This window comes from Aquitalea magnusonii, from assembly GCF_003202035.1.
Lineage (GTDB): Bacteria > Pseudomonadota > Gammaproteobacteria > Burkholderiales > Chromobacteriaceae > Aquitalea > Aquitalea magnusonii.
In genome coordinates, this window is record NZ_QJKC01000022.1 from 1 (window position 1) to 50988 (window position 50988).

At 64.0% G+C, this 50988-nt stretch carries 43 protein-coding genes and 1 pseudogene; 18 read left to right on the plus strand and 26 right to left on the minus strand.

From position 1 onward, the window contains the following. From DFR38_RS18005 to DFR38_RS18035, 7 genes are all read right to left on the minus strand, one after another. Positions 1-211, minus strand: a 211-nt coding sequence (locus DFR38_RS18005; RefSeq protein ID WP_425320065.1) for a paraquat-inducible protein A, incomplete at its 3' end; no start/stop codon positions are given. After that, positions 208-996, minus strand: a complete 789-nt coding sequence (locus DFR38_RS18010) for a bestrophin-like domain (protein ID WP_059287522.1) — start codon at positions 994-996, stop codon at positions 208-210. The genes DFR38_RS18010 and DFR38_RS18005, both read right to left, overlap by 4 nt. A 146-nt stretch (positions 997-1142) precedes the next feature. Then, a complete protein-coding gene (locus tag DFR38_RS18015) occupies positions 1143-2546 on the minus strand; it encodes a putative bifunctional diguanylate cyclase/phosphodiesterase (protein ID WP_110313719.1) in 1404 nt (467 codons plus the stop codon). A gap of 12 nt (positions 2547-2558) precedes the next feature. After that, positions 2559-4148, minus strand: coding sequence for a methyl-accepting chemotaxis protein (locus DFR38_RS18020; RefSeq protein WP_110313720.1), 1590 nt, complete (start codon positions 4146-4148; stop codon positions 2559-2561). 46 nt (positions 4149-4194) lie between these two features. Next, a complete protein-coding gene (locus DFR38_RS18025) occupies positions 4195-5724 on the minus strand; it encodes a DHA2 family efflux MFS transporter permease subunit (RefSeq protein ID WP_059287217.1) in 1530 nt (509 codons plus the stop codon). Between the two features lie 10 nt (positions 5725-5734). Continuing rightward, on the minus strand, positions 5735-6877 hold the full coding sequence (locus tag DFR38_RS18030) for an HlyD family secretion protein (protein ID WP_110313721.1): 1143 nt from the start codon (positions 6875-6877) through the stop codon (positions 5735-5737). Between the two features lie 32 nt (positions 6878-6909). Next, positions 6910-8361, minus strand: coding sequence for an efflux transporter outer membrane subunit (locus DFR38_RS18035; protein WP_244909917.1), 1452 nt, complete (start codon positions 8359-8361; stop codon positions 6910-6912). Positions 8362-8459: 98 nt separating this feature from the next. On the opposite strand from DFR38_RS18035, the gene DFR38_RS18040 reads away from it, so the two are divergent. Next, positions 8460-9101, plus strand: coding sequence for a TetR/AcrR family transcriptional regulator (locus DFR38_RS18040; RefSeq protein ID WP_110313723.1), 642 nt, complete (start codon positions 8460-8462; stop codon positions 9099-9101). Positions 9102-9186: 85 nt separating this feature from the next. Here the strand turns inward: DFR38_RS18040 and DFR38_RS18045 are convergent, their stop codons facing one another. Next, on the minus strand, positions 9187-9612 hold the full coding sequence (locus DFR38_RS18045; protein ID WP_059287342.1) for an organic hydroperoxide resistance protein: 426 nt from the start codon (positions 9610-9612) through the stop codon (positions 9187-9189). Between the two features lie 322 nt (positions 9613-9934). After that, on the minus strand, positions 9935-12226 hold the full coding sequence (locus tag DFR38_RS18050; RefSeq protein ID WP_059287340.1) for an NADP-dependent malic enzyme: 2292 nt from the start codon (positions 12224-12226) through the stop codon (positions 9935-9937). Positions 12227-12433: 207 nt separating this feature from the next. On the opposite strand from DFR38_RS18050, the gene DFR38_RS18055 reads away from it, so the two are divergent. After that, positions 12434-13387, plus strand: coding sequence for a LysR substrate-binding domain-containing protein (locus tag DFR38_RS18055; protein ID WP_059287341.1), 954 nt, complete (start codon positions 12434-12436; stop codon positions 13385-13387). A 23-nt stretch (positions 13388-13410) separates the two neighbouring features. Here the strand turns inward: DFR38_RS18055 and DFR38_RS18060 are convergent, their stop codons facing one another. From DFR38_RS18060 to DFR38_RS18105, 10 genes are all read right to left on the minus strand, one after another. Then, positions 13411-14958 (minus strand): FAD-binding domain-containing protein, encoded by a 1548-nt coding sequence (locus DFR38_RS18060; RefSeq protein WP_110313724.1) that lies wholly within the window; start codon positions 14956-14958, stop codon positions 13411-13413. Positions 14959-14998: 40 nt separating this feature from the next. Then, positions 14999-15223, minus strand: coding sequence for a TIGR02450 family Trp-rich protein (locus DFR38_RS18065; RefSeq protein ID WP_059287406.1), 225 nt, complete (start codon positions 15221-15223; stop codon positions 14999-15001). Positions 15224-15245: 22 nt separating this feature from the next. Continuing rightward, a complete protein-coding gene (locus DFR38_RS18070) occupies positions 15246-15788 on the minus strand; it encodes a lipocalin family protein (RefSeq protein ID WP_059287407.1) in 543 nt (180 codons plus the stop codon). 26 nt (positions 15789-15814) lie between these two features. Then, positions 15815-17344: a cryptochrome/photolyase family protein gene (locus DFR38_RS18075; RefSeq protein ID WP_110313725.1), complete on the minus strand. Its 1530-nt coding sequence runs from the start codon at positions 17342-17344 to the stop codon at positions 15815-15817. An 87-nt stretch (positions 17345-17431) separates the two neighbouring features. Continuing rightward, positions 17432-17578, minus strand: a complete 147-nt coding sequence (locus tag DFR38_RS21800; protein WP_082693735.1) for a DUF2256 domain-containing protein — start codon at positions 17576-17578, stop codon at positions 17432-17434. Next, on the minus strand, positions 17575-18081 hold the full coding sequence (locus tag DFR38_RS18085) for a nuclear transport factor 2 family protein (protein ID WP_082693737.1): 507 nt from the start codon (positions 18079-18081) through the stop codon (positions 17575-17577). The genes DFR38_RS21800 and DFR38_RS18085 overlap by 4 nt, the downstream gene beginning before the upstream one ends. Then, the gene (locus tag DFR38_RS18090) at positions 18009-18794 is read right to left on the minus strand and encodes an SDR family NAD(P)-dependent oxidoreductase (protein WP_244909918.1); all 786 of its coding nucleotides are present in this window, start codon (positions 18792-18794) and stop codon (positions 18009-18011) included. The genes DFR38_RS18085 and DFR38_RS18090 overlap by 73 nt, the downstream gene beginning before the upstream one ends. Positions 18795-18837: 43 nt before the next feature. Continuing rightward, positions 18838-20046 carry an SAM-dependent methyltransferase gene (locus DFR38_RS18095; protein ID WP_110313727.1) on the minus strand — a complete coding sequence of 403 codons (1209 nt, stop codon included), beginning with the start codon at positions 20044-20046 and terminating at the stop codon, positions 18838-18840. Next, on the minus strand, positions 20043-20837 hold the full coding sequence (locus DFR38_RS18100; protein WP_059287451.1) for a DUF1365 domain-containing protein: 795 nt from the start codon (positions 20835-20837) through the stop codon (positions 20043-20045). The genes DFR38_RS18095 and DFR38_RS18100 overlap by 4 nt, the downstream gene beginning before the upstream one ends. Then, the gene (locus DFR38_RS18105; RefSeq protein WP_110313728.1) at positions 20834-22120 is read right to left on the minus strand and encodes an NAD(P)/FAD-dependent oxidoreductase; all 1287 of its coding nucleotides are present in this window, start codon (positions 22118-22120) and stop codon (positions 20834-20836) included. The genes DFR38_RS18100 and DFR38_RS18105 overlap by 4 nt, the downstream gene beginning before the upstream one ends. A 133-nt stretch (positions 22121-22253) precedes the next feature. Here DFR38_RS18105 and DFR38_RS18110 point away from each other — a divergent pair, with 133 nt between their 5' ends. Further along, positions 22254-22874, plus strand: a complete 621-nt coding sequence (locus DFR38_RS18110) for a TetR/AcrR family transcriptional regulator (protein WP_059287450.1) — start codon at positions 22254-22256, stop codon at positions 22872-22874. A gap of 78 nt (positions 22875-22952) precedes the next feature. Here the strand turns inward: DFR38_RS18110 and DFR38_RS18115 are convergent, their stop codons facing one another. Both DFR38_RS18115 and DFR38_RS18120 read right to left on the minus strand, forming a co-directional pair. After that, positions 22953-24530, minus strand: coding sequence for a PepSY domain-containing protein (locus DFR38_RS18115; protein ID WP_158527759.1), 1578 nt, complete (start codon positions 24528-24530; stop codon positions 22953-22955). A gap of 89 nt (positions 24531-24619) precedes the next feature. After that, entirely contained in the window at positions 24620-26896 is a 2277-nt protein-coding gene (locus DFR38_RS18120) for a TonB-dependent receptor (RefSeq protein ID WP_110313730.1), read from the minus strand. Positions 26897-27251: 355 nt separating this feature from the next. Here DFR38_RS18120 and DFR38_RS18125 point away from each other — a divergent pair, with 355 nt between their 5' ends. Genes DFR38_RS18125 through DFR38_RS18135 form a run of 3 tightly spaced genes read left to right on the plus strand, consistent with a single transcriptional unit; the run spans position 27252 to position 29145 of the window. Then, positions 27252-27947 (plus strand): energy transducer TonB, encoded by a 696-nt coding sequence (locus tag DFR38_RS18125; RefSeq protein WP_211310786.1) that lies wholly within the window; start codon positions 27252-27254, stop codon positions 27945-27947. A 38-nt stretch (positions 27948-27985) separates the two neighbouring features. After that, positions 27986-28726, plus strand: coding sequence for a MotA/TolQ/ExbB proton channel family protein (locus tag DFR38_RS18130; protein WP_110313732.1), 741 nt, complete (start codon positions 27986-27988; stop codon positions 28724-28726). Positions 28727-28728: 2 nt separating this feature from the next. Beyond that, entirely contained in the window at positions 28729-29145 is a 417-nt protein-coding gene (locus DFR38_RS18135; RefSeq protein WP_110313733.1) for an ExbD/TolR family protein, read from the plus strand. An 88-nt stretch (positions 29146-29233) separates the two neighbouring features. Here DFR38_RS18135 and yiaY read toward each other — a convergent pair whose 3' ends face one another. Then, positions 29234-30385, minus strand: coding sequence for an L-threonine dehydrogenase (gene yiaY / locus DFR38_RS18140; RefSeq protein ID WP_110313734.1), 1152 nt, complete (start codon positions 30383-30385; stop codon positions 29234-29236). Positions 30386-30641: 256 nt separating this feature from the next. Between yiaY and DFR38_RS18145 the strand changes: the two genes are divergently transcribed. Then, positions 30642-33980, plus strand: a complete 3339-nt coding sequence (locus tag DFR38_RS18145; RefSeq protein WP_110313742.1) for an EAL domain-containing protein — start codon at positions 30642-30644, stop codon at positions 33978-33980. A gap of 72 nt (positions 33981-34052) precedes the next feature. Here the strand turns inward: DFR38_RS18145 and DFR38_RS18150 are convergent, their stop codons facing one another. Beyond that, positions 34053-36206: a TonB-dependent siderophore receptor gene (locus tag DFR38_RS18150; RefSeq protein ID WP_158527761.1), complete on the minus strand. Its 2154-nt coding sequence runs from the start codon at positions 36204-36206 to the stop codon at positions 34053-34055. A gap of 409 nt (positions 36207-36615) precedes the next feature. Between DFR38_RS18150 and DFR38_RS18155 the strand changes: the two genes are divergently transcribed. The 10 genes from DFR38_RS18155 to gabP all read left to right on the plus strand — a co-directional run bounded on the left by DFR38_RS18155 (position 36616) and on the right by gabP (position 48022). After that, complete coding sequence (locus DFR38_RS18155) at positions 36616-37935, plus strand: lysine N(6)-hydroxylase/L-ornithine N(5)-oxygenase family protein (RefSeq protein ID WP_110313735.1); 1320 nt, start codon at positions 36616-36618, stop codon at positions 37933-37935. Further along, complete coding sequence (locus DFR38_RS18160; RefSeq protein WP_110313736.1) at positions 37932-39119, plus strand: MFS transporter; 1188 nt, start codon at positions 37932-37934, stop codon at positions 39117-39119. Before DFR38_RS18155 ends, DFR38_RS18160 begins: the two co-directional genes overlap by 4 nt. Continuing rightward, entirely contained in the window at positions 39106-39702 is a 597-nt protein-coding gene (locus tag DFR38_RS18165) for a GNAT family N-acetyltransferase (RefSeq protein WP_110313737.1), read from the plus strand. The genes DFR38_RS18160 and DFR38_RS18165 overlap by 14 nt, the downstream gene beginning before the upstream one ends. Before the next feature lie 59 nt (positions 39703-39761). After that, on the plus strand, positions 39762-41570 hold the full coding sequence (locus DFR38_RS18170) for an IucA/IucC family protein (protein ID WP_059287578.1): 1809 nt from the start codon (positions 39762-39764) through the stop codon (positions 41568-41570). 43 nt (positions 41571-41613) lie between these two features. Beyond that, positions 41614-42342, plus strand: coding sequence for a siderophore ferric iron reductase (locus DFR38_RS18175; protein ID WP_158527762.1), 729 nt, complete (start codon positions 41614-41616; stop codon positions 42340-42342). Beyond that, positions 42326-43093, plus strand: coding sequence for an ABC transporter ATP-binding protein (locus tag DFR38_RS18180; protein ID WP_110313738.1), 768 nt, complete (start codon positions 42326-42328; stop codon positions 43091-43093). Before DFR38_RS18175 ends, DFR38_RS18180 begins: the two co-directional genes overlap by 17 nt. Position 43094: 1 nt before the next feature. Beyond that, the gene (gene fhuB, locus DFR38_RS18185; RefSeq protein WP_110313739.1) at positions 43095-45122 is read left to right on the plus strand and encodes a Fe(3+)-hydroxamate ABC transporter permease FhuB; all 2028 of its coding nucleotides are present in this window, start codon (positions 43095-43097) and stop codon (positions 45120-45122) included. Next, complete coding sequence (locus DFR38_RS18190; RefSeq protein ID WP_110313740.1) at positions 45119-46063, plus strand: ABC transporter substrate-binding protein; 945 nt, start codon at positions 45119-45121, stop codon at positions 46061-46063. The genes fhuB and DFR38_RS18190 overlap by 4 nt, the downstream gene beginning before the upstream one ends. Positions 46064-46127: 64 nt before the next feature. Beyond that, positions 46128-46427 (plus strand): hypothetical protein, encoded by a 300-nt coding sequence (locus DFR38_RS21125; protein WP_146216014.1) that lies wholly within the window; start codon positions 46128-46130, stop codon positions 46425-46427. A 194-nt stretch (positions 46428-46621) separates the two neighbouring features. Then, entirely contained in the window at positions 46622-48022 is a 1401-nt protein-coding gene (gene gabP, locus DFR38_RS18195; protein ID WP_059287579.1) for a GABA permease, read from the plus strand. A 282-nt stretch (positions 48023-48304) separates the two neighbouring features. Here gabP and DFR38_RS21305 read toward each other — a convergent pair whose 3' ends face one another. Next, positions 48305-48478 (minus strand): hypothetical protein, encoded by a 174-nt coding sequence (locus DFR38_RS21305; protein ID WP_158527763.1) that lies wholly within the window; start codon positions 48476-48478, stop codon positions 48305-48307. Between the two features lie 33 nt (positions 48479-48511). Here DFR38_RS21305 and DFR38_RS18200 point away from each other — a divergent pair, with 33 nt between their 5' ends. Beyond that, a complete protein-coding gene (locus DFR38_RS18200; protein ID WP_110313741.1) occupies positions 48512-49177 on the plus strand; it encodes a YiaD family glycine zipper/OmpA-like lipoprotein in 666 nt (221 codons plus the stop codon). A 361-nt stretch (positions 49178-49538) separates the two neighbouring features. Here the strand turns inward: DFR38_RS18200 and DFR38_RS18205 are convergent. Together DFR38_RS18205 and DFR38_RS18210 are read right to left on the minus strand one after the other, a co-directional pair. After that, positions 49539-49647, minus strand: a pseudogene (locus tag DFR38_RS18205) (transposase); the annotation flags it as partial. Positions 49648-49713: 66 nt separating this feature from the next. Continuing rightward, positions 49714-50955, minus strand: coding sequence for an aminotransferase-like domain-containing protein (locus tag DFR38_RS18210; RefSeq protein WP_082694009.1), 1242 nt, complete (start codon positions 50953-50955; stop codon positions 49714-49716). Positions 50956-50988 lie beyond the last annotated feature (33 nt).

Here is a 50988-nt window from a genome sequence, read left to right on the forward strand (position 1 = left end):
GGCCGACCACGGGAAAGACATTGGCCAGGATAAAGACCAGCAGTCCGGCCAGCACCAGTGGCAGGGAGGTGGCGGGGGGATAGCCGGGGCGGGGCCGCAGCTGGCAGCCGCAGCGGCAGCAGCAGACGGCTTGCCCGGCCGCGGCGGGGGCGGTCTGCAGCAGGTCGCATTCGTGGCAGGCCAGTGCGCTGTGAGCGGGCTGCTGGTTCATCGGTCTTGCTCCCGTGCTACCTGCTGTTCTGCCACGATGGCGGCATGCAACAGGTCAAACGCGGCGCTGGATACCTTGAACATGCCCTGATAGGGATGGGTCAGCTCCAGAATGAGAAAATTGGCGCTGGCAATGGCGATGGCACCCAGGAACAGGAAAAATATTTCAAAAGCACTGCCACTGCCGAAAATGCCATAAAGGAAAAACAGCAGGCAGGCCCAGCCAAACACGATGACCAGCAAGAGCGACGGCACCTGATTGGACAGGCTGCGGATGATGTTGGTCTGGATGGCGACAAACTGGTTGGAGAACTGGCGCATGGCATTGATGTCGTCGCGGCTGACATGGTCGATGGCCTGAAAGGTATTGTTGATGTTGACCATGGCCGCGATGTCGTCATTCAGGAAGTGGTAGTTGACATCCTGTTGCCGCTGTCTGGATTTTTCCGGCCAGTAGCGGCCCAGCACGCGGTCGATGGTGGCCAGCAGCTGCGGCCGCAATGAGGCGGATTGCTGCGGATACAGCTTCAGCAGCAGGTCGATATTGGCGGCCGCGGTGGCCATGGCATTGAAATCGGCCTGATGGTTGTTGAAGGTGGTGTAGGACGAAGAAATGAGCAGACCCAGCACAATGGCAAACAGGGTGCCGATCAGCGAGGAGATCAGCTTGATCAGCTCGCCGGAATGGCTGACATAAACCGGGAACCCGTCATGAATGGCTTCCCCGGCCATGGCGCAGGCAAAGGCGGCAATGGCCACCAGTCCGCAACGAAGAAATATGTTCATCACACCGGTTTCCTGTGCCGATTGAGCGGATGGCGGGCGCTCATCCGGGTTGTCCGCCGTGGCGGCCGGGCTGGAATGGGGCGGGTATGGCCCGGGACAAGGGATGGTTGAGGCAATTTCAATACTGGCATGGGCTGCAGGCCGCTTCAAGTAGGCTCATTGCCGCAAACCGCGACGGCATGGCGGAGGAAATCGGCGGCAGCCAGTGGCTTGCCGAAAAAATAGCCTTGCAGGAGGTCAACTCTTGACGCTGTCAGCAGGCTGGCCTGTGCGGCGGTTTCCACGCCTTCGGCCACCGTCTTCAGGCGCAGGGTGCGCGCCAGGGAAATGATGGTGCGGACAATGGCGGCGGCACAGTCATCGCCGGCGATGTCGGTGATGAAGGAGCGGTCTATTTTCAGGGTGTCGAGCGGCAATTGGCGCAACAGGCTGAAGGATGAAAAGCCGGTGCCGAAGTCGTCCAGCGAAATGGCCACGCCCAAGGCCCGCAGCGCCGCCAGTTGCCTGGCTGCAAACAGCGGATTGCGCATCACGGCGGATTCGGTCAGTTCGATCACCAGCCGGGTGGGGTCGACCCCACTTGCATGCAGTGCTGCCTGGATGCGGCCGAGCAGGGTGATGTCATGCAAATCGCAGGCCGACAGATTGATGGCCATCTTGATGTCCAGCCCGGCATGCTGCCATTTTTTCAATTCAGCCAGCGCATGGTGGATGACCCAGGTGCTGAGGCCGGCTATCAGACCATTGTGTTCGGCAATGGGAATGAACTCGGCCGGGGATACCTCGCCCAGCACCGGGTCATGCCAGCGCAGCAGGGCCTCGGCCGCCTGGAGCCGGCCATCGCCGGCACGGACTTCTGCCTGGAAATATAGCGACAGCCCTCCCTGTTCCAGCGCGCTGTGCAGGCGCGCACCCAGCTGATAGCGGCGTTCGATCTGCCGGGCCTGTGCGGCGGTAAAGTGGCAGATGCCCTTGCCGTGTTGCAGGCTGCTCTGGGCCGCCGCGTAACCGGCGCGGATCAGCCCTTCTGCCGTGCCCGGGCAATCGCTGCTGCGGACAATGCCGATGGCCGTGGTCAGATGCAGCATGTCGACCTGCCAGGGCAGCGGGCGGGTGATGCAGTTTTTCAGCCGGATGGCCAGCCGTTGCGGCTCGGCATCGAATACCAGCGCCAGATAAATCCCGCCATGAATCCGCGCCACCACATCATCGTGTCCGATGGTGTTGCGGATGCGTTCGGCCATGCTGCGCAGGGCAAACAGGGCCGCTGCCAGGCCGTGGTATTCGCCGATCTCGTCGATGCCGCCGATTTCCAGAAACAGCAGGCTGCAAGGTATGCCGGCCTGCAGGCTGGCATCGATGCGTTGCACCAGAAAGTCCAGATTGGGCAGGCCGGTTTGCGGGTCGTGGCTCAGGTGATAGTCGAGAACGGCCCTGAGCTGCGGGCAGGGGGGCTGCGCCGGTAGCCGGTTCAGCAGGGCCGCGACATCGCCGAGCGGCGGCAAGCCGCAGGGTGTGGGTGCCATGTCCTGTACATGATTGCTGGGCATGATGGGCTCCGCTTACCGGGACGACACGAAGCGACTGCTCATCTGGTAGAGCTCCCTGGCGGTGCTGCCCAGGCGGTCGGCGGCATGTTGTATCGAGGTGATGCTGTTACTGTTCTGTTCCACCAGCTGATTGATGGTGTGGATGTTGCGGCTGGCCTCGCTGCTGGCCTGCGCCTGTTGCTGCAACATGCTGGCGATATCGCTGGAAGAAGACTCGATTTCAGCACCGGCGCGCTTGATGTTCTCGTAAATGAGCTTGCTGGCGCCAAGCATGTCGTTGCTGTGGTCGACCTCGTCGGCGGCGATGGTGATGGCGCTGAGGGTTTGTTGCGTGCAGCTGCCGATGCGCTGGATGGTATGGGTGATTTCCTCGGTGCTGCCGCTGGTGCGTTCGGCCAGCTTGCGTACTTCATCGGCCACCACGGCAAAGCCACGGCCGGATTCGCCGGCCCGTGCCGCTTCGATGGCGGCATTCAGCGCCAGCAGATTGGTCTGTTCGGCAATGCCCTGGATGATTTCCGCCAGCTTGCGGATGCCGTTGGTTTCGGCATCCAGCTCGGACACCAGGGTTTTGGCCGTCTGCATGCGCTTGACCACACCCTGCGCCGCCTGCTGCGCGGCCACGATCTGGCCGACTCCTTCACTGACCCGTTCCGCCGCGGTGGCAGCCGTGGCGGCATTCTGGCTGGTGGCGGCGGCAATGCTGTGGATGGCGGCCGTCATCTGGCCGAGGGTGGTGCTCATCTGGCGCACGCAGTCCACACCCTGCTGGATATGCCGGCTGGCCACCTGCGACTGGGCGTTGAGTGCGCCCGACTGGCTGTCGATTTCGTCGGCAATGCCCATCATGTCGGCGAACATGGCACGCAGATTGAACTTCATCGACTGGATGCCCAGCAGCTGGCGCGAGAATTCGCCGGCGGCGCTGGTTTCCAGCTCGAAACCAAGGTCGCCGCCGCTGATTTTCCTGATGGCCTGGACCGACCATTCCAGCGGCTGGCGGATGCCGTGCCAGGTCCAGAACGCCAGCGCCCCGGCGCAGATCAGGCCGGTGCCGCCGGCCAGCCACGACTGCGGCCCCGGCAGGTTGGCGGCAGCCAGCAGGCAGGCGGCCGGCAGCGTGGCCAGCAGCATGATTCTGGCCGACAGCGCGGTGCGGGCCGGGTAGCGGGTGGCCGGAAAAGGCCGCTGCTGCCGGTTGACGGCGCGGTACAAGGCGTCCGCAGCCTCGATCTGCCCGGCCGTGGGCCGGCTGCGTACCGAGATATAGCCGGTTTTGCGCTGTTTTTCGAAGCAGGGCGACACATAGGCGTGCACCCAGTAATGATCGCCGTTCTTGGACCGGTTCTTGACCATGCCCTGCCAGGGCAGGTCGGCCGCCAGTGTGCGCCACATGTCGGCGAAGGCTGCGGCCGGCATGTCGGGATGGCGCACAATATTGTGTGGCTGGCCTAGCAGCTCGGCCCGGCTGTAACCGCTGATTTCGATAAAGGCCGGATTGGCGTGCAGGATGTTGCCGCGGGTGTCGGTCATGCTGACCAGCGGCTTGGCGGGGTCGACCTGCAACTCGCGCCCGCTTGTCGGCTGCGTGCTATGCATCATGTGCTTTCTGCTTGCTTGTCAATGGCCGTGCCGGCCGTGACGGTGTTCAATGGACATGGCTGGTATCGGCCATATGGGTGGGGCGGGGTGCCAGCCAGACCACGCAGGCGGCGACCACGAAGGACAGGCCGCTGATCATGAACAGCGTATTGGTCGACAGCATGATGCTTTGGGCATCGACCAGGCTGTTGAGCAGGTGGCGTGCCGGCTCCGTGCCGAAAGCCGTGCTCATCTGCTGCATGGCTTCGCCGCCGGAGTCGGTCAGCCCGCTGAGAATGTCGTGGTAGTACTTGGCCTTGTCGTCCCAGGCGGTGGTGACCAGCGAGGTGGCGATGGCACCCGACATGGTGCGCAGGAAATTCATCAGCCCGGCGGCCGAGGCCATTTCCACCTCGTCCACGCTGGACATGGCCAGGCCGATCAGCGGGATGAAAAAGAAGGGCATGCCCAGCCCCTGGAAGAACAGGGGGACGGCAACCTGCCAGAAGCCGACATCGGTGGTGTTGAAGCTGCGGAACAGGGTGACGCCACCCAGCCACATCACCCCGATGAATACCAGCCGGCGCGGGTCGGTGCGGGTGGTGAGATGGGCCACCAGCGGTGCGGCCAGTACCGACAGCACCCCGCTGAGCGCCTGGGCGATGCCGGCATCGGTGGCGGTATAGCCCATATAGCTTTGCAGCCATTGCGGGGTGAGCACGGTGGAGCCGAAAAAGGAGCCGAAAGCCAGTGCGATGGTCAGCACGCTGACCCAGTAGCCGCGGTGGCGGAATACCCGCAGATTGACCACCGGATTGTGTTCGGTCAGCTCCCAGATCAGGAAGGCCAGGAAGCCCACCACACTGATGATGGCCAGGCTGACGATTTCCGTCGAAGAGAACCAGTCCAGATCCTTGCCTTCGTCCAGCATGATCTGCAGCGCGGCCACCCACACGATCAGCAGCAGCAGGCCGATGATGTCGATGCGCAGCTGCAGGCGCATGCTCTCCTGGTTTTTGAGCAGCTGCCAGCCCAGATAGCCGCAGGTCAGCGCGATGGGCACATTGATATAGAAGATCCACGGCCAGCTGACCTGGTCGCACAGCACCCCGCCCAGCACCGGCCCCAGCACCGGCGCCACCAGCGTGGTCATGCTCCACAGGCCGATGGCAATGCTGGCTTTTTCCCTGGGAAAGATCTGCTGCAGCAGTGTTTGCGACATCGGCATCAGCGGGCCGCCAGCCAGGCCTTGCAGCACGCGGAACAGCAGCAGGGTTTCCAGCGAGTGCGACAGGCCGCACAGCAGGGAAAACAGGCCGAACAGCAGCATCGAGGTGATAAAAAGACGCACCGTGCCAAAACGGGCGGCCAGCCAGCCGGTCAGCGGTACGGTAATGGCCTCGGCCACGGCATACGAGGTGATGACATAGGTGCCCTGATTGGCCGCCACGCCCAGCCCGCCGGCAATATTGGGGACCGAGACATTGGCAATGGTGGTGTCGAGCACGGCGATGAAATTACCGGCAGACAGCGCAAGCGCCGCCAGCCACAGCGTGGCACCGGTCAGCGGTGCGGCGGGTGAGGAGGGGTGGGACATGGCCGTTTCCTCAGTGCGAGCGGGTGTCGATGGTGGCGTTCATCGACAGGCCCACCGACAGCGGATGGGCGCGCAGCTCGGCCGGGTCCAGTGCGATGCGTACCGGCAGGCGCTGCACCACCTTGATCCAGTTGCCGGTGGCGTTCTGCGCCGGAATCACGGCAAAGGACGAGCCGGAACCGCCGGCAAGCCCGACCACCTTGCCGTGGTATTCCACGCTGTCGCCGTACAGGTCGGCGGTGAGCTTGACCGGCTGCCCGAGGCGCACCTTTTCCAGCTGCACTTCCTTGAAGTTGGCGTCCACATGGGCCTGTTGCAGCGGTGCAATCGACAGCAGCGGCGCGCCGGCCTGCACCCGCTGGCCCAGTTGCACCTGGCGCTTGGCCACCGTGCCGTCCAGCGGCGCGCGGATGATGGTGCGCTCCAGGTCCAGCCTGGCCTGGTCGCGTCGGGCGCGTGCCAGCAGCACTTCCGGATTGGTGGCCACCGTGCTGTCGGCCGTCAGTGCCTGATTGTTTTTCAGCGCGCCCAGCGCGGCGCGGTAATTGGCTTCACTCTGGCGCGCACCGGCTTCGGCGGCGTGGAAGGCGGCTTCGGCCACGGCCAGCGCATTGCCGGCATTGCTCAGTTCTTCGCCGGATACCGAGCCATTGCGCGCCAGGGCCTGACGGCGGCTGTAATCAAGGCGGCTACGCTCCAGATCGGATCTGGCCGATACCAGCTGTGCCGCGGCACGGGCCTGCTCGGCCAGACGCGACTGCACCTGGGCTGTCAGGCTTTCGTCATTGGCAAAATACCCCTGCACCCGGCGCTGGGCACGCGCCAGATCGGCCTCGGCCTGGGCCAGCGCCAGCCGGGCATCCTTGTCATCCAGCTGCAGCAGCACATCGCCCTTTTTCACGCGCTGGGTGTCCACCACCGTCACGCTGCGCACCGTGCCCGACACCTCCGGCGTGACCTGGGCAATTTCGGTGGCGACATAGGCATTGTCGGTACTGACATAGTGGGAGGCGACCAGCGCCCAGTAACTGCCATAGCCCAGTGCGGCCACGGCAATGGCGCTGCCCAGCAGCAGAAACAGTTTCTTGCGTTGTGCCGGTGCGGCGGGAGTGGCCGCGGTGGCGGCCGGCAGGGTGTCGGTATGTGCACTCATGATGATTTCCTTGATGGTTTCCGTGCCGGGTTTCAGCTGTGTTCGGCCTGGTAGCCGCCGCCCAGCGCCTTGATCAGGCTGATGTCCTGCACCAGCCGCTGGCTTTGCAGGTCGACCAGAATGCGGCGCGCATTGATCACGCTGTCTTCTGCGTTCAATACCTGGAGATAGTTGGCCAGGCCGCCCTGATAGCGCTCGCTGGCCACGCGATAGGCCTGTTCGGCCGCCTGCAGCGACTCGCTGCGCTGCAGCAACTGTGGTGCCAGCATGTGGTGCTGCGTGATGGCGTCTGCCACTTCGTGCAGGGCCTGGATCAGGGTCTGGTTGTAGCTGGCCACGGCCATGTCGTACTCGCTGCGCGCCGTGCGATAGCCGCCTTCCAGCTGGCCGCCACGGAAGATGGGCAGGTCGATGGCCGGGCCGATGCCGGCAATGCCGGAGCCGCTTCTGGTCAGCAGATCCAGGCTGCCCAGTGCTTGCCCGCCGACAAAGGCCGTGAGATTGACATTGGGATAAAAGCCGGCATGTGCCACATCGATGCGGCGGGCGGCGGCTTCGGCGCGCCAGCGCGCGGCCTGCAGATCAGGACGGTGTGCCAGTAGTTCGGCCGGCACGCTGGCAGGCAGCCCCTGCAGGCGACTCAGCGCGACGACGGGGCGGCCGATTTGCAGGCCGCGGTCCGGACCGCTGCCGCTGAGCGCGGCCAGGGCATTGCGCTGCAGGGCGATGGCCTGGCCGGCGGCGGTGAGCTCGGCTTCTGCCGCCGCGCGCCGCGATTGCGCCTGGCTGACGCTGGCCATGGTTTCCAGTCCTTGCTGCTGACGGTCGCCCAGCAGTTTTTCGCTATGCAGGCGTACCGCCACCGCCTGGGCCGAGCAGTCTTGTACGGCGTATAAACGTGCCAGCTCGGCATAGGCCGCGGCCATCGAACTGGTCAGCAGCAGCCGGCTTTGCGCGGCTTCGCTTTGCGCGGCCGCCAGTTCCGAGGTGGCTGCCGCCACGGCGGCGCGGTTCTTGCCCCAGAAATCGATTTCGTAGCTGAAATCCAGCGTTGCACGGCTGGCATTGTTGAAGCCCGGCGGCACCAGCGCCTTGGGCACGCCATTGTTGTAACTCTGCTTCATGCGCGACAGGCTGCTGTCCATTTCCAGCGCCGGCAGCAGGCTGGCACCTGCCTGCTGGGCATAGCCTTCGGCCCTGAGGATGCGCGCACGCGCCATGGCCAGGTCAGGAGAGTTTGCCAGTGCCTCGGCCATCAGCCGGTTTAGCTGGGCATCGCCATAGCTGGTCCACCATTGCGGTTCTGCCCAGCTGGCGGCATTGCCGGCCAGGCTGTGCGTGCTTTGCAGCTGCGTGCTGCCGTGCAGCGACGGCAGCGGCCCCAGATCGGGAACGCTGGCGCAGCCGGCCAGGCCGCAGCCAGCTGCCAGTAGCAGGCTGCAATACACTGCGCCGCTCCTTGCATGCCAGAGGAAGGTGTGCACGATTTTCTCCATAACTGAACTGTATGGTAAGTTTATAGCAATGATGCGCCAGATGTGTCAATATAAATTTACTGTACGGTAAAGTTAACGGAGGGGTAATGAGAGTGAAAACTGAAGATCGGCGTCTGGCCATCCTGGCTGCAGCCACGGAGGTATTCCGGGCACGTGGTTACAAGGCGGCATCCATGGCGGAGATCGCGGAACGCACGGGTGGCTCCAAGGCAACGCTGTACAGCTATTTTTCTTCCAAGGACGAGCTGTTTCGCGAGGTCATGAAAACCCAGGCGGAAGACCGGATGATGGGAGCGTTTGGCAGCCTGGCCCCGGGGGCTGATCTGGCCGGCACCTTGCAGCGCTTTGGCGAGCACTATCTCGATACCATACTGAGCCGCGATCTGTTGATCATGCGTAGCATCGTGATGGGGGAAGGGCCGCGCTCCAGTATGGGCCGGATGTTTTTCGACAACGGCCCGGCCGAGGGGTGGGGGCAGTTGGCGCGCTTTCTGGAAGGTCAGATGCAGGCCGGCCAGCTGGCCAGCCGCTCGCCCTGGCGGGCGGCACTGCAACTGATCAGCTTGCTGGAGGCCGACTATGTGGAGTTTTTCATGACCGGGCTGGTGGACAAACCCGGACCGGAGCGCATTGCCGAATCAGTGGCGGCGGCGCTGGCCGTTTATCTGCATGGCTATGGCGTGGATGCGGCAGGGATGACGAGCAGCAGCAGGGAGCCGCTGTCGTGACTGCTCCGCTGCCTGTGGATGGTCGGTGGGCAGGGTGGGCAAGGGCTGCCGCCGCTGTGCCGGGCGGCAGCCGGGGGCTGTGGCTTCAGAGCAGCGTCAGCGTCACATCGATATTGTTGCGGGTGGCATTGGAATAGGGGCAGACGATGTGGGCTTGCTCCACCAGCGCTTGCGCTTGTGCGCGCGGCAGGCCGGGCAGGCTGATCTGCAGCTCGGCTTCGATGCCGAAGCCGCTGGCAATGGGGCCGATGCCTACGCTGCCGGTAATGCTGGCGTCGGCAGGCAGGGCGATTTTTTCTCTGGCGGCGACAAATTTCAGTGCGCCCAGAAAGCAGGCCGAGTAACCGGCGGCGAACAGTTGCTCGGGATTGGTGCCGCTACCGCCGGCGCCGCCCAGCTCGCGCGGGGTGGACAGCTGCACGCGCAGGGCGCCGTCCGAAGATTCGGCGTGGCCTTCGCGGCCACCGCTGGCAGTGGCTTGGGCGCGGTACAGGACTTTTTCGATGGACATGGTGAGCTCCTTGGTGGAAAGCAGCGGCTTGCTGCGGGGTATGGCGCTCACTGTACGCCTTGATTCAGGACTTTTTGTGGCATAAAGTCCTGAAAATTTGATTTTACGTACTGATTTGCTGAGGGCCGGCTGCCCATGCTGGTGATGTGCCACCGTGCAGACAGCAAAACGCCCCGGCGGACCGGGGCGTGTTTGGAGTGGCTACTGCTGAGAGCCGCTAACAAAACCTCGTAAAGCACCCGGGCCAAGGCGCGCCACCGCCGACCGTACATAGCGTACGGCAAGGCGGTGCAACGCTGGAGCGGGGTTTTGTGAGCGGGTTTTAGTGCTGTTGGCGGTTGGCTTCCATCACCGTCAGTGCCGCCATATTGATGATGCGGCGCACGGTGGAGCTGGAGGTGAGGATGTTGACCGGTGCATTGACACCCAGCAGGAAGGGGCCGACGGCGACATTGCTGCCGGCGGCGGTCTTCAGCAGGTTGTAGGCGATATTGCCGGCATCGACATTGGGGCAGACCAGCAGATTGGCCGCGCCCTTCAGTTGCGACATCGGCAGGATGTCCATGCGCAGCGCCTCGTCCAGTGCGCAGTCGCCGTGCATTTCGCCATCGATTTCCAGCTCAGGCGCTTGCTGGCGTACCAGTTCCAGCACGCGGCGCATCTTGCTGCCGGAGGCGGAACTGCCGGAGCCGAAGTTGGAGCGCGACAGCAGCGCGGCCTTGGGCTTCATGTGCAGCAGGGCCATTTCCTCGGCGGCGGCAATGGTGAATTCGGCAATCTGCTCGGCGGTGGGGTCGTCGTTGACGTGGGTATCCACCAGCGCCACCGTCTGTTTTTCCAGCAGCAGGATGTTCATGGCGGCGTAGGTATCCGAGCCGGCCTTCTTGCCGATCACCTGATCGATATAGCGCAGGTGGTCGTGATAGCTGCCCACGGTGCCGCAGATCATGCCGTCGGCGTCGCCCAGACGCACCATCATCGCGCCAATCAGGGTCAGGCGGCGGCGCATTTCCACGCGGGCCATTTCCTTGGTCACGCCATCGCGGCACATCAGCTCCCAGTAGCTGGTCCAGTACTGGTGGAAGCGTTCGTCGTATTCCGGGTTGGTGACTTCCACGTCCTCGCCCAGGCGCAGGCGCAGGCCAAACTTTTCAATCCGCGCCAGCAGCACTTCCGGGCGGCCCACCAGGATGGGACGGGCCAGCTTTTCATCCACGATCACCTGCACCGCACGCAGCACGCGCTCGTCTTCGCCTTCGGTAAATACGATGCGGGTCCTGCCGCCTTCGCGCACCAGTTTTTTGGCGGCGGCAAACAGGGGCTTCATGAAGCTGCCGGAGTGGTAGACAAACTGTTGCAGCTGCTCGGTATAGGCGTCGAGGTTGGCAATCGGCCGGGTGGCCACACCGCTGTCCATGGCCGCCTTGGCCACGGCCGGGGCGATGCGCACGATCAGCCGCGGGTCGAAGGGCTTGGGAATCAGGTATTGCGGGCCGAAGGACAGGTCGTAACTGCCATAGGCGGCCGCCACCACTTCGTTCTGTTCTTCCTCGGCCAGCCCGGCAATGGCGTACACCGCGGCCACTTCCATTTCACGGGTGATGGTGGTGGCGCCCACATCCAGCGCACCGCGGAAGATGTAGGGGAAGCACAGCACATTGTTGACCTGGTTGGGGTAGTCGGAGCGGCCGGTGGCCATCACCACGTCGTCGCGTACCGCGTGGGCTACTTCCGGCAGGATTTCCGGGGCCGGGTTGGCCAGTGCCAGGATCAGCGGGCGGGCGGCCATCTGCGCCACCATCTCGCCCTTGAGCACGCCGCCGGCGGACAGACCGAGGAAAACATCGGCCCCGGCAATCACTTCGCTGAGGGTGCGGGCATCAGTCGGCTGGGCAAAGCGCGCCTTGGCCGGGTCCATCAGCACGGTGCGGCCCTGATAGACCACGCCTTCGATATCGGTGACCCAGATGTTTTCCAGCGGCAGGCCCAGATGCACCATCAGGTCCAGGCAGGTGAGGGCGGCGGCACCGGCACCGGAAGTCACTACCTTCACTTGGCGGATATCCTTGCCCACTACCTTGAGGCCGTTGATGAAGGCGGCGGCCACGGTGATGGCGGTGCCGTGCTGGTCGTCATGGAAGACCGGAATCTTCATCCGTTCGCGCAGCTTGCGTTCCACTTCAAAACATTCCGGCGCCTTGATGTCTTCCAGATTGATGCCGCCAAAAGTGGCTTCCAGGCTGGCGATGATGTCCACCAGCTTGTCCGGGTCGGTTTCGTTGATTTCGATGTCGAACACGTCGACACCGGCAAATTTCTTGAACAGCACCGCCTTGCCTTCCATCACCGGCTTGGAGGCCAGCGCGCCGATATTGCCCAGGCCCAGCACCGCGGTGCCGTTGGTGATGACGCCCACCAGATTGGAACGGGCGGTAAAGCGGCTGGCATTGAGCGGATCGGCGACGATTTCTTCGCAGGCGGCAGCCACACCAGGGGTGTAGGCCAGCGCCAGATCGCGCTGGGTCACCAGCGGCTTGCTGGCATTGACGGCGATTTTGCCCGGAGTGGGGAATTCGTGGTAATCCAGTGCTGCCTGACGGTCGGTCGTATCCATGGTGTCGCTCCTGATGTGGGCTTGGTCGCAGTGCCAAGGCCATCGCTATGCCGTGTTGGCTGCCGGCAGGGCAGCCGCTTTGTCTCCTGTCAGGCCACCTGCAAGGAGGCGGATGACTGGATTAGCGGCAAGTCTAGCGAAATAACATAAGGTAAATATTTTGATTTACTATCGAGCCATACTATTTACCTGATGATCTGAGCCGCCATGGCCGAAATCAATGCCGACGAGATCCTGCGCCGCCTGTCTGCCCGGCTGAAAATGCGCCACCTGATCCTGCTGCTGAATATCCAGCAGCATGGCTCGCTGACGCGGGTGGCCGAGCAGATGGCCAGCAGCCAGCCGGCCATCACCAATGCCCTGTCCGAGCTGGAAGGCATGTTTGGCGGTGCGCTGTTTGACCGCTCCAGCCGCGGCATGGCCCCCACCGCGCTGGGCAAGCTGGTGCTGGCCCGCGCCCAGGCCATGCTGCACGATCTGGACCACCTGGTGCGCGACATGGCCACCGCCGCGGCCGGCTATAGCGCCCACCTGCACGTTGGCGTCATTCCCTTTATTCCGGGGCGGCTGCTGTCGGCCGCCATCGCCCGCACCCTGCCGGAAGGCCAGGGCGGCATGACGGTGACCCTGCATGAGGGCACCAGCGACCAGCTCTTGCCACGGCTGCAGGATCACAGCCTGGACATCGTCATCGGCCGCGCCTCGTCGGCGGTGGATCTGCAACAGCTGGAGTTCGAAGTGCTGTACCGGCAACAGCCGCGGCTGATCGCCAGCCGGCGGCTGGCGGCGCAGCTGGGACGGGTGCGGCTGGACTGGACCCGCCTGGTGGAACTGGACTGGATTCTGGGGGCGCCCCATACGCCGATGCGCGAGCAGGTGACCGATATCTTTCTGGCGGCCGGCATTGCCCCGCCAGTGCCCATTGTGGAGAGTTATTCGTCCAAGCTGATCGGCGAGATGATTGTCGCCAGCGAACGGGCGGTGTCCATCGTGCCGGCGGATATTGCCGAAGAGCTGGTGCGCACGGCCGGCCTGTCCATCGTGCCCTATTCATTCGACTGGACGCTGCCGCCGATTGCCATGTTTACCCGTGCCGGCGGTGCGCGGCATACCGTGGCGCTGTTCTGCGCCGCCTTGCGCGGCTTGTGTCAGGAGGGCTGAGCCTCAGCATTGCCGTGGCCCGTTCAGTCCGGCGCTGGCCCGGCTTCCAGCGGCAATGCCAGTTGCTTGGTGGTCGCCGGCCTGGCGCTGCCGCCGGCACGCGGCAGCTGCTTGCGCGAGCCATGTTTTTGCAGGACGGCCTGCTTGCCGGCGCGTACCGCCTGTTCATTGCGGCGGGCGTGCAGGCGCTGGCGGGCCTGCCGGGTGGCGCTTTCCAGCTCCACCAGTGGTTGCACCAGCGCATATTCCCCCAGCAGCCCGTGCTGGCGGCACAGATCGTCCGGCATTTTCCATGGCTGGAACAGCCAGCTGTCCGGCACCCGGCGCATGGCCGGCAGCCATTGCCGCACAAAGCGCCCCTGTGGATCGTGGTCCATGGCCTGCTTGACCGGGTTGTAGACGCGGGTGGTATTGATGCCGGTGGTGCCGGCCTGCATCTGCAGCTGGCTCCAGTGAATGCCCGGCTCGTAATCGAGAAAACAGCGCGCCAGCCATAAGCCCACCGGCCGCCAGTGCAGCCAGAGCGGATAGGCCGCCACCGAAACCAGCATGGCGCGCATGCGGAAATTCAGCCAGCCGGTGTGACGCAGCATGGCCACGCAGGCATCCACCAGCGGCCAGCCGGTTCGGCCATCCATCAGCGCCTGCAAGCGTGCGGCATCGACTTCCTCTTCGCGCAGCCCATCGTAGCCGCTGTGCATATTGCGCCATTCGATGGCGGGTTCGGACTCCAGCTTCTGCATGAAATGGCAGTGCCAGTGCAGGCGGCTGATGAAGGCTTGCAGCCCTTGGCGCTGGCGCGTGTTGTCTGCCGGTAATTGCGTCAGCCGGCGGCGGGTGCTCTGCACGATTTCACGCAGGCTGAGGCAGCCCATGGCCAGAAAGGGCGACAGCCGCGAACAGGCCGTTGGTGCGGACAGCGGCGAGGAGATACCGCCGCGGTAGTGGGCGCTGCGCGTGGCGAGAAAATCCTGCAACACGGCAATGGCGCGGCGGCGGCCGCCACGCTGGCGTTGTGGCGGGTCGAAAGGGTGGATGCCCAGCTGGGCCGCGGTGGGGGGGCGGTCGTCCGGCAGCGGGGCTGGCCAGCCCTGCATGACGGGCACGGGCAGGCAGGGGGCGCTGACCAGCTGTTCCCAGCGCGCCGCCCAGCCGTCGCGCGCGGCGAGGCGGCGGATGACGCCGTTCTGGCAGAATTCCTGCCAGGGCAGGCCATGGCTGCGGCACCAGCGGGCGACGGCCAGATCACGCTGAAAGGTGAAGTGATTGCCGGTTTCCTCATGCGCATACAGCGCGTGGAAGGGGCTGGCCTGATACAGCTGCTCCAGCACGGCGCAGGCCTCGCCCACTTTCACCAGCAGTGTCATGCCGCGCTGCTGTAGCGATTGGCGCAGGTCGTGCAGGCATTCCAGCAAAAAGTGGTAATGCTGGCTGGACAGGTCGGGCTGCAGCCATAGCTGTGGCTCGATGATGTACAGGCACAGCAGCGGTCCCTGGGCGCTGGCGGCACACAGCGCCGCATGGTCGTGCAGGCGCAGGTCGCGCTTGAACCAGACCACACCGTAACTCATGGCCGGGCGCTCCCGATTACCGCAGGCTGAAGCGGTCGGCTCAATGCCAGCCCTGCCGCCAGAGGGTGGCATCGGTCAGCGTTTGCCAGGCGATGATGCGGCTGTGCCGGCTGTATACCGCTTCCAGTTCCACCTCGCGGATGGCTTGGGCCGGGTCTTCCGGCTCGATCAGCCGCACCACGATAAAGTGTTTTTCCTTGTTGCGCGGCTGCACGGCCGTCCACTTGCTCAGCAGCAGCTTGCGCGGGTTGAGTCGCATCGTCATGGCTTGTTTACCTTGATTAGCCTTACTGGCTGGCCGTGCTTTGCTTCACCCAGATCAGGCTGGCGGTATCAAAGCCCAGGCTGGCGGCCTGACGCAGCAGCTGCTGGGTCACGGTTTGCGGCAGCTGCTTGTCGCGCGCCAGTATCCACAGATAGTCGCGGTCGTTACCGGCCACCATGGCCCATTGATAGTCCGGGTCCAGCGCCACCACATGGTAGCCGCCGTAGAAGGGGCCGAAGAAAGACACTTTCAGGGACGCCACATGGCTGTCGCCATTGAACAGCGCGCGGCCCTGTGCCTCTTTCCAGCTGGCGCTGGCCTGGTCGTAGCCGCGGTTGACCACCTTGATGCTGCCATCGGCATTGAGCGAGTAGGTGGCGCTGACCTGGCTCAGGCCACGTTCGAAGCGGTTGTCCAGCCGGGCGATTTCATGCCACTGGCCGCTATAGCGCGTCAGCTCGAAGCCGCTTACCGGCTGGATGCCCGGTGGCGGCAGGGTGGAGCAGGCGGCCAGCAGCAGGGTGCTGGCCAGCAGCAGGATCAGGGAGAGGGAATATCGTTTCATGGTGTGGCTTCCTTGTGGTGTCGGGCTTACAGGGTGTCCAGCCGCTGGCGGATGGCATGGGCGGTCGTGGTAATGGCGGCGCTTTCCGCCGCATCCATCTGCTGCAACTGGCGGTAAACCAGCGCCAGTCTGGGATTGCTACCCAGCGTGGCGGCATTGCGCTGGAAAAAGTCCCAGTACAGGGCGTTGAACGGGCAGGCGTCATCGCCGTGGCGCTGTTCGCGCCGGTAGCGGCAGTCGCCGCAATAATTGCTCATGCGCTGCAGATAGGCGCTGCCGGAAACATAAGGCTTGCTGGCCAGCAGGCCGCCGTCGGCAAACTGGCTCATGCCCAGGGTATTGGGTAGTTCCACCCATTCGAAGGCATCGATGTAAATGCCCAGATACCATTCATGCAGGGCCTGGGGCGACAGCCCGGCCAGCAGGGCGAAATTGCCGATGACCATCAGCCGCTGGATGTGGTGGGCATAGGCATCGCGCAGCGACTGGCCGATGGCCTGGGCCAGGCAGTGCATGCCGGTGTCGCCGTTCCAGAACCAGTGCGGCAGCGGCCGCTGGTGGTCGAAGTGATTGCTGCTGGCATAGCCGGGCATGCGCGCCCAGTACACGCCGCGCACATATTCGCGCCAGCCCAGTATCTGGCGGATGAAGCCTTCCGCTGCGGCCAGCGGCACCTTGCCCTCTTGCCAGGCGGCCACGGCGGCGTCTATCACTTCCCGCGGCGACAGCATCTTGGTGTTGAGGGCGAAGGACAGCAGGGAATGAAACAGCCGCGGCTGTGCGCTGTGCATGGCGTCCTGATAGTCGCCGAAGCAGGGCAGGCCATGCTGGATGAAATGCTGCAGCAAGGCCAGGGCCTCCTCGCGGTGCAGCGGCCAGCGCAGTTGTGCGGCACAGGGCTGACCCAGCGCCGCCACGCCGGCATCCTGCAGCATCTGCCACAGCGCGCTGTGATCGTGGCTGGGGCGTGCATCGGCCAGCGGTGCGGGGCTGCCGCGCCACGGCTTGCGATTGTCCTGGTCGAAATTCCATTTGCCGCCGACCGGGCCGCCACGCTCATCCAGCAGCACGCCATATTGCTTGCGCATGTGGCGGTAGAAGGTTTCCATGCGCCAGCTGGCCTTGCCGGCAAACAGCTGGCTGGCGGCCAGCCGAGGGGCCAGAAAGTGTTCGCTGTCCACGGCCTGGCAAACCACGGTCTGCCGGGCTGCCCAGGCTTGCAGCTGCTGGTCCAGCCGCCACTCGTCCGGCCATTGCCAGCTGAAATGGCTGGCGGCGTAGTGCTGTAGCAGGGCATCCAGATTGGCTTCCAGCGTGCCGCGATTGGACGGATGGTCGAGTGCGACATAACGCACGCGATGGCCGGCGGCTTTCAGGCGGGCGGCGAAGTGGCGCATGGCAGCCAGCACCGCCAGCAGCTTTTGCGCATGATGGCGCACGTAGTCGGTTTCCTGGCGCAATTCCAGCAGCAGGTAAACCACATGGTCATCGACGCGGGAAAACCAGCTGTGCCGGGGATTGAGCTGGTCGCCCAGAATCAGTCGCAGCGTAGTCATGGACGGCTCCGCCGGGCGGGCTGCACAGCTTGTCGGGGAGTGTAAGCAAGAGCGAGTGACATGGTGGCAGGGTATGGTTTTGCTGGTTCAATGTTGTCGGCGGCAGCGCTCGGAGCAGAATTGCAGCTGTTCCCAGCAGCGCGCCCATTTGCGCCGCCAGCTCATCGCCCTGCCACAGCCGCGGCAGGTCTTGACTGGCAGTGCCTGCTTGTTGCCCTTGAAACCGGTTTTCATGCCGGGCGGTCCTCGTCGCGTACCGACAGCAGCCGGCGCAGCAGCCGCAGTGGTGCGCCGATCAGCGGCAGCTTGTGCAGCAGTTCTTCGGCCGAGTCCCAGTAGTCGCGGTGCAGGATCAGCAGGCCATCCTCGTTGAAACGCAGATGGCTGGCACCGTGCAGGCAGTAATCCTTGCCGCGCAGGCGGAAATGAAAGTCCCAGCTGAGGAAAGCCTGCTGGCCATCCAGCAATTGCTCCAGCACCACGAAGCGCGGCTGCTCCAGCTTGCGGAACATGTGCTGGAAAATCAGCCTGACGCCGTCGCGGCTGTATACCGTATTGAAGGGGTCCTTGAAGCTGACCGTGGCGGCGTAATAGTGCGGCAGCTGTTCCAGGCTGTGCGGACTGAGCTGGCTGTACCACCCCACCAGTGCCGATAGCTGCGCTCTCAGTGCCGCGCCAGCCGGCGCAGCAGCGGCAGCCGCAGGCGATAGGGCAGCAGTCTGAGCAGTTTTATCCATGTGGTGAACCTGACAGGAAAGTGGATTTCAAAGCGGCCGCGCTCCAGCCCGCGCACGATGTGCGCGGCTGCCTCGCTGGTGTTGAGCAGGGCCGGCATGGTGAAGTCGTTGCGGGCGGTGAGCCGGGTGGCGACAAAGCCGGGGTTGATCAGGTAAACGGCGATGCCATGCTGGCGCAATTCCGCGTGTAATAACTCGGCCAGATTGATCAGCGCCGCCTTGCCCGGCCCGTAGACACAGGCACCGGGCAAGCCGACATAGCCGGCCACGCTGGCCACCAGTGCGATGCCGCCGCCCTGGCGGGCCATCAGCGCCGGCAGAATGGTTTCCAGCCCGAAATAAACGCCGGCCAGATTGGTGGCCAGGGTCTGGCTGACCGTCGCGGCCCGGATGTCCCAGCAGTGCTCCGGGCGATAGTCCGCCGCGCAGAACACCACCAGATCGGGCAGGGCCTGGCGGGCTGCCAGCTCGGCCCAGGCTTGCTGCCAGGCCGCCGGCTGGCTGACATCCAGCGGCAGGACGATGGCGGCGGCATGGGCGGCAGCCACCAGCTGCAGGGCGACCTGGTTGCGTGCCGACAGGATCACCTGTGCGCCTTGTTGCAGCAGCTGGCTGGCCAGCGCTGCGCCGATGCCGCTGGAGGCACCGATAATCCACACCCGGCGCTGGTGCCAGCTGGCGATGCGGGGGTTGGGCGGGGGTAGCAGCATCATGGCTTGCTCCTGGTGACAACGTGTAGCCGCGGCTGCCGGTCATTCATGCCGGGCGGTCTTGCAACAGAAACTGGCTGACGCCGATGCGGCCTTCGTCGAAACCGGCCTCGCAATAACACAGGTAGAGCCGCCACAGGCGGATGAAGGCTTCGTCAAAGCCCTGTTGGCGCACGCTTTCCAGCGCCCCCTCGAAGGACTGGCGCCAGCGGCGCAGGGTTTCCGCATAGTCCGGGCCGAAGTCCAGCCGCTGGCTGGTGTGCAGGCCGGCGGCGCTGGCGGTCTGGCTGAAGCGGCTGGGGCTGGGCAGCATGCCGCCCGGGAAAATGAATTGCTGGATGAAGTCGCTCTTGGCGCGGTAGCGTTCGAAATAGGCGTCGGCAATGGTGATGCTCTGGATCAGTGCCTGCCCACCCGGGCGCAGCAAGCGGCGCACCGTGCGGAAATATTGCGGCCAGTAGGCTTCGCCCACCGCTTCGAACATCTCGATGGACACCACCGCGTCGTACTGGCCGTCCAGGTCGCGGTAGTCGCGCAATTCCAGCTGGGCCAGCGGCTGGCCGGCCAGCCGCTGGCGCGCCAGTTCAAGTTGGGCCGGTGAAATGGTGATGCCATGCACCGCGATGCCGGCACGCGTGGCGTGTTCGGCAAACCCGCCCCAGCCACAGCCGATTTCCAGTACCCGCATGCCCGGCTGCAAGCCCAGCGTGTCGCAGATGCGCTGGTACTTGGCCTGTTGTGCCTGTTGCAGCGACTGCGCGTAGTTGCCGTTGAACCAGGCGCTGGAGTAGGTCCAGGACGGGTCCAGCCACAGCCGGTAAAAGTCATTGCCCAGATCATAGTGGGCGTGGATGTTGCGCCGGCTGCCACGGCGGCTATTGCGCCGCAGCAGGTGCTTCAGCCGATACCACCATCGCGCCGGCAGGCTGCCGGACAGCGCCGGCGGCACGGCGTGTTCGTTGCGCAGGGCCAGTCGCAGCAGGGCGGTCAGCTCCGGGCTGTCCAGCAGCCCGTCGCGATAGGCTTCGGCAAAGCCGATGTCGCCGGCCGTCAGCAGCTTGCGGCAGCCGGCCCAGTCGTGGATATGCAGTTCGGCATGTTCGCTGTGCTGCGGCTGGCCGAACCATAGCGCATGGCCGGCCGGTGTCAGCAAGCGCAAGCCCCCGCTCTGCAACTGTTGCAGTCGCGACAGCAGCAGGCGGGCGCTGGGCGGCAGTGCGGGCGGCAGTTTGTCCAGGGTATGGCTGAGGTTCATGCTTGCGGCTCCTGTCCATGGCTGAGCGAGTGAGAAGGGGCGAGCGGTTTGCGATAGACGGGCAGTTTTTTCCGCCACAGCTGCCATGCCTGCCAGTGAATGCGCCAGATGACGCCCAGGGTCAGCAGTGGCTGGCGCAGCACGGCCCTGGCCAGGGCCGGCACCGTCAGCGGCTGCAGCTGGCCGGAAATGCTGGTATTGATCAGTTCGCCGACATCATCGTGGTAGTCGATTCGCATCAGCATGCGCCCGGCGCATTCGGCCAGCCGGAAACGGTAGTGTCCGGCCACCTGGCAGAACGGCGACACATGCAGCTGTTTGCGGCAGCGCAGGGTGCTGCCATTGCGGATGGGGCTGCCATCCGGATTGGCCAGCAGATAGCCATGGCGCTCGCCAAAGGTATTGTTTACCTCGGCCAGCAGGGCGATCAGCTCGCCGGCGGCATTGTGGCAATACCAGAAGCTGACCGGGTTGAAGGCGTAGCCGAACAGGCGCGGAAAGCATTGCAGCCATACCTCGCCATCGCAGGGCAGGCCGGCTGCCGCCAGGTGCTGGCGTATCCATGGCAATAGCGGGCTGCCATCGCAGGCACCATGATCACGGCGCTTGAGCGTTAGCGGACGCCAGCGATCCACGCCCAGCCACATTCCCAGCCAGCCCTTGCCGATGGACTCCAGTGCGGACAGCCTGAAGCGCAGCGCAAACACCGGATAGCGGAAGCGATGGTGGACCGGGCGCAGCCGCTGGTGGATGACGCTGCCGGTCAGCAGGTAGGCAGCCAGCCCGTTCACAGCCTGGCCCAGTGCGGTAGCGGGGCGAAATCGGCAGCCACGCGCAGCGCGGATTTCAGCCCGTCTTCATGAAAGCCGTAACCGGTCCAGGCACCGGCAAACCAGCAATGGCGCCGGCCCTGGATGGCCGGCAGCCGGCGCTGCGCCTCGATGGCTGCCGCATCCAGCAGCGGATGCTCGTACAGGAAGCGTGCCAGTTCCTGTGAGGCTTCCGGCTGCTGCAGCGGATTGAGCGTCACCATCAGCGGGGTGCGGATGGGCAGCGGCTGCAATTTGTTCAGCAGGTAACTGACGCAGACGGCGCGCTGGCCGCTGCCGTTGCCATCGGACAGGAAGTTCCAGGCCGACCACACCTGGCGTCGGCGCGGCAGCAGGCTGGTATCGGTATGCAGCACGGCGATATTGCTCTGGTACTGCACCGCGCCCAGTATGGCCCGCTCTTCTGCTGTGGCATCCGCCAGCAGGCGCAGGGTTTGCGGTGCATGGGTGGCGAAAATCACGCTGTCGAAGTGCTCCGCGCCGTGGCGGCTGCTGACCGTGACACCGTGTTCGTGGCGCTCAACCTGGCTCACCGGGCTGGACAGGCGCACATCGTCCAGGCTGGCCAGCATTTTCTGTACATACTGGCGTGCGCCCCCCGGCACGGTAAACCAGCGCGGCCGGTGGCGGATCTGCAGCAAGCCGTGATTCATGCAAAAGCGCAGAAAGGTTTCGGCCGGGAAGGCCAGGATCTGGCTGGCCGGGCTGGACCAGATGGCCGCAGCCATCGGCACCAGGTAGTGATCGCGAAAACGCTTGCCGTAGCTGCCCTGTTCCAGCAATTCGCCCAGTGTCAGCCCCTGCCCGGCGGCCAGCTGCAGATTGGCAGTGGCTGCCGCATTAAAGCGCAGGATATCGCCCAGCATGCCGTAAAACGACGGGGACAGCAGCTTGCTGCGCTGCGCAAACACGCTGGACAGGCTGCTGCCGGCCCACTCATCCCGCCCCTGGTCTACCGAGACGCTGAACGACATGTCGCTGCCGCTGCAGGGCAGCTCAAGCTGCTGAAACAGCGCGATCAGATTGGGATAGGTGGCCTCGTTGAACACCAGAAAACCGGTATCCACGGCGCAGCGCTGGCCTTCCAGTTCGACGTCCACGGTATTGGTGTGACCGCCGGCATAATCCCCTGCCTCGAACAGCGTCACATCATGGTGGCCTGCGGTCAGCCATGCGCTGGCAAGGCCGGAAATGCCGGCACCGATGATGGCGATGCGCTGGCGCTTGGGGCTGGCTTGGTTCACCTGATCTCCCGTTGACGGTTCGGATTGACGGTTCGGAATGAAGAAAACAGCTTGGCACACCGTGCCGTAGTGCTTATATTCAGGATATAACTGCTTTGGAAAAAAAGCTACCAATTAGTAAAAGGTTGTACTCATGAGTATTTTCAGCAAGCTCAGCTTCAAGGATCAAGCCTTCAAGCTGCGCGAACAGGCAGTGCTGGATGCAACGACCAAGTTGCTGGCCAGCAAGGGTTTCGACCTGATGACCATGGACGATGTCGCCGGCGAGGCGGGCATCTCCAAGCCCAGCCTGTACAAGCATTTCAAATCCAAGGAAGAGCTGGCCACCGAGGTGATGATCCGGCTGCTGGATGGTGCGCTGGCTTTTCTCGAGGCACAGGATGGCGCGCTGAGCGCCAGGGCAAGACTGGCGGGATTGCTGGAGTGGGCCTTGCGGGTGAGGCTGGAGGGGGGCCTGCCTTTCCTGCCGTCGTCCAGCCCGCAGGTGAGGGAAATGCTGACCAAAAGCCTGCGCTATGTCAGCCGCGTGTACAAATTGCACAAACTGCTGGCCGGCATTGTCGATGCGGCCAAGCAGGCCGGGGAGCTGCGGGCGGATCTGCCCACCGACGTGCTGCTGTATGCCTATTACTCGCGCACCTGCGACCCGGCGGTCGATTACATGCAGCTATACGGACGCTACAGTACCGAGCAGATCGTGGCGCACATGCTGGCCATGACTTTCGACGGCATGGCCGGTTCCGGCCAGCACTGAGCAGCCACTGAGCAGCATTGTGCTGCCGGCTTATACCCACAGGGCGGCCTGCTTGCAGGCCGCCCTGTGTCTTTATGCTCAGCGCGAATGGCTGTCGCTGGCGCTGACCGGCACCGCCGGTGTTGCGCTCTGCCCGGCCGTCGCAGCACGGCGCCGTCTTGCTGCGCCTGCCTTTATCCGCAGCCGTTTGCCGGCCAGTACCAGCGCGCTGATGGACAGCGCCAGTACCGCCAGACTGCTGGTGAGCATCCAGCCATCCCACCACGGCCGTGGCCGCATGATGGCCTGGTCCCAGTTATGCAGGCCGCTGAACAGCCAGCGGAAGGTGCGCTGGCTGCGATCCAGCTGCAGCAGTTTCTCCCCGGTTTGCGGATTCAGGTAAAGCCAGCTGGCTGGCTGATCCGCCAGCTGGATGCGCCAGACTGGCAGTGGCCGGCGCGAGCTGTCCTGATGGCGGTCAGGGTAGTAGTAATCATCCGCTGCAAGCAGGCGCTCGGCCTGGCGTATGGCGGCGTGGCCGGTCATGGCCTGGGCGCTGGCCAGCAACGCGGCAGCGGGAAATTCGCGCTGGCCTGCCGCCAGCTCAAAGCCATGGGTGGTGATGATGCGGCTGCGCAGCTGCGCGTCGCGCGCCTGCAGCATGGCCAGCGGGCCGGCGTGATACCAGTTCAGTTCCACCATGTGCTGGCCGGCCAGCTGGGCGACGACCTGCGCCATGGGAAAGTCCAGCGCCGTGGCCGGCAGGGCGGCCGCGGTGGCGTGATGATGCGACCGGCCCTGTCCCTGGTGGCCGGAAAACAGCTGCCATGGGTTGTTGGAAAGAAAGCCGCTCAGCGTCCAGCTTAGCGCCAGCAGGCCGCCGCACAGCCCCAGCCACAGATGCCAGCGTTGCCAGAGCGCACGATAGGGATTGCTGCTGCCATTGGGATAGCGGCGCTGGCCCAGCCAGCCCGGCCGCCAGCGGCACAGTCCCAGGTACAGGCCGCTCAACACGGCCAGCAGGCTGGCCAGCGCGCTCCAGGTCTGGATGGATTTTCTGGCATCGGCCAGGCCGATGGCATCCAGTGGCCGCAGGAAGTGCAGGTAGCTGCCGCCCCAGAACAGCAGGCGGTCCAGCCGGCTGCTGGCCTTGATCACCTCGCCGGTGCGCTGGGAGATGGTGAGTTCATGCTGTGCGGCGTCGTCAAGATTGACGCGGTAAAACGGGCGATAGGGGTCGTAGTTCATCATCGCCGTGCCGGCATCGCGTGCAAACGGGGCCTGCCGGATCTGCGGCTGGCTGCCGGGTGCCCATTCGCGGGCAATGGCGATGGCCTGGGCGGCGCTGATGTCATGGCGCTGGCCATCGCGTGCCGACAGGCGATAGCGTTGGCCGCTGCCATCCTGCATCAGCCAGACCGGCTCTCCGGCCTGCACCAGCAGTCGCGCCGAGCTGGGCGGGCTGTCGGCGGTCGGCATGCCCAGCCGCCAGGCTGCGCCGGCGCTCAGCCAGCTGGCGGCAGGTGTCAGGGCCGGGGCATGCGCCAGCCGGGTGGATTCGCTGATGCTGGACGGGCCGGCGTAAATCATCAGCAGCCCGGAAAAAGACCAGAGCACCAGCAGCAGGCACAGCAGGATGCCCAGCCAGCGGTGGCCAAGAAACAGCAGACGTTTCATGCGGATGTTCCAATGAAAATGGCGCGGCATGCCGGATGCCGCGCCGTGTACGGCGAACAAGGAAGGGCGGCAGGGTGGCCGCCACGGCCTCAGTAGTCGAACTTCAGCTGGGCATAGGTGGTGCGCTGCGGCATCGGGTGATAGGCGTAGCTCTTGTAGTTGTTGAGGTTGTCCACGCCCAGTGCCACGGTGAACTGGCGATCCAGCTTGTAGCTGATGCGCGTGTCCATGATGAAGTAGGCGCTGTTGGCCCCGTAGACGTCGGTATTGACCACGGTGTTGTTGACGTCCGAGGTCTGGAAGCTGCTGTAGCGTGCGGCCAGCGAATAGGACAGCTTGTCGTTCTGGCGATAGCTCACCACGGCCGTGGCGCGCCATTCCGGGATGCCGGGGAAGGGGTTGCCTACCGAGGCCGGATTGTTGCCGTTGGCAATGATTTCAGACTTGGCATAGGTCAGGCTGGCGCTGACATCCAGCCCGCGCAGGCCGATATCGCTTTGCTCCCAGGCCAGTTCCAGGCCATTGGTGCGCACGCGGTCGATGTTCTGGATATTGGTGACGTTGGGGGTGACCGTGGTGTTGGTCTGCGACAGCAGGGCATCGGCCAGCTCTTCGCGGAAGGCGGTCAGGCGCAGCGTGCCGCCATTCAGCTGGCGTGTGGCGGTGATTTCCCCGGTGTCGGCGCGTTCGGCTTTCAGATTGGGGTTGTTGTTGACGATGGTGTTGCTGCTGGCCGCCGTGCCCTGGAACAGCTCGGCCACGGTGGGGGTGCGATAGGCACGGCCATAGGCGGTGCGCAGCGTCCATTGTTCGTTCAGGTCGAACAGCATCGCCGCCTTGGGCGAGAAGAATTGCTGGCTGCGGTTCTGATCGTAAGAGGTATAGCTGCCGGTGGTGGTGGCGCCGCCGTAGGCATCCCACCATTCGTAGCGGCCGCCGATGATCAGCTGGGTGCCGGGGCGCAGCCGCCAGGTGTCCTGGGCAAACACGGCATTGAGCTGGGTATTGCCGGCAAAGGCGGCGGTCAGGTTGCCCTGGCTGCCGTTTTGCCAGTCGCTGGTGGCATAGCTGCGGCTGTTCAGCACGTAATGATCGTAGTGATAGCCAAAGCGCAGCTGGTGTTCGCTGGCCAGGCTGCCACTGGGACGCCAGTCGCCTTTCAGGTCGACGGTTTGCCAGCCGGTGCCATCCAGCTTGGTAATGGTGCCGGCACCGGTCAGGCCGGCGTTGGCGCTGCGCTGGGTATCCTTGCTGAAGTCATAAATGCTGACCGTGCCTTGCCAGTCCCAGCTGCCCTCGGTACTGGTCTTGAAGGACAGGGCATTCAGCAGATGTTCCTGCTGGCGCGTGCTGGGCTGGAAGGCATTGGCCAGATTGTATTTCTGGCCATTGATGTTGACGATGCCGGTGTAGACCGGATTGCCGTTGGCATCGCGCAGATAGCTGTCCACGCCCACGGTGGAGTTGTTCTGCCAGTAGCCCAGGGTGTAGTTCAGCTTCAGCGTGGGGCTCAGGTCGTAGGACAGCTTCAGGTTGGCGTTGTCCTGGATAGAGTGCTCGGCGCCGGTGGCACCGATGATCAGCCGCTTGTTGCCGGTGGTGTCGGTATCGCTCACCGCACCGCTGGTGGCGGTGGCTGCGCTGGCGCCGCTGTACTTGTTGGGGTTGGCGGCAAAGGTGGCCGGGTGGCCCAGGCTATCCAGGTGGCCGGCTTCGATGATCCACGCCAGCTTGTCCTGGCGGTCGCCCAGCATCACGGCGTTCTTGCTGCCGGTGAAATGCTGGCTGGTCTTGTACTGGCTGAAGCTTTCGTCAAACAAGGTGCTGCTGGCATGCGCTTCGAATTTTTCCGGCATGCGGGTGCTCAGTACGATGACCGAGCCGATGGAATTGCCCGGGTATTCGGCGGAGAACGGGCCGTAAAACACGTCAACATGGCCGATTTCGTCGGGACTGACCAGATTCCAGCGCGGCGGGTAGGCGTAGTTGTTGCCCAGCAGGTTGGACAGCAGGATGTCGTCGGCGTACAGCAGGGCGCGGGCGCTGCTGGTCTGGCCGGAGGTGCGGGTGGCGATGATGCTGTTCTGGTCGCCGATATAGCGTTTGCGCACCTGCACATTGGGCAGGTACTTCACCGTGTCTTCGGTGCTGGTGACATTGACGGTCTGGGCGATCTTGTCCGCGCTCATGCCACTGCTGCTGGCCGGCAGATTGTCCGGCAGGCCGCTGTTGGCCGCTTGCGATTGCACCGTCACCTCGGCCAGCTGCTTGTCCGTGTCTGCAGCCTGGGCATGGCCGACCTGGCACATGGCGATGGCCACGGCCAGCACCATGTGGCGGTATTGAAATTCTCCATTGCACATCATCACGTTTTCCCGCTTGTTATTGATTGAGAGTTCAGAAATTGTTTAAGAGCCACTGACAAAACCCCGCTGTCTGCTGATGCCGACGCCGCCTGCACCAGCACTACGGCCAGGCGGCACAGCGCAGCTGCGATGGTTTGGTCAATGGCTCCCGGCGGCGTGGATCATGCCCGCTGCGGTGGCTGGCTGGGAATGTGGCATTTTGTCGCAGGGGGGAACTTTGCCGGCTGCGACAATTGGTCGCACGGCAGGCGGCGGCACTCCTGCTAAGGTAGCGCCCTGAGAATCTGTGACGAGGCTTTGCACAGTTTCTGCGATGGGCTGCCATGCCGTGCAGCCACGGCATGGGGGAGAGCAGGTGGACGGGGTGCACATGGAAGGGATGGCCGGAGCGGAGCGCTCCCGCGTCGGTGTCTGGCTGGTGGTGCTGCTGCTGCATGGCGTGCTGGGCGGCTGGCTGGCCAGGCAAACCCTGCAGCCGGCAGCCACGCCCCTGCCCACCAGTATTGCGGTACAGCTGCTGCCGACAGTGGCCCCGGAGGCCCCGGCGCAAGCACGGCCGGTGTCACCCACCCGCCAGCCGCCACGCCCCTTGCCGGCGCTGTCGCGGCATGCGGCGGCGCGGCCAGCACGCGCACCTGCCGTGCTGGCAGCCACCCATGCTGCCGGCACCACCACCACCACTGCTCCGGCGCAAGCCACGGCCAGCAGTGCCGACACCAGGGTGCAGCCGGTGAGCGCCGAGCCGGCCCAGCCGCCCCAGCCCCCCAGCAGCGAGCCGGGTTTTGCTGCCGATTATCTGCACAATCCGGCACCGGGCTATCCGCCGGCCTCACGTCGCAATGGCGAAGAGGGGCGGGTCCTGTTGCGGGTGCGGGTTTCGGCGGCCGGTCTGGCCGAGGCGGTGGAGGTGTATCACGGCAGCGGATTTTCCCGGCTGGATGAGGCCGCCCGCGAGGTGGTGGCCGGCTGGCGCTTTATCCCGGCGCGGCGCGGTGGCAGCGCGATTGCCTCCAGTGTCATCGTTCCGATTACTTTTCGCCTGGGCCATTGATGGCGGTGGCCGCAGCTGATTCTTTGCAAGGAAACACCATGGACAAGCAACTGGGTTTTGCCCATTTCTGGCAGCAGGGCGATACGGTATCGCATGCACTGACCATCATTTTGCTGCTGATGTCGGTATGCAGCTGGAGCCTGCTGCTGCTCAAGCTGATCGAGCAGCGCCGGCTGCGGCGGGCGCTGCGCCAGGCGCTGCCGGCCTTCTGGCAGGCACCGGGCAAGGCGGCGGCCATGGCCGTGCTGACGCAGCAGGATGGCAGCCGCATGCTGAGCGGACTGGCCATCCAGGCCGAGCAGGCGGCACAGGCTTATGCCAGCAAATCCGGCGTGGGACTGGGTGGCGAGCTGGATGCGGCTGATTACCTGGGGCGCATCCTGCAGCAGGCGCTGCAGCAGTTGCAGGCCAGGCTGGAACAGGGGCTGACCGTGCTGGCTTCGGTGGGGGCCACCGCGCCCTTTGTCGGCCTGTTCGGCACGGTATGGGGGATTTACCACGCGCTGATCAGCCTGTCCGGCCGCACGCAGATGACGCTGGATCAGGTGGCCGGCCCGGTGGGCGAGGCGCTGATCATGACGGCAATCGGCCTGTTCGTCGCCATCCCCGCCGTGCTCGGCTATAACGCCAGCACCCGCGGCAACCGGCTGTTGCTGGCCCAGCTGGAAAGCTTTGCCCATGGCCTGCATGCCTATCTGGTGGCCGGCGTGCGCATGCCGCTGGCGCAGGCGGCACCGCGTGGCGAGGGGCAGCCGCAAACCGCCGGCCGCGGGGTGTAAACATGGCATTTCACGGTTTTTCTGCTTCCGGCCAGCATGGCCAGCCCATGGCCGAGATCAATACCACGCCGCTGGTGGATGTGATGCTGGTGTTGCTGGTGGTGTTCCTGATTACCGCGCCGCTGTTTCATCAGGCCATCGGTATCGATCTGCCCAGAACGGCAGCCACCCGCGCGCCACAGCAGGATACGGTGCTGCACCTGGCCTTGCAGCGCGACGGCAGCCTGCAGCTGGACGGGCAGGCCATCAGCCAGCAGCAACTGGACAGCCGGCTGCACAGCGTGCGCGCCAGCAATCCGGAACTGCAATTGCAAGCCGACCAGGCCACGCCATACCAGGCGGTGGCGGCCGTCATGGCGCTGGCACAGCAGGCCGGGGTGAATCGCATCGTCTTCGTCACCCAGCCGCAGGCCAGATAGCGCGGCCTTCCCCGGGGCAGGGCAGGCCGCAGCAGAAGGTTTGCCCGCGGCATCAGGGCAGGCCGGTGTGGCACCGGCCCCTGGCTGCTTACATGGCGCCGGCGAAGATCTGCTCGATTTCCTGCTGCGTGGCCTGGCGCGGGTTGGTCAGGCCGCAGGCGTCTTTCAGTGCATTGCTGGCCAGCAGGGGGATGTCCTCATGCTTGACGCCCAGCTCGGCCAGGCTGGCCGGGATGCCGATATCGGCCGCCAGCTTGCGGATGGCGACCAGGCAGGCCTTGGCACCGGCCTCGGCGGTCAGCCCCTGGGTGTCGACGCCCATCGCCACCGCCACATCCGCCAGCCGTGCCGCTGATGTCTGGGCATTGAAGGCTTCCACATGCGGCAGCAGCAAGGCATTGCATACCCCGTGCGGCAGGTCGTAAACCCCGCCCAGCTGGTGGGCCATGGCATGCACATAGCCGAGTGAGGCATTGTTGAAGGCCATGCCGGCCAGGAATTCGGCATAGGCCATCTGTTCGCGTGCTTCCAGATTCTTGCCGTTTTCCACCGCCGTGCGCAGATGGCGGGAGATCAGCTCCACCGCCTTGAGGGCGCAGGCATCGGTAATCGGCGTGGCGGCGGTGGATACATAGGCTTCGATGGCGTGGGTCAGCGCATCCATGCCGGTGGCCGCGGTCAGGCTCTTGGGCTTGGCCAGCATCAGGTCGGGGTCGTTGACCGACAGGATGGGGGTGACATTGCGGTCGACGATGGCCATTTTGATATGGCGTGCTTCATCGGTGATGATGCAAAAGCGGGTCATCTCGCTGGCCGTGCCGGCCGTGGTATTGATGGCCACCAGTGGCAGCTGCGGTTTCTTCGAGCGGTCCACCCCTTCGTAATCGGCAATCTTGCCGCCATTGGTGGCCACCAGGGCAATGCCCTTGGCGCAGTCATGCGGCGAGCCGCCACCCAGCGACACCACGAAATCACACTGTTTTTCCCGCAGCACCTGCAAGCCGGCTTCGACATTGCCGATGGTGGGATTGGGCTGGGCACCGGCGAAAATGCTGGCCTGGATGTCGCGCTCGGCCAGCAGGGCCTGCACATTGGCGGCCACGCCGATATCGGCCAGCACCTTGTCGGTGACGATCAGCGCATGCCTGAAACCATAGGCCTGGATGGCATTCACCGCCTCCTTGAGGCAACCGGCGCCCATTACATTGACTGGCGGAATGAAGAAAGTCGTTGTGGTCATGGTGTTATCTCCTTATGTGGGTGACCGGTCTGCCTGGAGGACCGGCCGGGACGACAGGCTGTTGTGCTGCTAGCTGCATGACCAGGCGTCATGGCAACAGCCTAAGGTCTGCGGCGCGGCTGTCCCATTCGACTTTAGTGCCATGTGCGGGCCGGAACGGTGATTTTGTGGCGGATCAGGCGGCGAACAGGCGTTGCTAATGCTAAAGTCATGATTGGAACCTGCCATCATTGCCAGTTGCTTTGTGCAAAATGGCATGCAACCAGCCAGCACCGACAGGGATGATGCCGCCATGCGCTTCAGCTTTGATTCACAAGTCATTACCGCTTTTGTCAGCGCCGCGCTGGCCGTGGTGGTGCTGACAGCCATGACCTGGTCGGTGGCTGATGAGGCAAGTCGTGCTGGCGAAAGCGTGGCCCATTCGCATGAGGTGCTCAATGGCCTGGCACGGATACGCGGCGATACCCTGCAAATCGAATTGAGCAGCCAGAATTTCCGCCTGAGCGGCGACCCGGCCCAGCTGCAGGAACGGGATCAGGGCATTGCCAGCCGCGAGCTGCTGTTGGCGCAGATTCGCCGGCTGACCGCAGACAGCCGGGAACTGCAACAGCACTGGAGCAGCCTGCGCCGGGTACTCGACCAGCGGTTGCAGATCGCCCGCCAGGTGGAGCTGGTACGCAAGACCCAGGGGGCCGCCGCGGCCACCCGCTTTGCCAATCAGTCGCCCTTGTTGCAAACCAGGGTGGCGGTCTATCGCCTGCTGGATGAAATGGATGCGCTGGAGCGCGGCAGCCTGGACTTGCATCAGGCGGACTATCTGGCCACCAGGCAGCGTTTGCTACAGCTGGGCAGTATCACCGCCATCTTGTTGCTGCTCTTGCTGGCCGCCACATACCGCCTGATCCGCAGCCAGCTGCGTGCGCTGGAAGCCAGCCGGCAGCAGCTGGCCGACAGCCAGGAAAACCTCTCCATCACCCTGCATTCGATTGGCGATGCCGTGCTGGCCACCGATGCGGCCGGCCGCATCACGCGCATGAATCCGGTGGCTGAGCAACTGACCGGCTGGACGCTGGCCGAAGCGGTCGGCCAGCCGGTGGCCACGGTGTTTCACATCATCCACGAGCTCAGCCGCGAACCGGCACTGGTGCCGGTGGAGCGCGTGCTGGCCACCGGCAAGGTGCAGGGGCTGGCCAATCACACTTGTCTGATCGCCCGCGACGGCCGGGAATGGCCGATTGCCGACAGTGCCGCCCCCATTACCGATGACAGCGGACAGATCCGCGGCGTGGTGCTGGTGTTTCGCGATGTCAGCCTCGAACGCAGTGTCGAGCGCGCCATGCAGCAACAGAACGTGCAGCTGGAGAGGCGGGTGGACGAGAAAACCCGGCAATGGGCGGACAGCATGGCGCATCTGCACAGCATCATCACCGCCTTGCCGGCCTATATCGCCTTTGTCAGCCGCGAGCAGCGCTATGTCTATGTCAACGATCAATACCGCCAGCGCTTTGCTCCCGAGCATGACGACATCACCGCATGCCTGGTGAGCGACATCCTTGGCCCGGAACGCTATCAGCGGGTGCAGCCGATGATAGAAAAAGCCTTGCAGGGCGAGCTGCAGGAATACGACTGGCAGCCCTTTGCCGGTGTCTGGCATGCCATCCGTTATGTGCCCAAGCGCGACAGCAGCGGTGCGGTGGAGGGCTATTACGTGCTGGGCAACGACATCACCGGGCGCAAGCGCGACGAAGAAAGGATACAGGCGCTCAATCTGGAACTGGCCGGGCGGGTGGCCGAGCTGGAGGGCGTCAGCCGCGCATTGCGCACCCTCAGTGCCGGCAATCACGCCATGTTGCGTGCCAGCGATGAGCCCGGCCTGCTGCAGGACATGTGCCGGCTTATCGTCAGCGTGGCCGGCTATGCCAGCGCCGCGGTCTGGCTGCATGCCGCCGAGGGCGAGCGCCTGTTTCCGGCGGCGCAGCATGGTTTTCCCGGCGGGCTGGAACGGCTGGCCGGCATGGCCGACAGCATGCTGGCAGCCATCACTTTCAGCGAGCGGCCCAGCTTGCTGCAAGTGCCGCTGGGCACCGACATGGCCAGCAAGGAGGCGGTGCAGGGCCTGTCCTGCCCCTTGTGGGTGGATGGCCGCATCATCGGCGCTTTGCTTGTCCACACCGGCGGCACCGCCTGTTTCGACAGTGACGAAATCGCCTTGCTCAGTGAGTTTGCCGACGATCTGGCCTTCGGCATCGGCATGTTGCGCGGGCGAGCCGAGCAAAAGCGGGCACAGGCCGCCATGCACTATCTGACCCACCATGATGCGCTCACCGGCCTGGCCAACGAAACCCAGCTGGTGGAAACCCTGGCGGCCGTGATGGCGAACGGGCCGCCAACGCCACTGGCGCTGTTGCAGCTGAATATCGAAAGGCTCAGTGAAATCAACGATGCACTGGGTTTCAGCCATGGTGACCACATCCTGCGCGAATTCGGCCGGCGGCTGACCGAGTGCGCCCCGGTCTCGGCACTGGTGGCCCGGCTGCGCGGCGACGAATTCGCCGTGCTGTTGCCCGCACATGATGTGGCCGCCGCCCAGACCGTGGCCCAGCGGCTGGAGCAGTGTCTGGCCCAGCCTTTCCTGGTGGCGGACATCCGGCTGGATGTCAGCGCAAAAACCGGTATTTCGCACTTTCCCGACTATGCCGGCTCGGTACACGAGCTGTTGCGTCAGACCGATATTGCCGTGCATGCCGCGCGCGACAAGGGAGTCAGCCACTGGTTGTTCAATCCGCAGGAGTATTGCGACCAGTCGCCGCATCTGAACATGGCCGGCGAGTTGCGGCAGGCCATCGAGGGGGGCGAGCTGCGGGTTTATCTGCAACCCAAGGTGGAAATGGCCAGTGGCCGGGTGTGCGGTGCGGAAGCGCTGGTGCGCTGGCAGCACGGCGCGCAGGGGCTGCTGTCGCCCGCGCTGTTTATTGGTTTGGCCGAGCGCACCGGGCTGATCAAGCCGCTGACCGAGTGGATGATCAACAGCGTGCTGGACCTGTTGCAGGAGTGGCAGCAACAGGGCTGCGCCCTGCCGGTCGCGGTCAATCTGTCGGCACATAATCTGCGGGACGAGGCGCTGGGGGACAAGATTCGCCGCTGGCAGCAGCAACGCCAGCTGCAAACCGGGCTGCTGGAGCTGGAAATCACCGAAAGCACACTGATGGAGGATGCCAGCAGCTGCCTGCATGTGTTGCAGCAATGGCGTGACGACGGCATCCCGCTGTATATCGACGACTTTGGCACCGGCTATTCCTCGCTCAGCTATCTGCAGCGGCTGCCGGTGGAGTACATCAAGATCGACCAGTCCTTTGTCTGCAATCTGTCCGGCAGCAAGGATTCGGCCGCCATCGTGCGTTCCACCATCGACCTGGTGCACGATCTGGGCCGCAAGACCGTGGCCGAAGGGGTGGAAAGCCGTGCCGACTGGGAGCAGCTGCGCGCGCTGGGCTGCGATGTGGCCCAGGGGTATTACATTGCCCGGCCGATGCCGGCGGCCAGCTTCCTGCCCTGGGTGGCCGGGTTTTCCATGGCGCAGCTGGCGCGGGAGTAAAGGGCGCGCTGCTGGTCCTGCGCTCAGTAAAAAACGCCTGACCATGTCAGGCGTTTTCTTTGCCGGGCTGGTTTACCACTTGTAGCTGAGGGTGGCGCTGATATTGCGCTTCTCGCCGTAGTAGCAGGCATAGCTGCTGTAGCACGAGGCAACGTAAGTCTTGTTGCTGAGGTTGTTGGCGTTGATCTGCAGCGTGCTGCCCTTGAGCGACGGGCTGAACTGCCCCAGTTGCAGGCGCAGGCGCAGGTCGTACAGCGTGACACCCGGAATGGTCAGGGTATTGGCGCTGTCGGCCCACATCCAGCCGGTATGGCGCACCCCGCCGCCCAGGTTGACGCCATCGGCAAAGGCGTAATCCAGCCAGGCGGTGGCCTTGTGTGCCGGGGCCAGGTAGGGCGTCTTGCCCTGGTTGCTGCCCTCGGTGACCTGCATGTCGGTATAGGTGTAGCCAGCCAGCAGCGACAGCTGCTTGCTCAGCCTGGCATTGGCTTCCAGTTCCACACCGCGCGAGCGCACCTTGCCGATGGGGTCGTAGCTGAAGCTGATGGCGTTGTACTGGGCCACATTGCTTTGCTGCAGCTCATACACCGCGGCGGACAGCTGGATGTCGCTGCTGGGCTGGTAGCGCAGGCCGGCTTCGCTCTGCTTGCTCTGCATCGGCTTGAGCACATTGCCATGGCTGTCGGTGGCATAAGCCTGGCTGGGGTCGAAGCCCTCGCTATAGCTCAGGTAGGGAGCCAGGCCGTTTTCTGCCTCATACACCAGACCCAGCCGGCCGGTGGTCTTGCCACCTTCCCAGCTGGTGCGGCTGCCGGTGCCGGTATTGGTTTCCGATACCTTGGCCTGGTCGTGGCGCAGGCCGGCGGTCAGTTTCCAGTTGCCCAGTGCCATCTGGTCCTGCAGGTAGACGCCGGTCTGGTCGCGCTTGCGGTCGAAGTATTTGAAGGACAGCGGGTGGCTGCTGTCGTCGTACACGGTGTTGAAGGGATTGATGGTGGTGCCGGTGTAGGTATAGGAGTTGTCGCCCTTGTTGCGGCTGGTCTGGTAGTCCAGCCCGGCCAGCAGGGTGTGCTTCATCCCCAGTGCATTGAAGCGGGCTTCCAGGCTGTTGTCGATGATGTGGGCGGTGGAGCGCTCGCTGGAGCGGGCATAAGTGCGATTGAGCAGGTCGGAGCTGTCGGATACCCAGCCGACATCGGAATACTGGCTCAGGTCGGTCTTGCTCAGTTGCAGGCGGTATTGCTGGCGGAAGGTCAGCGCGTCATTGAAGCGGTGTTCCAGCTGATAGCCATAGTATTGCTGCTCGCGGTTCATGCCGTCGCCACTGGAGCCTTCGTTGAAGGTGGGGGAGATGGTCTTGCCATTATGCGGGACCACGGTGCCGTAGTAGGGCAGGGTGCCGTGGTAGCCGGTGCTGGGGTCTTTCTGCAAATAGGCTTGCAGCAGCAGATTGGTGCTGTCGCTGATTTTCCAGTTGAGCGAGGGGGCCAGCACATAGCGCTCGGTACTGGCGCCGTTTTGTTGCTGGTCGGCGGCGCTGCCCTTGGCCACCAGGCGGTAGGACAGGTCGTCGCGGCCGGCCACGGCACCGCCGAAATCCAGCCCCAGTGAGCGTTGCTGGCGGTTGCCCACCGTCAGTGACAGCTCGTGGTAGTCCTCTTGCAAGGGGCGCTTGCTGGTGATGGCCACCACGCCGCCGGGCGAGGCCTGGCCATAGCTGGCCGAGGCCGGTCCGCGTACCACGTCCAGCCTTTCCACCACATAGGGGTCGATCTGCAGGGTGTTGTAGCCGTCCGGATCGCCAAACAGCCGCAGGCCATCGAGGAATTCATTGGCGGTGGGGTGGTCGCTGAAGCCGCGCAGCACGATGTAGTCGTAGCGGGTGGTGGAACCCACCGCACCGCTGAACACCCCCGGCGTGTAGTTGAGCGCCTCGCTGATGGTGCGCGGTTTCTGGTCTTCGATCTGCTGGCGGGTGACGACCGATATGGCTTGCGGAATCTGCGCCAGCGGGGTGTCGGTCTTGCTGGCGCTCTTGCTGCTGCCCACCTGGTAGCCCTGGGTGGGAGCCAGGGCATCGGCGCGCTGTTCTGCGCTGACCGTTACCGTTTCCAGTGTGCTGCTGTCGGCGGCATAAGCCTGCTGCACGGCCAGTGCCAGTGTGGCCACACACAGGGTTCTCCCCAGATGGCGGCCTGCTTGCTGGCGTCTGTTGCTGCTTGTCATCACGCATCGTCCTTGATTGTTCTGGCTTGCCGCGCCCGGCCCCTGCCGGGCTTGTGTCATGGCGGCATCGGCCATGCCTTCTGCGTGGGCAGGATGGCTGGCTGATGCGATAATGCTATTGATAATCGTTATCATTCGCAATATTATTGTGAAAATTCTGATTCGGGAGTGGGATTCATGAGCAAGCAACAGCACACCGCCAGTCGTGAGCAATGCGGCCTGTCCTGTAGCGGCGCTGCGGGGGAGTCACACCCGCCGCGCCAGCCCTGACCGGCACACGGCCTGCACCCACTGCGGCCGTGGCCGGCCTCCCACCCGCTGGCCTGACCAGCACACGGAGAGCAAGCCGAATGAACCTGACTTTTGTCCTGCAAGCAGCAAGTGACGCCACGCGGCGGAGGATGGCGCGATGAATGGCAAGATTCACGATTTCGTGGCCATCGGCATCGGCCCCTTCAATCTGGGCCTGGCCTGCCTGACCCAGCCGCTGGAAGGGCTGGACGGTGTATTCCTCGACCAGGCGGCCGGTTTTGACTGGCATCCGGGCATGTTGCTGGAAAACGCCACCCTGCAAACGCCGTTTCTGGCCGATCTGGTGACGCTGGCCGACCCCACCAGCCGTTTCAGTTTTCTCAACTACCTGAAAAGCAGCGGGCGGATTTACGCTTTTTACATCCGCGAAGATTTCTTCATGCTGCGCCAGGAATACAACCAGTACTGCCAGTGGGTGTGCGCCCAGCTGGACAGCCTGCGCTGGCAGCGCCAGGTGGAGCGGGTGGCGTACGACGAAATCAACAGCCTGTATCAGGTGTATTGCCAGAACCTGGCCAGCGGCGAGCTGGAGCTGTACCGCGCCCGTCATCTGGTGCTGGGCACCGGCACCGTGCCGCTGTGGCCGGCGTGCTGCCAGTCGGTGCGGCAGCAGGCCAGCCACTCGGCCAGCTATCTGGCCGACAAGGCGGCGCTGCAGCGCCAGCCCTCCATCACCATCATCGGCAGCGGCCAGAGCGCGGCAGAGATTTACTACGACCTGCTGCAGGACATCGACCGCTACGGCTACCAGCTGAACTGGCTCACCCGCTCGCCGCGCTTTTTCCCGCTGGAATACACCAAGCTGACGCTGGAGCTGACCTCGCCGGAATATGTGGATTACTTCCACCAGTTGCCGCTGTCGCAGCGCGACCAGCTGCTGCAACAGCAAAAAGGCCTGTTCAAGGGCATCAATGCCAGCCTGATCAACGACATTCACGAACTGCTGTATCGCAAGCACCTGAACGGCAAGCCGGACACCCTGCTGCTGGCCAATACCGCGCTCAGCGACTGCCGCTATGACAAGGCGCAGGGGCTTTTCCAGCTGGAACTGCAGCAGCTGGAGCAGCAACAGCGCTTCAGCCTGCAGACGGCCGGGCTGGTGCTGGCGACCGGCTATGGCTACCGCCAGCCGGCCTTCCTGGCGCCGATTGCCGGGCGCATCCGCCGTGATGAACATGGCCGCTTTGCCGTGGCACGCGATTACAGCATCGATGCCGAGCATCGCCTGTTCGTGCAAAACGCCGAGCTGCACACCCACGGCCTTTCGTCGCCCGACCTGGGCATGGCCTGCTATCGCAATGCGCGGCTGATCCGCAGCATCAGCGGTGTGGAGCACTACCCGGTGGAGCAGCGCATCGCTTTCCAGCAATTCACCGCGCCGGAGCGCCAGCCCGATCCGGAAAGACTGAGCGCATGAGGCGGACCTTGCTGACGCTCAGCACGCTGGCGGTGGTGGGCGATGCGGTACTGCTGCCGTTTTACCCGCAGTACTTCGCCAGCCGCTTCGGCGTGGAAGATGCCCGGCTGGTGGGCAACTATCTGGCCGCGCTATGCCTGGTGGTGATGCTGGCGCTGCCGCTATGGGCGCGGCTGGCGCGGCGGGTGGAGTTGCTGCGGCTGCTGCCCTTCACCCAGCTGGCGGCGGCGCTGCTGTGTGTTGCCTGCTATGCCGCCGACAGCATGCTGCTGTTCTGGCTGGCTTCGCTGGCCATGGTGGGCTGCAAATCCAGCTATCTGCTGATCTACCCGCGGCTGATGAGCCAGGCCGCACCGCAGGAGCATGCCGGGCTGATCGGCCTGCTGTCGGTCATCGTCCACTTTGGTGGCATCGCCGGGGCCTTGCTGGGCGGGGTGTTGCTGGGTTTGTTGCCAGCCCGCCATGCCTTCTTGCTGATGGCACTGGCTGATCTGGCGCAGATGGGCTTGTGCCTGTGGCTGCTGCGCGTACCGCTACCGGCCTTGCCGCAGGTTGCCGCACCGGCCAGCACGGTGGGCGAACACCCGCCGCAAGCGGCTGGCGGCCTGTGGCGGCTGGGCTTGCTGATGCTGCTGTTTTACTGCAGCGCCTATCTGGTGCGTGGCTTTTTTGCCCTGTACTGGCAGCAGCAAAGCGGGCTGGACAACAGCACCTTGGCGGCGGCGGTGTTTGCCTTGCCGGCGCTGCTGGCCTTGCTTGGCCTGTGGCACAACCGGCGCCGGCAGCGGCTTGCCCGGCCAGCGGCCGGCAGTACCCGCAGCCTGCTGTTGCTGGGGGCGGGCGGCTTGCTGCTGCAGGCGCTGCCACAGCTGCCACTGCTGTTGCTGGGGCGCTGCCTGTTCGGCTGGGCCTTGTTCCAGCTGACGGTGCGGCTGGATTTGCAGCTGTTCCGCCTCAGTACCCCGCTGCATTACGCCCGTGACTATAGCCGCATCAATCTGTGCCAGAACCTGGGCGTGCTGCTGTCGTCCAGCGCCGCTGGTGCGTTGGTGGCCAGTTATGGCCTGGTCGCGCCCTTTGTGGCGGCGGCGCTGGGGCTGCTGCTATGCCTGCTGGCCCATCCCTTGTTATTGCCCGAGCTGCGGCCACCCTTTCCCAAGGAGTTTGCTGATGAGCACGCCTGACCTTGCTCCACTGTTTTCCCGTCAGTTTGCCGGCATGGGCGAGTTCCGCCTCTATCCGCTGCAGGTGCCGCAAGACATGCCCCTGCTGCACGACTGGGTTGGCCGCGATTACGCCCGTTACTGGGGCATGCAGCACTGCGATCTGACGGCGGTGAGCGACGCCTATGCCCGGTTGCAGGACAGCGGCCATGCCCAGGCACTGCTAGGCCGGCTGGACGGTGTGCCGGCCTTCCTGATGGAGCGTTACGACCCGGCGCACGACGAACTGGGCCGGCACTACCCGGTGCAGCCGGGCGATACCGGCATGCATCTGCTGCTGGCCCCACCCTTGCAGCCGCGCAGCGGTTTCAGCCGGGCGGTGATGCACACCGTGCTGGCTGCGCTGTTTGCCGACCCGGCGGTGGCGCGGGTGGTGGTGGAGCCGGATGTGCGCAATGACAAGATCCACCGCCTCAACCGCCATGCCGGCTTTGTTTATCAGGGCGAGATCCAGCTGCCGCACAAGCGCGCGGCGCTGGCTTTTTGCAGCCGGGCGCAGTTTGCCGCGGCCTGCGCCGCCGCCCAGCCGGCTTGTGCTGTCTGATCGCCAATCATTCCGGCCGCCGCCCCTCGGCGCTGTGCGGCCGTCACGCAAGGAACACCATGCAAACGCCTAGCCATCAATATCCGCAACAACTGGTTCAACATCTGCAGCCGGCCATCTGGGCCAAGGTCAACCGCCTGCTGCTGCGCAAGGCCATTGCCGAGTTCTCCCACGAGCTGTTGCTGGCTCCACAATTACAACAGCAGCAGGGCGACTGGGGCAGCTACCGCCTGCCCATCCCGGATGGCAGCGGGGAATACACCTTCCGCGCCCGCGTGCTGGCGCTGGAGCATTGGCTGATCGATGCCGCTTCGCTTAGCCGCAGCCTGCACGGGGCGCCGGCCGCGCTGGATGCGCTGGCCTTCATCATCGAATTCAAAGGCCCGCTGGGCATTGGCGACGACATGATGCCGGTGTACCTGGAAGAGATCAGCAGCACCCTGTATGGCAGTGCCTACAAGCATGCCCGCGGCGGGCTGAGTGCCGAGGAGCTGACCCGCGCCGATTTCCAGTCGGTGGAAACCAGCATGATGGAAGGCCACCCCGGCTTTGTCGCCAATAACGGCCGCATCGGCTTCGATGCCGTCGACTACCCGCGCCATGCGCCGGAAGCGGCGGCACCGCAGCGGCTGATCTGGCTGGCGGTGCACAAGTCGCGCGCCACCTTCTCGTGCGCGGCCGACCTGGACTACCAGCGCCTGTTGCAAGAAGAACTGGGCAGCGCGGCGCTGGCCGGCTTTGCCCGCCAGCTGGCCGCACAGCAGCTGGAGATGGACGACTACCTGCTGATGCCGGCCCACCCCTGGCAGTGGTTCAACAAGCTGGCCATATCCTTTGCGCCGGAAGTGGCACAGCGCCATATCGTCTGCCTGGGCTATGGCGAGGATGCCTATCTGGCGCAGCAGTCCATCCGCACCTTCTACAACATCAGCCAGCCGCAGCGCCGCTATGTGAAAACCGCGCTGTCCATTCTTAATATGGGCTTCATGCGCGGGCTGTCGCCGTATTACATGCTGGCCACCCCGGCCATCAACGACTGGATCCGCCAGCTGGTGGACAGCGATGCCTACCTGCGCCAGCAAGGCTTTGCCATCCTGCGCGAAGTGGCCTCCATCGGTTTTCGCAATCCCTATTTCGATGGCGGCATCAGCAAGGATTCGCCCTACAAGAAAATGTTGTCGGCGCTGTGGCGGGAAAGCCCGGCCGCGCTGCTGGGGCCGGGCAAACGGCTGATGACCATGGCCGCGCTGCTGCATATCGATGCGGCCGGGGAATCCTTGCTGGCCGCGCTGATCCACAGTTCCGGGCTGGATGCGCGCAGCTGGGTGGCGCGCTATCTGCAAGCCTATCTGGCACCGCTGCTGCATTGCTTCTATGCCCACGAGCTGGTGTTCATGCCACACGGGGAAAACCTCATCCTGCAGCTGGAAAACAATATCCCGCAGCGCGCCATCATGAAGGACATTGCCGAGGAAGCGGCCATCCTGAACCCGGATGCCGCCCTGCCGCCAGCGGTAGCGCGGCTGGCGGTGAAGGTGCCGGAGGAGATGAAGCTGCTGGCCTTGTTTACCGATGTGTTCGACGGCTTCTTCCGCTATCTGGCGGCCATTCTGGATGAGCACTGCGGCCTGCCGGAGCAGGCGTTCTGGCAGGAGGTGGCCCTGTGCGTGCGCACTTACCAGATGCAATTCCCGCAGCTGGCCGCGCGCTTTGCCCGCTACGACCTGTTCATGCCGGAGTTTGCCCGCTCTTGCCTGAACCGGCTGCAACTGGGCAATAACCAGCAGATGCTGGATCTGGCCAATCCGGCCGGCAATCTGAAGTTTGCCGGCACCCTGCGCAATCCGCTGGCCAGCCATGCCGTTTGACGCCACAGCCGCAGGCGCGGGCGGCAGGCTTGGGCAGCTGCTGGTGCAGCTGTCTCAGGCGCTGCCCGGTCTGGATGGCCGCATAGGCGAGGCCGCCGCCGACGAGTTTGCCCTGGCGACGGCCGGCCCGGCCATTGGCCAGCTGCTGCAGCATTTGCGCAGCCGGCATCCGGAAGCCGGCCCGCATTACTGGGGCTGCCGCAGCTGGGGCCTGCTGCTGTGGCAGCCGGCTTACGCCACGGTGCTGGGGGTGGAGCTGGCGGGAGCCCTGCCGGACTGGAGCAGCATGCAGCAAGGTTTGCTGCCCGGCATGGTGGCCGGTTTTTCCCTGCCGGCGCAGCCGCTGCGCCATGGCCCGGCGGCCGGCCTGCGCCAGCCGGCCGCCGCGCAGCTGAGCGCCATCGCGGCCAGCGTGCTGCCGCAGCTGGCCGCGCAGCAGCCCTTGCATGCCAAGCTGGCCGGCCGCCTGCTGGCCGACTGCGTGGTGGCGGCCTTGCTGCTGCTGCAGCGGCTGCAACCGGTACGCGACAACGCCGCCATCGAACAATTGACCGGGCAATGGCTGGCGGCACTGGACTTGCCGCAGGCCAGCGGCGTGTGGCCGGTGGCGCTCGAAAACGGCGGCGAGCGGCTGGCGCTGGCGCGGCGTGCCTGCTGCCAGCATTTTCGCCGCTGCGATGGCGCCCTGTGCAGCACCTGCCCGAAATTGTCTGCCACCGCGCGTGTGGCACAGCTGAGAAAGGAGTGGGCGCAGCATGCTGACCCTGCGTGATATCCGTGTGGAGCGGCAAGGCCGTACCGTATTGCAACTGCCGGCCTTGCAGCTGGATGGCCGGGCTTTCACCGTCATCCTGGGGCATAACGGCTCCGGCAAATCCACCTTGATGAACCTGCTGGCGCGCCAGTTGCAGCCCGATCAGGGACAGTTGCAGTTGAATGGCCAGCCGCTGAACCGGCTGTCGGCGCGGCAGTTTGCCCGTGCCGTGGCTTATTTGCCGCAGCGCCTGCCCGAAGTGGCCGGCCTGACCGTGGCCGAGCTGGTGGGGCTGGGGCGCTATCCCTGGCGCGGTGCTTTCGGCCGCTGGAGCGCACAGGACAGCGCCATCGTGGCCGAGGCCATGCGCGCTGCCGACGTGACCCAGCATGCCGCACACGAGGCCGAGCTGTTATCCGGCGGCGAGCGCCAGCGCGCCTGGATCGCCATGCTGCTGGCGCAGCAGTCGCCGCTGTTGCTGCTGGACGAACCGACCTCGGCGCTGGACCTGGCGCACCAATACCAGTTGATGGGCCTGCTGCGCCGGCTTAACCGCGACAGCGGCCGTGGTGTGGTGGTGGTGCTGCATGACATCAATCTGGCGGCCCGCCATGCCGACCGCATCATCGCCTTGCAGCAAGGGCGGCTGTATTTCGATGGCTCGCCGCTGGAGCTGCTGCATTCGCCGCGCCTGTCCGGGCTGTACGGGGTGGATATCCAGCTGCTGCCACAAGCCGGCCAGCCCTGTCCGGTAGCGGTGGTGGCCTGAGATGTCAGCCGTCATCACCTTGTTATTACCTGCCACCGGGCGTGGCTGGCGCTATCCGCTGGCGCTGTGCGGCCTGCTGGGCTTGTTGTCGCTACACCTGTGGCTGGATGGCGGGCTGCCCCCGGCCGCGCAGTGGGCGCAGCTGTGGCAGGCACCGGTTGATTTCAACGGCCTGCAATTCCACTATGCGGCCTTGCCGCGTGCGGCCATGGCCCTGCTGGTGGGCGCGGCGCTGGGCTTGTCCGGCAGCGTGTTGCAACAGCTGACCGGCAACCGGCTGGTGTCGCCGATGACGCTGGGCCTGTCGGCCGGTGCCTGGCTGGGGGTGGTGCTGGCCAGCATCTGCCTGCCCGGCGTGCTGGCGCTGCACCCGGCCTGGCCGGCGCTGGGCGGGGCCATGCTGGCGCTGGGGCTGGTCTTGCTGCTGGCCGGGCCACAGGGGCTGAACGGCTTGCCGCTGGTGCTGGGCGGCATGGCGGTCAACCTGCTGCTGGGGGCGCTGGCGACGGCGCTGGTGCTGCTGCACGACCAGTACGCGCGCAATCTGTTTGTCTGGGGCGCCGGCGATCTGGCACAGATCGACTGGCAGTGGACGCTGTGGCTGCTGCCCCGGCTCAGCCCGGCCCTGCTCTTGCTATGGCTGGCTCCGCGCCCGCTGTCGCTGCTGCGGCTGGGACTGGCTGCTGCGCGTGGCCGTGGTGTTGCGGTGAGCAGCATTTTGCTCTTGCTGCTGGCGGCACTGTGGCTGAGTGCGGTGTCAGTGGCAGCGGTGGGGCTGATCGGCTTTATCGGCCTGGTGGCACCCAATCTGGCCAGCCTGCTCGGTGCACGCCAGCCACGGGCGCAACTGGCTGCCAGCGCCGTGCTGGGGGCGCTGTGCCTGCTGGGTAGCGACTGTCTGGCGCTGGCCTTCAGCCAGTGGGCGGGTGACAGCCTGCCCAGCGGAGCGGTGACTGCCTTGCTGGGCGCACCGGCCTTGCTGTGGCTGGCGCGGCGTAATCTGCGGCCGGCACAGCAAGCGGCTGCACCATCCAGTGTGGTGGCTGGCCAGCGACGCTGGGGCAGGGGAGGCTGGCTGCTGGCGGTGTCCTTGCTAGTACTGCTGACCCTGTTGAGTGTTTGCCTGTCACCGATGGCTGATGGCGGGCAACTGCGCTGGGTGCTGGCATGGCCGGAGCCGCTGCTCTGGTCCTTGCGCTGGCCGCGCAGCCTGGTGGCGCTCAGTGCCGGCGCCGGGCTGGCCTTGGCCGGGGTGCTGTTGCAACGGCTGTTGCGCAATCCGCTGGCCAGTCCCGATCTGCTGGGGCTGTCGGCTGGTGGCAGCCTGGCGCTGTTGCTGGCCAGCAGCTGGCTGGGCCAGCCCCTGCTGCAGGGCGGGCCTTTGCTGGTACTGGCCGGCAGCTTGCTGGTGCTGGGGCTGCTGCTGTGGCTGGGCCGTCGCCACGGCTACGCTGCCGGCATGATGGCGCTGAGCGGCATTGCGCTGGCGGCCTTGCTGGATGCGCTGGTGCAGGTGGTGCTGGCCAAGGGCACGGCGGACAGCTTTGCCGTGCTGGGCTGGCTGGCCGGTTCCAGTTACCGGGTCAGCGGCGCACAGGCGCTATGGCTGAGCCTGGCGGTGCTGGTGCTGGGCATGACAGCGCTGGCGGCACAACGGGTGCTGGCCTTGCTGGCCACTGGCGATGGCGTGGCACAGGGCCGTGGGCTGATGCTGGAACGGGTACGGCTGGGCTTGCTGCTGCTGGTGGCCTTGCTGACGGCGGTGGTGACGGCAGTGCTGGGGCCGGTGGCCTTTCTGGGCTTGCTGGCCCCGCATATCGCCGCGCTGCTGGGCGCACGCCGGCCGGTGGCGCAATTGCTCTTGGCAGCCTTGCTGGGCGCGGCGCTGCTGCTGCTGGCCGACTGGCTGGGCCGGGTGTTGATCTACCCGCGGCAGTTGCCGCTGGGCATGCTGGCCTCGGTGCTGTGCGGGGGCTATTTCCTGCTGTTGCTGTGCTGGCAACGGCTACGCCGCGGAGGCGGGCGATGATGTTGCGCATACTGCTTTGTTGCTTTGCCGTCTGGCTGACCGGCGGCTGGCTGCCGGCCATGGCCGCTGGCCTGGATGAACTGGAGCAGGCCAGCCGCCAGCCGGCGGGCCCGCCGCCGCAACGCATTGTCGCCTTGAGCTGGGAGGCGGCGGAAAACCTGCTGGAACTGGGCCTGACTCCACTGGCGGTGGCCGATGCCGACGACTACCGGCAATGGGTGGTACGCCCACGCCTGCCGGCGCAGGTGCCGTCGGCCGGCAGCCGGCTGGAACCCAATCTGGAGCTGCTGGCCAGCCTCAAGCCACAGCTGATCATCATCAGCCCCACCTTGCTGCCCATGCGCGCCAGCCTGCAGCGCATTGCCCCGGTATTGAATATCGACGCCTATCAGCCGGGGCAGGACCATGCGCAGGCAGCCGAGCGCATCTTGCTGCAGCTGGGGCGGGTGCTGGGGCGGCAGCCGCAGGCGCAGCAGCGGCTACAGCAGCTGGAGCAGGGCTTTGCCAGCCTGCGCCGCCAGTTGCAGGCGCATGGGGCTGCCGCCTGGCCCACGGTGCAGGTCATCCGCTTTGCCAACCCGTCCATGGTGTATGTCTACGGCAGCAATGCCATGCCGGTGCTGGCCTTGCGCCGGCTGGGCCTGCGCACCACCGGCCAGCCGGCGCCCTCGGTATGGGGAGTCAGCCAGCAGCGCGTGGGCCAGCTGCTGGCGCTGCGCCAGGATATCGTGCTGTATCAGCAGCCGTTTGCCGCCGCGCCGCAGCTGTTTGCCAGCCCCTTGTGGCAGGGCTTGCCCTTTGTACGGCAGCAGCGCTTTGCCGCGGTGGCGCCGGCCTGGAGCTACGGCGGTGCGGCCTCGCTGCTCTATCTGGCACAGGGCATGACCACCGCCCTGCTGCAATTGCCCATCGCGGCGGCCAGCAGGCCAGCCTTGCGCTAATGCCATTTGGCAGGGCCTGCCCGCAGCCACGCCAGCAGGGCCCTGCTGCGGCAGGCTGAAAAGCATGAAATCCAGTGATTTTTCTGTCTTTTGTGGCGATTTTTCTGTTTTTCACCCGTTGTGCATTTTTCCTGGCAAAGCCATTTCTTTCAATGACTTGCCTGCCTGTTTGCCGCCAGTGGACGCGTTGCTTTGCTGTTTAAAATATTATTCATTGTGGTGTTTTATTAAACGCGTGATTAGAATTGCAAGGCCGGCAAGTCTTGGAAAGTTCATTCTATACAAGGATTTGACTGCTTTGGAGATTGTAGTCAATGTCTTGCTGTTTAAAAAAATGCCATTTTTTTACGAAATGGCAGCATAAACAGTTGTCGTGCAGACCAATGCCGCAAGCATCCCGAAGCGGCCTGCCTGGAGCAGGCCCGCTAGCGGGGCTGGCTGTGGTCTTGCCGGCAGCAGGCAAGCAGTAATGTGGGTCACTTTCACCGCGACAAAAACAAAAAATGCAATTTGCCGGCGGACCTGCCCACGCGGGCCGCCGGTTTGGGAGATTCTTTCATGAGTGCTTCATCTCAAGGTTTGAGCCACGGGCTCAAGCAGCGTCACGTCACCATGCTGTCCATTGCCGGTGTCATCGGTGCCGGTTTGTTTGTCGGCTCCGGCCACGCCATTGCCGAGGCCGGCCCTGCCGTGCTGATCGCCTATGCCATGGCCGGGCTGCTGGTGGTGCTGGTCATGCGCATGCTGGGCGAAATGGCGGTGGCCGCGCCGGATACCGGCTCGTTTTCCACCTATGCCGACCGTGCCATCGGCCACTGGGCCGGCTACATCATCGGCTGGCTGTACTGGTGGTTCTGGGTACTGGTGATTCCGCTGGAAGCCAATGCCGCCGCCACCATCCTGCATGCCTGGTTTGCCGGTGTGCCGATGTGGGCCTTTGCCCTGGGCATTACCGTCTTGCTGACCATCACCAACCTGTTCAGCGTGAAGAACTACGGCGAGTTCGAGTTCTGGTTCGCGCTGGTGAAGGTGGTGGCAATCGTCGCCTTCCTGGCGGTGGCCGGCGCTGCCATGCTGGGCCTGATTCCGGGCAGCCAGGTCAGTGGCACCGCACGGCTGTTTGATCACGGCGGCTTCATGCCCAATGGCTTTGGCGCCGTGCTGGGTGCCATGCTGACCACCATGTTTACCTTTCTGGGGACAGAGATCGTCACCATCGCCGCGGCCGAATCGGACAACCCGCAGCAGCAGATCACCAAGGCCACCAATTCGGTGGTATGGCGGATCAGCCTGTTCTACCTGGGCTCCATCTTCGTGGTGACCGCACTGGTGGCCTGGAACGATCCGCAACTGGCCGCCCTGGGTTCCTACCAGCGTACCTTGCAGCTGATCGGCATTCCCAATGCCAAGGCCATTGTCGATGTGGTGGTGCTGGTGTCGGTGGCCAGCTGCCTGAACTCGGCGCTGTATACCGCCTCGCGCATGCTGTATTCGCTGTCCAGCCGTGGCGATGCCCTGAAGATGTTTGGCGATATCGCAGCCAACGGCACGCCGCAAAAGGCGGTGCTCGGCTCCATGGTGGTGGGCTTCATCACCGTGATCGCCAACTACCTGGTTCCCAAGGAAGTGTTCGACATCCTGCTGGCCACTTCCGGCACCATCGCCCTGCTGGTGTACCTGGTGATTGCCATTTCCCAGCTGCGCATGCGCCAGCGCATGGAGGCCAATGGCGAAACGCCGGCCTTCCGCATGTGGATGTTCCCGACACTGACCTGGATGGTCATCGTGTTCATCTGCGCCGTGGTGGTGCTGATGGCCATCCGTCCCGAGCACCAGGTCGAAGTGATCAGCACCGGTGCGCTGGCCGTGGCATTGCTGGCGGTGGGCTGGATTCGCTCGCGTCTGTACGGCACGCCGTGGATGGAGTCACGCCCGGCCAAGGTGGCCACGCAGTCCTGAGCGGCGCTGAATATCCGTTTTTGCTTTTCCTGACGACCCTTAGCATCACTTACGCCCCCGCAAGGGGGCTTTTTTTATTGGCGCGGCAGGGCAGGCTGTACTTTCGCTTACACAAGGCACACGATCGCTTACACACGTTGGCGGGCAACAAGGCTAAAATATAAACAGTTACTTGCTATTATTTAAAATAATGGCAGCCAAATAAGTCTGGTGAACTTGTGCCGCCTGGTTCTGCCCTATGCGGTGCTTGGCGCGCCCCGCAAGCTGAGCATGGCCTGCTGCTCACCGCCTTGCTGCTGTTTGTGTCGGCGTGCCTTGCCGCCGGGACGCGATGCCCTGTGTCAGCCGGGCGGATTGCAGCGGCCCGCCCGGCTGGTGGCACTGGCTAAGTATCACCATGAAGGCCGTCACCGTGCGCCGCTTGCGCTCGGCACGGTCGGTATCTGTATCGGGCATGCAGCATGCTCATCCCGTAACGAGGAGTCTACGATGAAAAAACAAATCACTTCGCTGTTGGTCGTCACGATGGCGGTGGCCAGCCTGAGCGGTTGCGCCAATATGAATGAAACCCAGCAAACCACCGGCACCGGTGCCGCGGTGGGGGCAGGTGTTGGTGCCTTGCTGGGCGCGCTGACTGCCGGTGGCCATACCGGCCGCAGCGCAGTGACCGGCGCGGCAGTGGGCGCGGCCTTGGGGGCTGGCGGTGGTTATCTGTGGTCGCAGCATATGCAAAAGCAGAAAGAGGCCATGGAAAAAGCCTCGCAAGGCACTGGTGTGAGCGTGAGCCAGACGGCCGACAACCAGCTCAAGCTGAATATTCCGAGCGATGTGTCGTTTGATTCCGGCCGTTACGATATCAAGCCCAATCTGCGCCCGGTACTGGATCGCTTCGCCACTACCTTGCAGCAGAATCCGGTCACCACCGTGCGCATCGTCGGCCATACCGACAATACCGGCAGCGATGCCATCAATAATCCGCTGTCGGTCAACCGCGCCAGCGCCACCCGCGACTATCTGGTCAACCGTGGCGTAGCGGCCAACCGTATCAGCATCGACGGCATGGGCTCGCGTCAGCCGGTGGCCGACAACAGCACCGTGGCCGGTCGCGCTGCCAACCGTCGCGTGGAAATCTTTGTCGGCGAAGCCGGCAAGTAAGCCCCTTGTCGCGCTCCGGCGTGGCCGGACAACAGCAAAAAGCCCGCTTGTGCGGTAATGCAGTTCACTTAACGGATCGAACCTGTTTGGTCGGGTAACGGGGCGGCAGCTTTTTCACAACGCGGGGGCATTCACGCCCCCGTCGTTGCTTTGGAAGCAGCAGTGCACCCAGGCACTCTAAGCGCGCTGGCAATGTTCCAGGACTACTGATCGCCAGCCAGCCAACTCGTAGCGTAAATAATGCAGCGCTGTCGTAAAACTAAGATCGGCTGGTACGACACCGACTTCCCGTACCACCTCGGCCATCTCCAGCCGGACTGGGTTGTAGGATAGTAGCGCGCCCCAAACCTCCTGCCGGACAGTTCTTGCTGAGTACGGAGTGATTCCACACGGAGTCTTCAAATGGCCAGGCCGACCAACCAGCGGAACAGCAGGTTGTAGGAAATCTGTTCGAACAGCAGCCACTCGCTGCTCTTGAGTGTCTGTCAGCATCGTCGTTGATCGTTGTTTGATGCGGCCAGTATTTCAACAGCCTGTTAGCACTTAAGGTACTCTCTGATGAAGGCTTGAAGGCATTCGGTGCCGTTTGGCTTCATCAAATGACCGACATTAAATCTGAACCAGTCTGCAGTCTTTCCATTCAGTAAAAACACATCTCCTGGTGCTAATAAAATATTTGCAGCCGCTGCTTTCTCAGAAAAGTGGGAGGCTGAGTCAATTTTCGGATGACGAGCACAAACAAAGAACCCACCGCCCGGAGAGGAAATGTCGGTAAAACCTAATTCCGATAATTTATTACGAGCAACCTCGCGTACAATAAAAAGCCGTTCTCTCATGCGTGTAATATGCTTTCTGTAGTTTCCGCTAGTCAAAAAGGCATATACTGCCATTTCGGAAAATGAAGGGCATCCAATCACACCATTCAGTTTAATAGTATTAATTTTATTAGTGATATCGATGTTTGCCGCAACATAGCCTATACGGATTGATGCCGAAACTGATTTTGAGAAGCTACCAATCAGCACTACTCGATTCAATTGATCCAAGGAAGCAATGCGTGTCCGATACAGATCATCAAAATCGCCATATACGTCGTCTTCTACAACGTAGATATCATGGTTTTTAGCCAGACTCAGGATCTCATGTGCGGTCGCAGGGTCAGTACATCCACCAGTCGGGTTGTGGAAAATAGATTGTGTAAAGAATGCTTTAGGCTTGTAATCATTGAGCAATTTGCGCAATGTCTCTAAACAAGGCCCTGTATCCATCCTTGGTACCCCTATTGCATGTACGCCATAACCAGTTAAAGCAGAGTACAGATTGTAGTAGCCAGGTTCATCTACAAGAACATAATCCCCTGGCCGGACTAGCGCCCGCATGACTAGTTCCAGTCCATGACTTGCACCAATAGTTAAGCAAATCTGATCGGCGGTTGTACCAACCTTAAGGCCCATCAGCATTTCGGCTATGCGTACACGTAATGGGGCATACCCCTGTGAGTCACCATAGTTGGAAATCGACAATCTCTGGTCGCGTAGCAAACTACGAATTGCCATACGAAGATCTGGATCAGGATACCACTCATCAGGCAGTAAGCCTGTTCCCAAGTTAATTCTCCACTGTTTAGCCATCTGTTGGCGCATGAGCCACTCACCATTTATACGGATATGCTCTTTATGGCCTGGATTTAAGTGCAACTTTTTCTGGCCCTTAGCCGGCGGTTTCAAGAGCCAAGTGCAACGGTGGTTGGAATCCTGATATCCAGATTGAAGCAACATTCCCAGAATGCTTCGCTGGGCTTCTTAAACCCT

Excerpts from the sequence above, each read along its gene's own strand:
- DFR38_RS18010 (WP_059287522.1), bottom strand. The coding sequence starts at position 996 with ATGAACATATTTCTTCGTTGCGGACTGGTGGCCATTGCCGCCTTTGCC.
- DFR38_RS18015 (WP_110313719.1), bottom strand. The coding sequence starts at position 2,546 with ATGCCCAGCAATCATGTACAGGACATGGCACCCACACCCTGCGGCTTG.
- DFR38_RS18020 (WP_110313720.1), bottom strand. The coding sequence starts at position 4,148 with ATGATGCATAGCACGCAGCCGACAAGCGGGCGCGAGTTGCAGGTCGAC.
- DFR38_RS18025 (WP_059287217.1), bottom strand. The coding sequence starts at position 5,724 with ATGTCCCACCCCTCCTCACCCGCCGCACCGCTGACCGGTGCCACGCTG.
- DFR38_RS18030 (WP_110313721.1), bottom strand. The coding sequence starts at position 6,877 with ATGAGTGCACATACCGACACCCTGCCGGCCGCCACCGCGGCCACTCCC.
- DFR38_RS18040 (WP_110313723.1), top strand. The coding sequence starts at position 8,460 with ATGAGAGTGAAAACTGAAGATCGGCGTCTGGCCATCCTGGCTGCAGCC.
- DFR38_RS18045 (WP_059287342.1), bottom strand. The coding sequence starts at position 9,612 with ATGTCCATCGAAAAAGTCCTGTACCGCGCCCAAGCCACTGCCAGCGGT.
- DFR38_RS18050 (WP_059287340.1), bottom strand. The coding sequence starts at position 12,226 with ATGGATACGACCGACCGTCAGGCAGCACTGGATTACCACGAATTCCCC.
- DFR38_RS18055 (WP_059287341.1), top strand. The coding sequence starts at position 12,434 with ATGGCCGAAATCAATGCCGACGAGATCCTGCGCCGCCTGTCTGCCCGG.
- DFR38_RS18060 (WP_110313724.1), bottom strand. The coding sequence starts at position 14,958 with ATGAGTTACGGTGTGGTCTGGTTCAAGCGCGACCTGCGCCTGCACGAC.
- DFR38_RS18065 (WP_059287406.1), bottom strand. The coding sequence starts at position 15,223 with ATGACGATGCGACTCAACCCGCGCAAGCTGCTGCTGAGCAAGTGGACG.
- DFR38_RS18070 (WP_059287407.1), bottom strand. The coding sequence starts at position 15,788 with ATGAAACGATATTCCCTCTCCCTGATCCTGCTGCTGGCCAGCACCCTG.
- DFR38_RS18075 (WP_110313725.1), bottom strand. The coding sequence starts at position 17,344 with ATGACTACGCTGCGACTGATTCTGGGCGACCAGCTCAATCCCCGGCAC.
- DFR38_RS21800 (WP_082693735.1), bottom strand. The coding sequence starts at position 17,578 with ATGAAAACCGGTTTCAAGGGCAACAAGCAGGCACTGCCAGTCAAGACC.
- DFR38_RS18085 (WP_082693737.1), bottom strand. The coding sequence starts at position 18,081 with ATGGATAAAACTGCTCAGACTGCTGCCCTATCGCCTGCGGCTGCCGCT.
- DFR38_RS18090 (WP_244909918.1), bottom strand. The coding sequence starts at position 18,794 with ATGATGCTGCTACCCCCGCCCAACCCCCGCATCGCCAGCTGGCACCAG.
- DFR38_RS18095 (WP_110313727.1), bottom strand. The coding sequence starts at position 20,046 with ATGAACCTCAGCCATACCCTGGACAAACTGCCGCCCGCACTGCCGCCC.
- DFR38_RS18110 (WP_059287450.1), top strand. The coding sequence starts at position 22,254 with ATGAGTATTTTCAGCAAGCTCAGCTTCAAGGATCAAGCCTTCAAGCTG.
- DFR38_RS18115 (WP_158527759.1), bottom strand. The coding sequence starts at position 24,530 with ATGAAACGTCTGCTGTTTCTTGGCCACCGCTGGCTGGGCATCCTGCTG.
- DFR38_RS18120 (WP_110313730.1), bottom strand. The coding sequence starts at position 26,896 with ATGATGTGCAATGGAGAATTTCAATACCGCCACATGGTGCTGGCCGTG.
- DFR38_RS18130 (WP_110313732.1), top strand. The coding sequence starts at position 27,986 with ATGGACAAGCAACTGGGTTTTGCCCATTTCTGGCAGCAGGGCGATACG.
- DFR38_RS18135 (WP_110313733.1), top strand. The coding sequence starts at position 28,729 with ATGGCATTTCACGGTTTTTCTGCTTCCGGCCAGCATGGCCAGCCCATG.
- yiaY (WP_110313734.1), bottom strand. The coding sequence starts at position 30,385 with ATGACCACAACGACTTTCTTCATTCCGCCAGTCAATGTAATGGGCGCC.
- DFR38_RS18145 (WP_110313742.1), top strand. The coding sequence starts at position 30,642 with ATGCAACCAGCCAGCACCGACAGGGATGATGCCGCCATGCGCTTCAGC.
- DFR38_RS18150 (WP_158527761.1), bottom strand. The coding sequence starts at position 36,206 with ATGACAAGCAGCAACAGACGCCAGCAAGCAGGCCGCCATCTGGGGAGA.
- DFR38_RS18155 (WP_110313735.1), top strand. The coding sequence starts at position 36,616 with ATGAATGGCAAGATTCACGATTTCGTGGCCATCGGCATCGGCCCCTTC.
- DFR38_RS18160 (WP_110313736.1), top strand. The coding sequence starts at position 37,932 with ATGAGGCGGACCTTGCTGACGCTCAGCACGCTGGCGGTGGTGGGCGAT.
- DFR38_RS18165 (WP_110313737.1), top strand. The coding sequence starts at position 39,106 with ATGAGCACGCCTGACCTTGCTCCACTGTTTTCCCGTCAGTTTGCCGGC.
- DFR38_RS18170 (WP_059287578.1), top strand. The coding sequence starts at position 39,762 with ATGCAAACGCCTAGCCATCAATATCCGCAACAACTGGTTCAACATCTG.
- DFR38_RS18180 (WP_110313738.1), top strand. The coding sequence starts at position 42,326 with ATGCTGACCCTGCGTGATATCCGTGTGGAGCGGCAAGGCCGTACCGTA.
- fhuB (WP_110313739.1), top strand. The coding sequence starts at position 43,095 with ATGTCAGCCGTCATCACCTTGTTATTACCTGCCACCGGGCGTGGCTGG.
- DFR38_RS18190 (WP_110313740.1), top strand. The coding sequence starts at position 45,119 with ATGATGTTGCGCATACTGCTTTGTTGCTTTGCCGTCTGGCTGACCGGC.
- DFR38_RS21125 (WP_146216014.1), top strand. The coding sequence starts at position 46,128 with ATGAAATCCAGTGATTTTTCTGTCTTTTGTGGCGATTTTTCTGTTTTT.
- gabP (WP_059287579.1), top strand. The coding sequence starts at position 46,622 with ATGAGTGCTTCATCTCAAGGTTTGAGCCACGGGCTCAAGCAGCGTCAC.
- DFR38_RS21305 (WP_158527763.1), bottom strand. The coding sequence starts at position 48,478 with ATGCCCGATACAGATACCGACCGTGCCGAGCGCAAGCGGCGCACGGTG.
- DFR38_RS18200 (WP_110313741.1), top strand. The coding sequence starts at position 48,512 with ATGAAAAAACAAATCACTTCGCTGTTGGTCGTCACGATGGCGGTGGCC.
- DFR38_RS18210 (WP_082694009.1), bottom strand. The coding sequence starts at position 50,955 with ATGTTGCTTCAATCTGGATATCAGGATTCCAACCACCGTTGCACTTGG.